Raw genomic sequence first — 57,671 nt, forward strand, 5'->3', positions numbered from 1 at the left:
AGCCTTTGCTCAATCCCCAATCCCCAATCCCCAATCCCCAATCCCTTAGTGGGGGCGAGAAACCGGGTTTCTTAGAAAAATTTGCGTTGATTAGCGAGAAATATTCTAAGAAACCCGGTTTCTGAGGTGGGAGCGCGCAACAACGTACCTAAAAGTCAAAAGTCGGCAGCATAGCACATAATATGGACAGGACTTGTGCAGCAACCTAAATCCGTCGTTACAGCAATTTAACCTCGCTCAAAACCGGGTTTTGGCGTTAGCTGCACGTAAGTCTACTATGGATATCTAGCCCCATCTTTACTCTGGTTGTGCCTCACCCCTCTTCAAAAGCCGTCCACTGCATCAATCCAGATTGCCCAAGGCCTTACCCTCAGACTTGGGGCAACAATTTTTGTCAGAGTTGCGGGACTCCGCTGCGGCTAAAAAATCGCTACATACCTCTAGAAGGTCTCGGTTCCGGGGGTTTTGCAGCCATCTACACAGTTTGGGACACAGAAACTCAAACCGATCGCGTCCTAAAAGTATTGCTCGCAACTGCCCCGAAAGCGCAGAAACTGTTCGAGCAGGAAGCTTGGGTTTTAGCAATTTTGCGACACCCCGGCGTCCCGAGAGTCGAGGCAGACGGTTATTTTCACGTGCAAACTCAAAATTTTGCAGGCGGGGATGGAAATGCCGCAGCGAGGCGCTTGCCTTGTTTGGTAATGGAAAAGATTCACGGCAAAACTTTAGAAGAAATTATCGAAGAGCACGATCAGGGATGTCCGCAGGAATGGGTGTTTAGCTGGCTGAGTCAAGCTGTGGAAATTTTAGAGGAGTTGCATCGGTGTCAGATTATTCACCGCGACATTAAACCGAGCAATTTGATGCTGCGAGATCCAGAATCACCACAAGTATTGCTGACCAAGGGTTTAGGCGGTTTGCAGTTGGTGGCGATCGACTTTGGGGGAGTTAAACAGATGGGCGGCGGCGAACCGGGGGAGAAAGATTCTCCGAGCTCGACGCGGTTGATTTCGCCCGGGTACAGCCCGCCGGAACAAATTGTGGGCGGCGGTGTGGTGGCGGCGACGGATTTTTATGCTTTGGGGCGGACTTGCATTCATTTACTGACGGGGAAGTATCCGGCCGAAATTGAAGATCCGATGACGGGGGAGTTGCGGTGGCGGCATATTGTGTCTGTGACTCCGGCTTTTGCGAATTTGTTGGATGATATGGTGCGATCGAATATACAGCAGCGTCCGGCTTCGGCTGCGGATGTCAGGGCGCGTTTGCGGGATATTTATGCTAAGAGTAATGGCAAAATTGCGTTAGCGAAGCCCGCCCCTACGGGAGGCTCATCAACGAAGACGATCGCGCCTGTGAGTCAAGCTATTGTGGAATTTTGCCGACAAGTGGTGGTGGTGACGGCGCAAAAAACGGCAAGTTTGACGGTTTTGGTTTTCGGGGCGATCGCCCAAATCGTGGTAGCTTCTCTCGATACTGGCTGGGAAATGGTGCTCGGTGGCATTGGTGGATGCGCGGGGGCGATCGGCGGTTTGGTTTTGAGTTATGCTTCGCCTATCGGCCCTGAAGTTGCCAGTTTTCTGAATGAAGGTTTGCACCAATTAATCCATGACATGACTTTTAATGTCGGGCCGGAAGTGCTGCTGTTTGCTTTTGCGGGTTGGGGAACTGCGATCGGTTTGACTGATGCGGGGAGTTTTCGCCAACAAAAACAGTATTGGCTGTCGGGATTGATGGGTGCTCAGGGCTATTTATTGGCGGGTTTGTGTTGGATGGAAGCGACAGCTTCTAGTGGTGTGCAGGGGATTATTTTGGGGGCATTTGCGATCGCCTCTTTGACTGTGGGAATGGGTTTACGCAGCCATCAATTAGTGCACGCTTTGGTAGTGGCTGGTTGTTCTACAGGAATATTTCTGTTTTTGAATGTCTTGAACATTTTTCCGGGGAGTTTTTTGGGAATTTTGTCGCTGTCGTCTGGTGCTAACTTCGGCTGGTTGCAGGTTTGGGGCTCTATTGCATTTTTTGGTTTGTTGGGAAGTGCGATCGGGCTTTGTCTGGGAGTCAGTCATTATTTAGTTGTGCCCGTGTTGCGGTGGTTGGGATGGCGGTAGGAAATTAATCTCAAATTTTAATGTAAAATAGGTTAGGAATAAAGCTAACCGCAGATTTAAGGCAGATTAACACAGATGAACGCAGATAATTTGTTTTAGTTGTCTCAATTTTGAATCACAGTAAATCATAACTTCAGAGTGCCATGTCAAAAGTATTATTAGAATCTTTTCGGACAGCCTACGCAAATATGGAATTGTCGCCACTAATAACTCCGAAAGAAGTGGCAAACTTCCGCGTAGAATACGGTACGGAAGTCATCGAACAATTAGAGCAATTAGTCGAAGACGATCCATCGGGTAGCGGTAAAATTATATTTAGCGGACATCGCGGTTGCGGTAAGTCTACACTGTTGGCTGAGTTTTGTCGGCAGATGGACGATCGCTATTTTACAGTATTTTTCTCGATTTCCGACTTGATTGAAATGTCGGATGTCAATCATATTAACATTTTGTTTGCGATCGCAGTCCAGTTGATGACTGCGGCGGAAAAACAACAAATTCCGATTAAAAAATCAATTCAAGAATCATTTTATAACTGGTTTGCTACGAAAACTAAAACAAAAATTGACGAATTGGGCGCCAGCGGTTCGGTGGGTTTTAACTTGTTTAAGATGATTACAGGTAAGTTAAAAGCTGACGCGACAATTCGTGAAGAAATCAAACAAGAGTTTCTCCGCAAAGTTTCCGATTTGGTGGCGACAATCAACGAGATTGCTGCTGTAGTTGAAGACGGCGCGAAGAAACCGATACTCGTCGTGATTGATGACCTGGATAAATTGGATTTGGGTGTTGTTCGCCAAGTTTACCAGGAACATATTAAAGCGCTGTTTTTGCCGAACTTTAGGATGATTTTAACAACTCCGATTTCGGCACTGCGAGATGTTTCCTTGTCCGCCACTGTGGAAACGGAAACCAACGATCAAGTCGTGTTTATGCCAGTAACGAAGCTGTTTAAACGCGGGGAAAGCCGGAATCCTGATGCTGTACCAATGACGGAACCGGCGGCGAGATTGAAAGAGGTTTTAGCTAAACGGTTGGGTAGCGAATTGATTGAACAGGAAATACTCGATCGCATTGTCGCATACAGTGGTGGAGTTTTGCGAGAGTTGATTAGAATTGCGAATGAATGTTGCCGGATTTGTTTGCGCTTGGTGCGACGGCGGCCGGAAGATGTAATTAAAATTAATGCCGAGGTTGTTGAGGAGGCGGTTAATAAATTGCGTCTGGATTTTGACACTCGTTTAGGAACGACTGATTATGAGATGTTGATGACAACTTACAGAGAGTTTAAACCGGAAAATCCGAAGGCTAAAGAGTTTTTGGATTTGCTACATGGCTTGTATGTTTTGGAATATCGGAATGCTGTTTTGTGGTACGACATTCACCCGATCGTGCTAGAATTGTTGAAGCAGCGTGATGATTTTCCGGGTTAAGGTATTGTGGTATTGGTGTAAATTTAATGTCAAATGTTGTGTGGGTATTCTGTCTAGCGATTAAGGCCAGATCCCCCCTAACCCCCCTTAATAAGGGGGGGACAAGAAAGAATCCGATCAAAGTCCCCCTTCTTAAGGGGGATTTAGGGGGATCTAGCCTCGGATAAAAGCGAGATTTATCAACGGTTCCAGGCTTAAGTTGACACGACTTTAACTGGTTAAATGGTTCCCAGGCTAAGCGCCTGGTAACGAGTAGAAACGAGTTGAAAAATCGCTGGTATCGCAGGTTGAAGACTGGGTTAAAAAAAGGTTATTTTCTTCAGTCTGCGGAGGCAGACATTGTTTGTATAGACGCGGTTTCAACCGCCGTTTCATGTAAAATATTATGTCAAATTTAAACAGTCAAAATCAAGATAATTATGAAGATTTACTCGTATCAATTGAAGCGGGTAAAGATATTCTTAACTTGTTAATTGCTGTGTGCGATGATAGCGATTGTCGGGAACAACTAATCTCGAAGTGTGAAGCAGAACTAGAACCGGATATTCGCCGCTATCGGGTAGAATTGGCGAGGGGTGAACCGAGTTTGCGATCGGCTTTAGCGACTTTAGTAGAACGAGAACCCTATTTGCAGCAGCGGGGAAAAGCCGTAATCACCGTGATGGGTGTGGAAAAACTGCGGTTTTTTAAGGGCTTTGACAATGTGCGATCGGAACAAGAGGTGTTTTTTGGCTATTTGCAATGGACGCGGGAAGCTTTGCGGGAGTTTCCGTTTTCGATTGTGTTGTGGGTGACGCGACAAATTGAAGTGCTCATTAGCAATGACTCTCCTGATTTTTGGGGTTGGCGGAAAGGTGTGTTTCGGTTTGAAACTAAAAAAACGGCGACTGTTTCCAAAACTGAGTTTGAACCGTTTCGACAGCTAACTGAAGGCGATCGAGAACCGCCGAGTTTGATTCCGCTGGCAGATTTGCAGGATCTAATTGCGCGCGTACAACAGACAAAAGGACTCGCAGATCCGAGTTTGGCTAGTCTGTATGCGAGTATGGGGAAGATTTATCACAGAAGGATCGAGTCTGGAGAGTGCGAAAATTTTCAGGATGAGTATGAATTGGCGATCGATTTTTTCCAAAAGGCGATCGGGCTACAACAAGGGTTAGAGATGGAAGCGGAATTATCAAGTAGCTTGAATTACCTCGCCGGACTTTATGAATCCCAAGGAAGGTACTCGGAAGCCGAACCGCTGTATTTGCAAGCTGTCGAAATAGACAAGCGTTCGCTTCCTGAAGACCATCATGATTTAGCTATTGACTTCAACAATTTAGCCGCACTTTATAAATCCCAAGGAAGGTACTCCGAAGCCGAACCGCTGCTTTTGCAAGCTGTGGAAATAGACAAGCGTTCGCTTCCTGAAGACCATCCCAGTTTAGCTATTCACCTCAACAATTTAGCCGGACTTTATAAATCCCAAGGAAGGTACTCGGAAGCGGAACCGCTGTTTTTGCAAGCCTTGGAAATAGACAAGCGTTCGCTTCCTGAAGACCATCCCAGTTTAGCTACTCACCTCAACAATTTAGCCGCACTTTATAAATCCCAAGGAAGGTACTCGGAAGCGGAACCGCTGTATTTACAAGCTGTGGAAATAGACAAGCATTCGCTTCCTGAAGACCATCCCAGTTTAGCTATTCGTCTCAACAATTTAGCCCTACTTTATGAATCCCAAGGAAGGTACTCGGAAGCGGAACCGCTGTATTTGCAAGCTGTGGAAATAGACAAGCGTTCGCTTCCTGAAGACCATCCCAGTTTAGCTATTGACTTCAACAATTTAGCCGGACTTTATGAATCCCAAGGAAGGTACTCGGAAGCCGAACCGCTGTATTTGCAAGCCTTGGAAATTTTTCGCAGCAAGTTACCAGAAAACCACCCGAACATTCAGACTGTGTGGGAAAATTATGTTTTGCTGTGGCGGGAAGGAATTAGTAAAGGAGATTTGACATTTGAGCAATTGTCTGAACATCCTTTCGGGGAAATGTTATTAGCAGAACTTCAGGAATAAAGAAAAATATCGCTTTCAGTTACAAATATTGTTAAAATGTATAATATGCAGCCTAGATTGCATATCGAAACATTCCCTAGTCAAGCAAAAGGGTAAAAATATGGGCAGAGTTACCGCAACAATCGCCGTCACCAACCACATTGATGAAATTCTGGCAGAAAGAGGGTTTATATCAACAGAACAAATACGGTCTGTTACCCTCGATAATGTCTTAGTGGATACAGGTGCAACTCGACTTTGCTTACCAGCAGAGATTATCAGTCAGTTGGGTTTGTCAATGCTAGGCGAAATCGACGGAGAGACAGCCATCGGTACCAGAAAGTTTCGGATTTTCAAAGATGTGAGTCTTGTCATAGCGGGAAGAGAAGGAAGGTATGATTGCGTTGAACTACCCGCAGGACAAGAACCTTTAATCGGCTTAATTCCACTCGAAGATTTAGGCTTGGAACCAGATTTGAAAAATCAACGGTTGATTGTTTTACCAGCAGAGGGGAATCAAAGCTATATTCGGGTTTAGCAACAATATTTGTAGGGTGTGTCGCTATGAACAATCTCTAAATCCAATCGACAATTTCACGGCGACGCACCTGACTACTACTGATAATATCATTTCCGGTCGATCGATCGCAATCAGATTCGTTCGTAGTGCGGACTTAAGTCCGCAAAATTTAAATCTTTGCGGACTTAAGTCCGCACTACTAACCGTTTTTTTATGGTAATTGACCGGAGATGATATAAGAACTCGCTGGTGCGTGAGGCGCTGAATCCAGTTACTCGATTTGTGACAATTGTTAATCGCCGCGCCTCACACACCCTACAAGATTGATTGAGTTTTTTCTGGTGCGTGAGGTGCTGCAATCTTGTTACTCGATTTGTGACAATTGTTAATCGCCGCGCCTCACACACCCTACAATCTGGTAAACAAGTTAATATATATGTTGGCAATAAAATGACAGTAACTACTCATCAACTTATTCAGTGGAAACAGCAAGGGCGGGCGATTGTGGTGCTGACAGGTTATGATTATGCGATCGCCCAACTCATCGACCAAGCCGGCGCAGACATCATCCTCGTCGGCGATTCCCTCGCCATGACAATCTTGGGCTACGAGACAACACTCCCCCTCACCCTCGATGAAATGCTGCACCACGCTAAAGCTGTGCGTCGCGGAGTCAAACAAGCATTAATGGTTGTCGATTTGCCATTTTTAACTTACCAAGAAAGTCCCCAGCAAGCCATGCACTCGGCGGGAAGAGTTTTGAAAGAAACCGGCGCTCAAGCTGTAAAATTGGAGGGCGGATATCCAGCAATGGCCGCGACGGTTTCGCAGCTAACTTCCGCCGGGATTCCGGTGATGGGCCACGTGGGCTTAACTCCGCAGTCGGTACACCAACTCGGTTACAAAAAACAAGGCAAAACATCGGAATCTGCCGATCGCATCTTAGCAGAGTCGATCGCCCTCGAATCAGCCGGTGCCTTTGCGATCGTCCTCGAACACATTCCCGCAGACTTAGCCGCCCAAATTACCCAAAAATTAACTATTCCCACCATTGGTATCGGCGCGGGCCCGCACTGCGACGGACAAGTTTTAGTTACTTCCGATTTGTTGGGACTTTCCGAAAAACAGCCGCCCTTTGCCAAAGCTTACGCCAATTTGCGAGCAACAATTACCCAAGCTGTCAAAGATTATTCCCTAGAAGTTAGAGAACGAAAATTTCCCGAATAGGTTCGTAGTGAGGACTTTAGTCCTTAAAAAGGAGGATTAAAGTCCGAACGATCAAACCTAATTTACACCTTCGGCTGACCCTCTTCCTCATTCTCCTTCTCCTTGAGGGCGGATTCATCATCACCTAGACCGACCCCTTCCTTAAAACTCCGCAAGGTTTTTCCCAAAGCATTACCCAACTCAGGGATTTTCTTGGGGCCGAAAATGAGCATAGCCACTACCGCAATAATGCCCATTTCGGGCAATCCGAGACCAAACATAAACTCATCTCCTGTAAAACTTGCTCGATCGGCAAGTCAATCTGCTGGTATCCTTAAAAGTATCTACCTTTTTTCCTGCATCCTGCAACAGTAGAATCAAGTTTTATTAAGAGATCGCCCGATAAAATAGGAATGTTAGAAAGAGCCCAGCCTTCCCTCCGCGAGCAACAGCACCCTCTGATCCGCCAATTAGCAGACCGGATCGAATCAGTATGGCGTCGGTACCTCGACCTCGAACCCTACAACCTGCCCGCTGAGTTGGGATACGTAGAAGGGCGCTTGGAAGGAGAAAAACTGATCATTGAAAACCGCTGCTATCAAACGCCCCAATTCCGCAAAATACACCTCGAACTAGCTAAAGTCGGGCCGCTGCTGGATATCCTGCACTGCGTGATGTTTCCCAAACCGAATTACGCTTTGCCGATGTTCGGTACCGATATCGTAGCAGGCAAAGGTCAAATTAGCGCCGCGATCGCAGACCTTTCTCCCCTCAATCCCGATCGAACTTTGTCGGAAAAATACCGCACCCAACTGCAAACTCTACCCGTCAACCAGTTTTCTTGTCCCCGCCAAATTCCTGAATGGGGCGATATTTTCTCTGAATTTTGCCTGTTTGTCCGCCCCGATTCCCAAGAAGAAGAAAGCCGATTTCTCGACATAGTTGAATCCTACGTAGAAATTCACTGCAAACTCGCAGTCGCTTGCGAACCAGTTTCAGCATCCGAAGAATCGGAAATTCTGGACGCTCAAATTTACTACTGCACCCAGCAGCAGCAAAATGACAAAACCAGACGCGTACTCGAAAAAGCTTTCGGTCAAGATTGGGCCGAACATTACATGACCGAGGTGCTGTTTGACTTCCCTAAATAGTTGAATTCGGTTTACAATAGTTAATACTTGGTTAGCAATTCCCCGCTCTCTAACAGACGGGGACGATCTAAAATTTCAGAATCTTTCCATTGCTCAGTAATTCATAAATTAACTTTAGCAACACCGAAATTTATTCGGGCAAAATCCTGCTGTTGACTGTGCTTACTGTCTCTGCTCAAACAACATTGTTAACCTTGATTCCAGCTTGGCGATCTATCTAAGAATATAGTCTCTAAGTTCTTAACCAATAATTGTGGGAGGATCATCTCATTGCTAGAAAAAGGTAAGTGTTCAGGGGGGGGTACGAATTTAATAGGGTTTGGGACACTATTAAACCTCTAAGTTTGAAGTTAGGAGGCTAAGTCAAGTGATTTTATCGCCTGAAACCCTTATTGTCTGGTTACTTCCCTGAACAGTCACTACAAAAGTATAATTTATAGCTTAATTGCTCGATAAAAACCGATTGTGATAGTTGAGGATGTAACCTGTGGGATAGAATATAAAAAATCACCAATTTCCAATTTCCAATTCTCATTAGATAATACTGAGGGACAGAATAAATTTTTGGCAGTTATTGCCAAACGAGCTTTATCGGTTTATGATTTACTTTAGTCTAGCTCTCTTTTGCGCCCAAAGTTTCCTTTGGTTGATCTGTAATATGAAAATCCTTACCTCTGTTGTCTCCTTAATATTAGTATAACTAATATTAAGATTTCTTTATAATAAAAAATACTAATAATGTATTGCTAGATTTTTATATTTTATGTGGTTATATGGTTTTAGGAGGTTCCAGTAAATATATTGATGAAGCCTATGACGAATCGATTTTTCATAAAAAAATTGCACTATTCCTAGCTGCTATCTCAATGTTTTTACTTGTTTCTTTAGTTTATATAGACTACATCTCTGGGATAATTTTCATAGCTGTAGCTGTAGGATTATTGGGCTCTGGCAAAATAGACAACTTAATTTTTAGGCTTTTAACAGTATCGATTCTTATTTCTGCTATATTAAGACTATTAATTTCTCCAGTTGTAATCGACTTATCGTCGCTATCTACTGGGTTATTTATCTTTACTGCCATAGCCTTCTCATCTTTTGTAGATGAATGGTTAAATGATTTTAGCGACCGTCATAAAAATTCTTTACATTTTGTATTAAAATTTATTTTTCACAATCGGCTTATTACAAAAATAACTATTTTATTATTTTGTATTTTTGGTTATAAGCCTAAATTATATTTTATGGCTTTTTTGGGATTTGATGCAGCCTATTCACTTATAGATAATTTAGGAGATCGAGTTAAACAGAAAATTCTCAGAGCCAAACAAAACCGATTATATCCTGAATTTAAAATTTAAAACCCTTAAATTTTCCAGGAAATAAGCAAAACACAAAAAATTATTAAGGAACAAAAATGCCGATACCAAAGCCAGATTATTCTGTAAGCTGGATTTATCTAATGCTTGCCATCATTTTAGAAGCAGCAGGTACTATTTATATGAAATTCTCTGAAGGTTTCACAAAAGTAGTCCCCTCGATTTTAATGCTAATTTTTTATGGAATTAGTTTTATATTTTTAAATTTAGCTATTAAAAAGCTAGATGTGAGCGTAGCTTATTCAATTTTCTCCGGGTTGGGAATTGCTCTTGTTGCCATTGGAGGTATTTTATTTTTTAAAGACCCCATCACAATTTTTAGAATTGGTTCCATTTCTCTAATCATCCTCGGTGTGATTATTTTGAATCTTACAGGTTTATCTCATTAAACAATAAAGAATGCTAAGAAAGAAGGTACGAAGCAAAGAAACAAGAAAGCCGAAAGAATTCCCAATCTATAATTCAATACGGTTTACTTAAGACCCTCCTAGGGGTAAAACATGATGAAAAATCAACTCTGCGATTGCTTCGTTCCTCTCTTCGGACAATTTTAAGTAAACCGTATTGATCTATAATTTCCAATTAAGTCGAATACGGTTGACTTAAGAACGATCTGACTTGCACAAAATGCCTGTATTGCCATAAAATCGATCTCTGAAATTCGTCAAAAAGCCTATTTATCAACCGTATTTAAACATAGCCGATCGCATTATTCAGAATATAGCGCCAAAGAGTGTAACTGATGTATTCACAAATTCATTAACAATCCCAAATCTCAAGCGGTACCTCATGTACTTGATAAAAGCTATAAAAGACAGCCACAAAACACTGAAAAACCTACTGATACTAGAGTTATTTCAGGAAAATAATGTCAATTTTCCTCAATCTATTTGCGAGATCCTGGACGTTTTACTCCTACCTTAGCAGGACTTTTTGTTCCACCTTTGCCCGCACTTTTAGAACTACTTTTAGCATTTTTTTGACCCTTAGATCCTGCCAACTGACTCTCATTTTCATTGACAGCTCTGCCGGCCGGCGTTCTCGTCGTCCTAAACGTAACATTTACCCCTTCATTCGACTGTTCTAGCACCAACATCGGTGTCGGCTTTGCTTTTTGATCCCATTCAATATGAACGATGCGACCTTGAATAGTCGGCTGCCAACTGTCGTGATCGTCTGAAGGACTCAGATAAGTTTCCAAACAGTCAATAATTTGATTGATTGTCGCCGATGTTGCCTGAGTCGGCAGTTTCATCAGCTTAATTTGAATCCGAAACAGCACTCGCTTTTCTATTTTTACTGCCGGATCGCCAGTTTCATATTCGATATCAAACATCGAATCCACTTGCCGGCCGCTCCCCGCAGTCCCGTTTTTATCTCCTACTGCACCCTGAGTCGGACGCAGGGCAATACTAATTTTGTCTTTGACTTTTACCTTAATCTGGTTGACAATGGCAAAGTGAAAAACTTCTTCCGCCATCCGCATCCTCAGGTAGTCCAAATTAAAGTCTCGCGAGTGGATGAGGTCGGGGTTTTTTTCCATCTTTGACATGGTTTCCAGAGCCAGTTTGTATTTTTTCTGGAGTTCTCTATTTCTAAACTCCTCAAATTTGAGTTTCTTGCTCAAATCGTCGAGTTTGAGCTTGCTAAACACAGCTAAACCGATCAGCAATAACAACAGTAATCCCGACGCTCCCATGAAGAGTTGCTCTGGGGGCATATCTCCCGGTTTAGCCGATTTAGGTTTGGGAGAGGCTACTGCCAACCTTGCTTCTACAAGGATTATTTTGGTTGACATGGGCTTTTAAAGGGTAAATTTTGACGCTATCTTGATACAGGACTCCAGAGTAGAGCTGGCAGTGCAACTCGATCGACCAACCTTGACATCATTCCACCACCATTTTGGTACAACTGGATTTCTGCAACGCGAACAGGCACCCTCTAATTAATACTTTATCTTTAACTGCAAGCAGCTTCCCACAAGATCGGAAAATCGCCATCGAGCAGGGGCAACAACAAATGGTGAATACTCTGTTACAGATTATACCAATATGGTCAAAAAAAATGTTGCTTCGTGAGGCTTTGTTTGTAGAACAAGAAAAGTTAATACACATAAATTAATAGTAACTTTAGCAGCGAGCAGCCCAAAACAGGAAACAGAACAGTCGATCGCCCTGAGGATGGAGGTGCGGGCTTTCTGAGCGGGTGCTAATGGCTGCGCCACAGATCGCGCAGCACCGTGCGGCCCTGCGGGGGGGCTGGCTTTGAGAGTAGATCGACAGTGCGATCGAACGGTGTGACTTAGCTAAGATTACAGCTAATACCACCAATATTCGATCGTGACCTACGAACCCCTGCACCACAAATATCGCCCCCAGACTTTTGCCGAATTAGTCGGTCAAGAGGCGATCGCCCAAACCCTCACCAGCGCCATCTTGCAACAGCGCATAGCACCAGCATATCTATTCACCGGCCCCAGAGGCACCGGTAAAACCTCTAGTGCCAGAATTTTCGCCAAATCGCTCAACTGTATTTCTACCGGCGCCCCCACCCCAACACCCTGCGGCAAATGCAACGTTTGTCAAGAAATTGCCAGAGGTTCAACACTAGATGTCATCGAAATAGACGCCGCCAGCAACACCGGAGTAGACAACATTCGGGACTTGATCGAGCGATCGCAATTTTCCCCCGTACAGTGCCGCTATAAAGTATATGTAATCGACGAAGTTCATATGCTCAGCAACCAAGCATTTAATGCCTTATTAAAAACATTAGAAGAACCACCCGATCGCGTCGTATTCGTCCTCGCCACAACCGACCCCCAAAGAGTATTACAAACAATCATTTCTCGCTGCCAAAAATTCGACTTCCGCCGGATTCCCCTCGACTCAATGACCGCCCACCTGCACAAAATTGCCCAATTAGAAAACATCAATATTGCGAACGATGCCGTAAAAATGGTGGCTCAAATCGCCCAAGGAGGACTGCGAGATGCCGAAAGCTTGCTCGACCAACTCAGCTTATTTCCCGATCGCATAACAGTCGAAAAAGTTTGGGATTTAGTCGGCGCCGTCCCCGAAAATGACTTGCTAGAACTGCTGCAAGCCATAGAAAACGATAACGCTACAGCATTAATAGACATGACCCGCCACCTGATGGATCGCGGTCGGGAACCGCTAATTGTGCTGCAAAGTCTCGCCAGCTTTTACCGAGATTTGCTTGTAGCTTCATCTGCACCGAAGCGCTCAGATTTAGTAGCTTTAACCGCTGAAACTTGGCAAAAACTATGCGATTTAGCCCGTAACTGGAATGCAGAGTTAATTTTGGCAAGTCAGAAACACTTGCAAACCCACGAAGCGCAAATTAAAAACACCACTCAGCCGCGATTGTGGCTGGAAGTAACGCTGTTGGGATTGTTGCCCTCAGCCATTAGAACCCAGCAGCAACCAACAGCCGCACCAGCCCCAAATATGACTAAATCTTCTCAAAATTTGGGCAGTCAAACATCCCCGGTAGAACAGCCTGCCGCAGCCAAACCTCAAAATCAGCCACCTGGGCCGCCACCTGTGGTCGATCGCCCAGAAAGCACCCCCAGCGCACCGATTTCCGAAGCAATACCAACCCCAGAAACAAATTATTCACCGACTAATTCAGCCGATGAAATCGATTTAAATCGAGTGTGGCAACAGGTACTCGATCGCATCAGGCCGCACGGCACTCAATCGCTGCTCCGCCAACACGGGCAGCTAGTAATTCTCAACCATGATACTGCCCATGTTAAAATTAGTTCGCAGCCGTTACTCAATATGGTCAAAGACAAAGTACCGAATATTGAAGAAGCTTTTTTACAAGTATTTAACCGTCGCATAGCAGTCAAAGTAGCAGTGACAAATCCCGCTGCCAGCAATAGTTCTCGCGCCCAGGATTTGCCAAATTCTGACGCACCTGTAGCCGAAAATCAGAGAAATTTTCCTCCGGCAGGTGAGACTAACCAACAGGTGGAGAACTCGGCGATTTCTGACAGGGTAGACAATTTTTTGGGGGATGAAGAAGAAGAGCAAAAAGACTCCTGGGCCCCCGAAAATACCCCTACCAAGCTGCAAAATACTTCTGAACCCCAGCGCGAGACAAACAGCTCTACAAACTCTCAGAATGACATAAATGCTCTGGCTGTAGCGGTGCGGGCTGATGCTTTATCAGTCGCGAATACGGCTAACCAATGGGCTAATTTATTTGAGGGACAAGCAGTCGATTTGTCCGATGACTTAGAAATGTGGGAGTCGGGGAGTTTTACGTTGGAATCGGAACCGGATTTTCCTGAGTTGTCTGCTGGAGTTGATGGCGATGATTTTATAGATTGGTAATCCATGGATTTTGCCAGTTCAATCAAATTGTTCGATCGCTCCGATGAAGAGTCATCTCGTGCGCGATCGATTAACCCCACGCGCGATCGGGTTCGTAGTGCGGACTTGAGTCCGCTCTCATCCCAAGTACCCAGCGCCCGATCGCACGCTCGAGTTCGTAGTGCGGACTTGAGTCCGCTCTCATCCCGAGTACCCAGCGCCCGATCGCACGCTCGAGTTCGTAGTGCGGACTTGAGTCCGCTCTCATCCCGAGTACCCAGCGCCCGATCGCACGCTCGAGTTCGTAGTGCGGACTTGAGTCCGCTCTCATCCCGAGTACCCAGCGCCCGATCGCACGCTCGAGTTCGTAGTGCGGACTTGAGTCCGCTCTCATCCCGAGTACCCAGCGCCCGATCGCACGCTCGAGTTCGTAGTGCGGACTTGAGTCCGCTCTCATCCCGAGTACCCAGCGCCCGATCGCACGCTCGAGTTCGTAGTGCGGACTTGAGTCCGCTCTCATCCCGAGTACCGATCGCCCGATCGCACGCTCGAGTTCGTAGTGCGGACTTGAGTCCGCTCTCATCCCGAGTACCGATCGCCCGATCGATTTTTATTATAGTAATCGACCGGAGATGATACCATATCATGTCCGATCGATTAACAGCATTGAAATTCGATCGCGCGCGGCGCCGGAAAGTTCGCAGCCGGAGCCAAACAGATCGCTCTTACCAGTCAGAAACCCCGAAAGTTCCTTACCGCCGGCCCAGCAACTCTGAAAGCAGCGTCACCAACCTACTCGGATCGACAGGTTTGGAAATATGCCCCTGGAAACCTGCTAAAACTGCTTGTTGGCGATCTTCAAATCTGGCATAAGCAGTCAAAGCGAGGGCTGGAATTCGTCCTCCCTGTTGAGGCGGTAGAGAGCGCACCCGCCTCAACAGGGCATAACCATCCATCCCTGGCATCCCAATATCGCTAACCAAAATATCCGGTTTAAAGCAGGCCAAGAGTTCCAAAAACTCCTCAGCCGAGGATGCGGCGAGCACGTTGGCGCCATATTCTTCTAGGATGAAGGCGAGCAACTCGCGGGTATCTAGTTCGTCGTCAACCAGTAAAACTCGGATGCCCGCGAGATCGATCTCGGCGCCGCCTGACTCTTGGGCGGGGGCGGTTTGCGGTTCCACACCAACCAGCGGTAGCCTGACAGTAAATGTCGCTCCTTGGCCCTGGCCCGCACTCTGGGCAGAGATTGTGCCGCCGTGCGCTGCCACCAAATTATTGACGATCGCCAGCCCCAGTCCCAATCCGCCATGCTTGCGAGTAATCGAAGCATCCTCTTGACGGAAATGCTCAAAAATGTGCGGCAGGAACTCTGAACTAATACCTTTGCCAGTATCGGTAATTCTAATCTGGGCCTGCTCGTCTTTGCGCTCTAGATAAATTTCTACTTGTCCGCCGTTAGGGGTGAATTTAATCGCATTCGAGAGCAGATTCCAGACTATCTGCTGCAAGCGCACCCCATCACCGGAAACCTCTCCAATATTCTCTAAAACCGGATGAATCACAATTGATTTAGCAACTGTTGCAGTTCTAACTGTTTCCAGAGCTGACTCAATAATGAATACTAAATTAACCGGTTCTACGTTCAAAGCCATTTTACCGCGCAAAATCCGAGCGACATCCAGCAGGTCATCAATCAGTTGGGTTTGTAATAAAACATTGCGTTCGATCGTTGCTAGAGCGCTGGTGGTTGTCGCTGCGTCTAATTTGCGAGTTTGCATCAGTTGCGTCCAGCCCAAGATCGGGTTGAGAGGCGAACGCAGTTCGTGAGAAAGAACCGCCAGAAACTCATCTTTGACGCGGTTGGCTCTTTCCAATTCTGCTCGTGCTGCTTGTTCTTGAACCAGGATGCGATCGCGCTCAGCTTGTATCTCCACCCGATCGTGGATATCGGTAAAAGTGCCAAACCATTTAACCAGGCAACCATAGACATCGCGCACCGGACAGCCGCGCAATAGATGCCAGCGATACGCGCCCTCAGAAGACTTCAGTCGGTATTGAATTTCGTAGATTTCAGTATCGTTGCTTGGGTCTTGAATTTCGGAGATTTCAGCATCGTTGTTGTGGCAATTGGGAGCCGAGTCCCAGAATCCTTCAACTTGTGGCAAATCAGCCGGATGAACCGACTGCATCCAATTTTTTTCCGCCTCTGCCAGCGGCAGTCCGGTATACTCCAACCAGCGTTGATTCAAGTAATTAATGTTGCCTCGGGCGTCACTTGCCCAGACAATATTGGGAACGCTGTTAGCTAACTGACGGTAGCGTGCTTCGCTCTCGCGCAGAGCTTCTTCTGCCTGTTTGCGATCGCTAATATCTCGCGAAACCGCTAAAAATTGCGTTACTTGACCTGTGACATCCCGAATCGGCGTTACCACCACATCCCACCATTTCGGCGTACCTTTGGCGGTTCTGCAATTACCCTGGAATCTACCCAAATTACCTGACTTAGCAGCAGCCAGCGCGGACTCTATTTCCTGCCGATCTTGCTGTTGCCACAGACAGCTCCACTGCGCGTTGATGTAGGGGGTCACATCATCAATCTCCATCAGACACATCCCACCTGCATTCATGTACAACAGCCGTCCCTCTAGAGAAAGTATTTTGATGCAATCACTGCTGCTTTCCAAAAGTCTTTGCTTAAACTCTTCACTTTGTCGCAGTGCTTCCTCAGCTTGTTTGCGAGCGGTGATATCCAGCGACAAACCAGCCAGCAATCGCCGTTCAACAGACAGTTGAATCGGAAATTTATAGGAGATATAACAATGTTCCGCGTCTTGCTGAGCGTAAGTTTCCATGACCTCAATTGCCTGGTTGGCACCAAGGGCACTCAGATCGTTATTCCAATACTCGTTGGCTTTGTGAGGTTCAAATAATTCAAAATCAGTTTTGCCGATCCAATCTGTGCTACCTCGCTGACAAACTCGTTCATTTATGGAATTGACATATACGTAACGCCCGTCTTCATCTTTAATGTAGGCAGTAGCAGGACTGTAACGCATAAACGCTTCAAATAAAGCTTGACTTTCCCGCAGCGCTGCTTCTCCCTGTTTGCGTTCGCTCAATTCAATTTGAACTTGCTGATAAAGTTCGGCCTGGTGAATGGCAACACCAACCTGATTGGTGAGCTCTTTAAGCAAATCAATCTCTACTGCTTGCCACTGGCGGGGCGCAGAACACTGGTTGGCAACTAATAAGCCCCACAATGCTTCTCCGTGCAGAATTGGAACTGCCAGGTTGGCGCGCACTTGAAATCGGGCAAGCAAATCGAGGTGACACTGGCTTAAAGGAGCGGTATCAATATCATCAACTGTCTGGATGCGTCCCAGCAGATAGTCTTCAGCCCCGGTTTCCCTGAAATGCCGATCGTCAACCTCGGCATCTAGGATCGGCAACCAGTTTTCACCGACAGATTCCACAATTACCCTGCCGCTAGAGTCTGGCCCAAAGCGATACACGAAGACTCGATCAGCTTGCAGAAAATGGCGCACTTCCACCACCGTTGTCTCCAGGATTTCGTTCACCTCAAGCGTCTGTCGCACTCGCACCGCGATCTGCGCCACCAGGGACGCTCGAGCAGTTTGCTGTCGCAGAGCATCTTCTACCCGCTGCCGCTCTTGCAATTCGCGCAGAGCCTGCTGATAAAGTTCTGCCTGTTGTAAGGCAATGCCAGCCTGAGTTGCTAATTCTTGGAGCAACTCGATTTCTAACGGTTGCCACTGGCGGGGGGAAGTGCAGTGATGGGCGATCAGCATTCCCCACAATTTGTTATCTTGCAGGATCGGCACCACTAAATTTGCCCGTACCTGCAAACTTGCCAGCAACTCGACGTGGCAAGGTTTGATGCTGCCATCGTGAATATCTGGTTTGACGGTGACTAATCCCTCGTGGAATGATTGCAGGTAGGATTCACCCAGACAAGGGTGATAAAGTGAGGTAGCCAGCAGAGGAGTCCATCGATCGCCGATCGATTCTGTGATTACCTTACCCCAGCCGTCTGACTGCAAGCGGAAAATCAGCACCCGATCGGTATGCAGAAACTGCCGTACCTCTGTCACAGTTGTCTGTAGAATTTGATCCAACTCTAGCGATTGATGAATTTGCCGAGTAATCTGCCCTATCACTCGCTCTCGTTCGAGCCGCTGTTGCAATTGGGCGCGCAACTGCACGGTTTCAATCGCTCCGTTTACCGCCAGATGCAAACTCTCTGGCGTCATCTGCTCTTTGACTAGATAGTCTTGTGCGCCCGCTTTCATCGCTTGTACGGCGATCGCCTCATTTCCCTGGCCTGTCACCACAATTACGGGCAAACACCTTTGCTGGGCCTCGTTTGGCAGTTGAGCCAGCCACTCGAGTCCATCTAAGTCTGGCAATCGGTAATCTAGCAACACGGCATCTGGTTGGTGGTGCTGCCACAGCTCGAAGCCTTTGCGCCCCAAACTTGCTTCGATAAAAATATATTTGTACTCGCGATCGCGCAGCAGGTACCGCCGATACAGCTCCCGGTCTTCGGGACAATCATCAATAATTAATATAGTGCGCTGGCTTTGACTCATAAAAAGAAATACGGTAAGTGGGAAACTCGGCGACTTTAGTCCTTCCTAGGGAAACGACCCGGCGGTTTCAACCGCCTTGAATCTTCAATCTCAAAATGAGTAGCTGTAACCATCTTTATGGTGAACTATTTTGCAGTATTTGTGACTAATCCCTTGCACCAATTCTGATGCTGAGATATTGAACGAACCCGTTGTTCTAACTGCAACCCGACCAACATATTCACCAATTTTCTTGCCACTGGTAACAACTGCTTTTACGATGTCACCTGTTTGAAAACCTTTTACGAATTTACTTCGAGGCACGTAACGAGATGGAAAGCCAACCTTGTCTGTGCGACATATTTGACGAGTCCCATGTCCAGTCGCCTTAATTAGCAGTGGCTTACTTGTTAGCACGGACAAGGATTCAAGTTCACCAACACAAGCAGCATCAAGCCAATGAGATTTGGGTAGTTTTAATCTAGTACGGTTGTATTTTGTCTGCCCACCGGAACCTGTCGTGACAGGTAATCCTGTTAGCTTGAGTCGGTTGAACAACGCCCATCGAGTCGAGTTTACAGCAGCGGCATCTTTGAGCGGACGCTTAACTTGCGCCATGATCTGCTTGAGCAAGTCCGGCTTCTTAGACAGAAAATCTTTGATATCCCGAGTACCTTTCTTGAGATTACATTTCTCGCAAGCTAGGCACAAATTAGAAATCCGATTGCTACCTCCTTTTGCTTTGGGATGAATGTGTTCAACTTGCAACGCTAAATTCTCAGCACCGCAGTAAGCACATTTTCTGTTCCATTTATTGAGCAGATATTCACGAACTTCGTATCCAAGTAATTCGCCCTGCTGATATTCAACACCAGAGATTTCAGGATTCTCTAGTTGCTGGAGGTCAAATCGAACCAGTTCCATCGCGATACTACTTAAGGGTACAAGTCTGCGTAATTTATCGACCCAAGTTAAAGTTGTTTCTACCCGGTGCTGCAAAGATGGCGCTAGCCAACCCTTTCTACGAGTACGATTTAGGAAACGCGCTTGGCGGTAACGAGTGTGACGATTTCGACGAACTCGGCGCAGTAAACGACGGGATTCAAGACTGGCTTTGATAGCTTGACCACGATGAGTTAGCTCAGCGCCAAAGATTACTTTTTCGCCTTGCAGTAAAGCGATGCCAGTGGTTTTTGATCCTGGATCTAATTTGAGTGAGATTGATTCGATGGTTGCTGTTACCGCCTTCTTAAGAATAATGGTATACGGGAATCTTCTGAAAACAGCCGCTTTACCGGCGGCCAATAACTTACGAGCTATTGACGGCTTGCAAGGTGTGAGTGGTTTTCTGTTTGTATCAAGTACGAAAATAAAGTTGGACATTGTTGTGTCCCTCCACTTGCGTGTAATGTTAGCTTGTCGGTCAATGTTATAGGAGCTTTTTAAACCTGCAACACTGTCGAGAGTGACTTTAAGACTGTTTAATTGCAGATGACAGAGCAGGAAACTAGCTTCGCATTCACCTGGTGTCGTGACTCAAATAACGTAGACCTCTAAGGTCTTAGGCTGGTCAGCACAGCTTGCTCGATTTCTCTTACAAGCTCAGTCCCTTTAGGGCTGAGTTACTGACAACTACCTATTTGAAGAAATGGAAAGGTTAGTGACTTCGCACCAACAATCCAAGATTCTCTGGACATCTTGTTTGAGTTGGCTAAAATCAATCGGTTTGATAATGTAGCTGTAAATTCCCTGTTGATAACAAGTTTCAATATCTTTTGGGTTGTTTGATGTCGTAAACACCACCACAGGAATTGTTTTTAAGTTAACGTCTTTTTTGAGCCGGCGCAGCACTTCCCGCCCGTCAATACCAGGCAAGTTCAAATCGAGGACAATCATCGCGGGACGGGGGGCGCGATCGGCATTAGCGTACTTGCCGGTGTGGCTCAGAAACGCTAGCGCCTCCTCGCCTTTGACGCAGCGTTCGATCGGGATCGGCAGGCCTGAGCGTTGCAGAAATCGCATAAACACTGCAAAATCCTCATCACTGTCTTCCACAATTAGTAGAGATGGATTTGCCTTGCTGGCAGTCAGCGTTGTGGTGTTAGTCAAGGATTTACCTCCTGTGGCAGCGTGAAGTAAAATGTACTGCCTCGATCGATTGTAGATTCAACCCAGATTTGACCGCCATGTCGTTGCACAATTTTTCGGGCAATGGTTAACCCTGCCCCAGTGCCGCCACCGTACTCGTCCCGTCCGTGCAGCCGCCGGAAAATCTGAAAAATCTTGTCTAGGTGCTCTGTGGAAATCCCGATACCGTTGTCGCGCACGTAGAAGATCGGGGATTGGCGATCGGGCATTTGGGATTCTGGTGCTGGCTCGGGTTCAATAAAACCGATTTCCACCCATTTTTCGGTGCTGTCGTTGTATTTGCTGGCGTTGCTGAGCAGATTGATCAACAGTTCGTTGACTTGAGTGCGATCGCAGGCGATCGCGGGCAACGGGCGCAGCAGGCGAAACTCCACAGGATTCTGCGGTTGGCTCATCTTCAACGTGGCGGTAGCCTGTTGCACGAGATCGTTTAAATTCACCACTTCGCGGCAGAGTTGGGCCCGTCCCAGACGGGAGAAGTGCAACAGCGAGTTAATCAAATCTTCCATGCGCTGGGTAAGCCGCACCAAGGTTTCCAGCTTCCCAATCCCGTCCTGATTCAACACCTCGGCGTGATCTTCCATCAGGAAATTAGCATAATTGTGAATTCCTCGCAGTGGTTCTTTGAGATCGTGGGAAGCAATATAGGCAAAAGAATCCAATTCGTCGTTGCTGCGTTTGAGTTCAATGTTAATGGCTGCCAGTTCGTCGGCTTGTTTGAGAATCACGCCGACAATCAGACTCCGCATTTCGGCAACAGATTCGATTTCACAAGCTTTCCAGGGTAGCGAACAGCCATTGACATTTTCCTGCCACAATGCAAAGGATTTGCGAGGAGACAATCGCGCACTACCATCATCGTTAAAAGCTGCTATTGGTTTGTGGGGATTGCCGCCCCAGCTCACAGTTTGAATCACTTCCCCACGGAACCAGAGAATGTAATTGCTGTGAACTTTAGAAATTTCCAGGGCTAACAACCCACTAGCAGTTGCCTGAAATTGCTTTGCTGCTGGATAAACCTCAGACAGCGATCGGGTGTAAAACAGATTATTTTGGTCAATTTGATGTTTTAGCCAGTTTAACAGGGCAGGCACAGCCTCTTCTGGAGGCGTCTGGCCCACGTGAATGCAGCCCTCGCCCGAGCAAACCACGGCTCCCGACGCACCGACGAGTTCTAGCAAATTTGATTGCAGTTTTACTATCCCATCCAGAAAGTATTCGGATTGGGATACTGATTCTATAAACTTGGTTTGCAGCGACTTCAAACGCATTTTGTAGTCCCAATCTTCGTTCGCTTCCTTGGTGGCTAGTTCTAGCGACATCACCTGTCCTAGAAACTCACAAGCCGTTCGCACATGGTAGGAAATATACTTCGGCGAGGAGTGATGGCACGCTATCAGTCCCCACAATTGGCCGTCTTGTATCAGCGAGATCGACATAGAAGCAGTGACGCCCATGTTTTGAAGATACTCGATGTGAACGGGCGATACGCTCCGCAGCACTGAATGGCTAAGATCCAGGGGTCGATCGGTTGTGGGGTTATTGACAGGAGTTAACCCTGTGGGTTGGTAATTCACATCTGGAATCAGGCGCAGCCAGTTGAGAGTGTAGAGGTTTCTCGCTTGCTGGGGAATGTCTGTACTCGGGTAACGCAGGTTGAGATAGGTAGGCCCCCAATCCGATTTATCTTCAGCAATGATGGTACCAGCTCCTTCGCTATCAAATTTATAGATCATGACGCGATCGAAGCCAGTAATTTTCCGGACTTCTTTAACCACAATTCGGCACATTTCTAGTAATGACGCTGCCTTTTGAATTTTGGTAATTGTCCCTCTCACTCCCCGATAAAAACTTAAATAATCTGTTTTATATGACTTTTTTTTTGGTTCTAATTCTAAAATAATCGTATTGTCATAGCGATGCACAATTCCCTCAAAACGGCTCATTTTTTGTTGCAAATTGATGCAAATGTTTAACGAATTTACACTTTCAAAACCTTCTGACAGGCATTGCCAAATCGCTTCTATTTGCTTGGGAGCGAGGAACTCTGACAATAATTTGCCCAGCAATTCTTGAGGCTGCTGACCGAGCCACTCAGAAGTGTTATTGCTAACTTGGATAATTTCGAGTGTGGGTTCTTTGAGAACCAGCATCACACCGTGGGGCTGAATTAGCCCCGGAATCTGAATCGGCTCGCGATCGCAGTTAGTTAAGTCAATTGTTGGCTCTGACATTTCTTCCTCATCTCTCTCGCTCAAATCGTTCTTACTGCTTTCTTGGAAAGTTGCCCCAGTGTGTTACTACGCCGATATTAAAATATACCGAAAAATTTACACGCGAGATAGAGCTAATGAGACAGCCGATAATTTCGGAACCGACCATGAACTTCATCGCATAATATTGTAGCAGTTATGAGAAAAAAAACTCTAATTTCTCAGCCAATACGCTTGCGTTAAGAATTTCCGAAGAGAGGAGTGCCATACATGAACGCGATGTTTGATGAAAGCAAACGAGCGTGTCTATTTTGCATAGGGTTTTAGTCCCAGGACTGTTTTAACCCAAGCGTACTGAGTTATAAGCCCATAGGCTTGGGTTAAGATTGTTGTCTAGGAAAAACGATTTGAAACATATATACTGCGATCGCTTAGTTCGTCGCTGCGGACAACTTATAAGAAAAGCGTACTCAGTCATAAGCCCTAACTCGACACCAGCAAATCAGCAAAGTCATCTGGTCGATCCGAACTTAAGATTTAGGGAACTCAACATCAAAATGGAGAACCAGAGCGAGCCAATAAATTAATCTTCAACAAAGCATTTCCAGGCTGACAAACAAGATTGTTTGACATTCCGAGGGAAAGTTCGCAATAGGCAATCAAAATTGCGAAAGTGCCAGGTAAAATAATATGTAGTGGGTGCGACGAGTGCCATTATTTGTATTAAAATTAGTTGCATTTCGGATGATTTGCGATCGCCCGCTATGACTTGGTAACTGGAATACTGTCGAGCGATCGGGTTAATTGCTGTGCGAATACGTTCACTCGGACTAGAGTAACCGCAATTTACCGCAGATTGCAGGTTTATGGGGTACATTCCAGAGTCCCTACCTGTTCTGTGTACCTCACATATTTTACGAGTTAAAAATTGGTATTAGTTGGGCGTCCGGGAAATGTGCAAGATTTCGCCTCGCGCCCGAAATCCCGCTCTACTGTAAACTCGAAATTCCTGCTCGTGTAGCGTCATCAAAAAAGCCACCTCAACACCCGCATCGAAAGCCTCTCGCAGCAACCGCGCTGTCAAAGCCCCTGCGATACCGCGCCGCCGAAAATCAGCGCGCACGCCAATCCCGGCGATTTCTGTCGTCTGATTTTGGGGTGGAGTGCAGACTCCAGCGCCTGCTGGTTCGCCCGTTGCTGCGACGCGGGCGAGTACCGCGAGCCCGCCTGCTGCGAGACTTTCGCGAAGACTGTTAACATCTTCAGGGCTGGGTGCAGCTTCTCCATAAGCCTCATTTTGTGCAGCCACAGTACCGAAAAGTTCCTCGTCGGAAACTGGCAAAATTAGTTCAATTTCCGGGGGGATAGGAAGCAATTGTTCCGAGCCCGGAGTACAAATCATCAGCGGTAAGCGTCCCTCAACGGTGAAACCGGCAGATATCAGGGCTTCTGCGACAGCGGGCGCTAGTTTTGCGACATATTCCAAACGCGGCTTTCGCCCGCGCCCAGAGTACGCAGCGATTAGCGCGTTGACATCGGCGAGGGAGGGTGTGGCGCCGTCGTCGGGAATCGCATAGTTGAGATAAGGGTTGGCGCTGTGGCGGCTGAAGGTAGCGAGGAAGGGGCCGATGCGTTCGGTGTCGCGCTGCTGGCTGGCGGCAAAACGCAGGTATGTTTGAATGCGAGATTCCATAGCTGGTGAAACTTAGGTAAAATCATATCCACTGAAATTCAAAGCATCAAACAGGTTAGTAGTGAGGACTTCAGTCCTTCTAAGGTTAGTAGTGAGGACTTCAGTCCTTCTAAGGTTAGTAGTGAGGACTTCAGTCCTTCTAAGGTTAGTAGTGAGGACTTCAGTCCGCACTACTAACCAGAGGACTGAAGTCCTCACTACGAAACTAAGTGAGGACTTAAGTCATGAGAAAGAAGGACTGAAGTCCTCACTACGAACCTATTGAGTGAAAACTCGTGCTTTTAAGCTGACTCTGGTTTTGGTAGCGAAGATGGAAGCACCAACAATTCGGCAGTCGATCGCTTCTCAACCATTTCTTTAGTAATCGTACAGCGCGTCACATCCTTCCGCGACGGCAACTCGTACATCACATCTAACATTAATTCTTCGACAATTCCCCGCAACGCCCGCGCTCCAGTTTTGCGGCGGTATGCCTCTTGGGCGATCGCCCGAATCGCATCCGACTCAAAATCTAACTGTACATTATCCATTTTTAGCAGCTTTTGATACTGCTTCACCAAAGCATTGCGTGGCTCAGTCAAAATCGCCATCAGCGTCGCCTCATCCAACGGATCTAACACAGCGGCCACCGGCACCCGCCCGATAAACTCTGGAATCATCCCATATTTTACCAAATCGTCTGGTTCCAGTTGCCTGAGCACATCGGCGGCCCGCTTTTCCTTCGGCACAGCTTCTCCCGGCTGAATAAAACCCATTGACTTTTTACCCGTTCTCTGCTCGATCACTTTGTCCAGGCCGACAAAAGCGCCGCCGCAAATAAACATAATATTGCTGGTATCAATTTGGATGCAATCTTGATACGGGTGCTTGCGGCCGCCTTGGGGTGGTACATTGGCGATCGTCCCCTCCAGCATTTTCAGCAAAGCCTGCTGCACTCCTTCCCCAGAAACATCCCGCGTAATCGAAGGGTTTTCGCTCTTGCGGGCAATTTTGTCAATTTCATCAATATAAATAATTCCGCGCTGCGCCTCTTCCACGTCCATATCTGCCACTTGCAACAGGCGCAGCAAAATATTTTCCACATCTTCCCCGACATAGCCCGCTTCCGTCAGCGTCGTCGCGTCAGCCACCGCAAACGGCACGTCCAGCATATCCGCCAAAGTCTGAGCCAAGAGAGTTTTGCCGCAGCCTGTGGGCCCGATTAACAAAATATTTGATTTTTGCAGTTCTACTTCTTCTGGCGGGTGCTTGCCGCTATTTTTGGCATGGATAAAGCTGAGGCGCTTGTAGTGGTTGTAAACTGCTACCGAGAGGACTTTTTTCGCTTCCTCTTGACCGATCGCATTTTCGTCGAGATAATTTTTAATTTCCCTCGGTTTGGGAATTTGGCTCATCGACATACTTTTGCCCGAGGTAGCGCGGCGCTTCTGGGTAGTTTCCTGCTTGGGAACCGCCGCCGCTGCGGGCACTGTACTCGAATCGAACAACTCCTCATCTAAAATTTCATTGCACAAATCAACGCATTCGTCGCAGATGTAGACCCCTGGGCCTGCGATTAACTTGCGTACTTGCTCTTGAGACTTGCCGCAAAACGAACATTTTAGATGGGAGTCGTACTTAGACATAACAGCCTCTTATTTCAGTGCAGTGACGTTTTCTCCCGCAGCCGGAAGGTTTTCTTTTTCGATAACTCGATCGACCAATCCGTAATCTTTGGCTTCATCGGCTGACATAAAAAAGTCGCGCTCAGTATCAGCCTCTAACTTGTCGATCTGTTGACCCGTGTGGTGCGCTAACAATTGATTCAGCTTACGCTTATGATAGAGGATTTCTTTGGCTTGAATCTCAATATCTACTGCTTGACCTTGAGCGCCTCCAAGCGGCTGATGGATCATAATCCGGGAACTAGGAAGAGACATCCGTTTACCGTGAGCTCCTGCTGTCAGCAGAAATGCGCCCATACTCGCAGCCAAACCGTAACAAATAGTCACCACATCCGGGCGGATTTGCTGCATTGTGTCATAAATTGCCATACCCGCCGTCACCGAGCCGCCGGGGGAATTGATGTACATTTGAACATCTTTTTCTGGATCTTCGGCATCTAGATACAGTAGCTGAGCTACGATCGAATCAGCCACTTCGTCAGTTACCGGAGTTCCTAAAAACACAATGCGCTCCCGCAGCAAGCGCGAGTAAATGTCAAAGGCCCGCTCACCCATCCCCGACTGTTCTAGTACCATCGGTACTACATTGCTGGGGCTAGAGCTGACATCAAAATCGTTATAGCTTGTAATTAGGTAATTGGAAGATTGAGATACCACCATAAGACACCAGTCAAGGATTCTAGACAATTTACTGCTGATGAAAGCTTGAAATTAAGCCGCCAGCTTTTAACTATTATGCCTCTTCTGAACCCAGATGTGGGGAATGGGAGTTTTGAGTGAGTGAGATTGCTTTGTACTTAGCGCCACGGTGGCGGAGTGAATGAGTCAAAAGACTTATAGCCTTTCTCCGATAAATGAGGTATGAGTTTAGATTTTAGATTTTAGATTGGGGGATTGTTAATTAATTGGTGAATGGCTCCTGTCTTGGACGCACTCCGACAAAGAAACCGGGTTTTTCCCCAAATCTGTGAATCACAACCAACTATTCTCGAAAAAACCCGGTTTCTGGCCCCCAAGCAGGATTTACCGACTGCGATAAAGAAACCGGGTTTTTCCCCTAATCTGTGAATCACAACCAACTATTCTCGAAAAAACCCGGTTTCTGGCCCCCAAGCAGGATTTACCGACTGCGATAAAGAAACCGGGTTTTTCCCTAAATCTGCGAAGCACAACGAAAAATTCTCGAAAAAACCCGGTTTCTGGCCCCCAAGCAGGATTTACCGACTGCGATAAAGAAACCGGGTTTTTCCCTAAATCTGCGAAGCACAACGAAAAATTCTCGAAAAAACCCGGTTTCTGGCCCCCACGCAGGATTTACCGACTCCGACAAAGAAACCGGGTTTTTCCCTAAATCTGCGAATCACAACCAACTATTCTCGAAAAAACCCGGTTTCTGTCCCCGCGCGCAGGATTTACCGACTGCGATAAAGAAACCGGGTTTTTCCCTAAATCTGTGAATCACAACCAACTATTCTCGAAAAAACCCGGTTTCTGGCCCCAAGCAGGATTTACCGACTCCGATAAAGAAACCGGGTTTTTCTCTAATCTGTGAATCACAACCAAGTAGGGAGACGACAGTGCCGTCTCCCTAAGATGTGCTTTAATGTACCCGATCGACCTTAGTTTTAGGGATAAGGTGCGCGCGTCGCGCACCCTAAACTGGTAGTTTCTCGAAGCAGAGCAAAACTAGAAAGTTTTACTCTTCGCCTACGACTTCCACTTCAACGGTGGTTGCTTCTGGAGCATTTTCGGGCTCTGATTCCTCTGCTGCGGGAGTCAGAGAACCTTCCGGTACGAGTTCGATTGTTCCTTTTTCTTCCAACCATTTCAGGGTTTTTTGTTTCAGCAAGTCTTCTGCTACAAATTCCCGCAATCTTTGAGGGTCAAAATCTCCTTTCGGAAACTGCTTTCTGACTTTTGCTACTTCGGCGACTAATTCTGCGTCATCCACAGACAAAGATTCCAGCTTCGCTACTTCTGCTAGGGCTAGAGACTGCTTGAGTCTCTCTACTGCTTCCGGGCGCGAGCGTTCTCGCATGGGCCCGATATTTTCTTCGGTAAACAGTTGGTTGATATCTATGCCATAATTTTTTAACTGCATGGCTTGTTGGTTGAGCAAGTAATCGATTTCGCGATCGAGCATTGTTTCGGGAATTTCTACATCAATTAGATCCACTAGCGCGGCTGATATAGCTTTTTCCTTGTTAGCCGATATCTTGTTTTCTTGCTCTGCTTTAAACCGAGTTTCTAGGGATTGGCGCAGTTCTGCTAAAGTTTCAAACTCGCTAACTTCTTGGGCGAAGTCGTCGTCTAACTCTGGCAATTCTTTTTCCTTAAGTTCTTTCAGAGTAATCGTAAATACTGCTGGTTTTCCCGCCAGTTCTTCACTGCTGTACTCCGGAGGGAACTGGACAGAAACTTCTCTGGTTTCTCCCGAATTCATTCCCATCATGCCTTGGATAAAGCCTGGTACAAACTGATTTTCTGACAGTTCTACTTGAAAGTCTTCTGCGTCGCCGCCGGGAATTTCTGCGGGAGTTTCGCCTTCTGCTGCTTCGGCAAATCTACCGGCAAAATCAACTAAAGCCACGTCTCCCAACTGAGCCGGCCGCCCTTCTACGGGGATTAAAGTAGCTTTGTCCGATCGATATTTTGCCAGTACCTCATCCACCTGAGCCTCATCATACTTAACTTCTTCTGCTTGAAGCTGCAAGCCTGTGTACTGACCCATTTTTACTTCGGGTTGTACGTCTACCTTAGCCGAAAAAGTCAGAGGCTGTTCTGGATCGAACTTCTCTAGCAATTCCTCAAACTCGCTGCGGAGTTCAAAACTGCCAATTGCTTGAATTTTTTCTTGTTCGAGAGCTTTTTGCAGCGAGTCGTTGATCAAATTTTCTAAAGCCGTCGCCTTCAAGCGAGTCTGACCTAGGCGTTGCAGCAAAACTTGGCGGGGAACTTTGCCTTTGCGGAACCCAGGAATATTGACCTCGCGAGCGAATTGTTTGATTACCTGCTCGTAAGCTTGTTTTGATTTTTCTGATGGCACTTCGATTTCCAAACCAATTTGGCTGGCTGGAAGTTTTTCCTGGGTTACTTTCATAAAAACTCTCGGCAAGTGTGAAACTCAGTCCCTTTAGGGCTGAGAGGAAAACGACGCGAGCGACTTTTTCAGTCGCGTTGAATGTTTTCATTACCGCGCAAGGGAATTGCTTGGCGAGAGTGTACTTTTGTAATGTACTTTCAATGGGACAATTACCATCTCAAACCTTACAATCCTGTACGCATAATGTTTGCTCTTTTGGAGCCTCCCTTACGGGGTAATGTTAGCTTGTCGGTCAATGTTATAAGGGCTTTTTCCGGCTAGCAGCACTGTAAAGAGTGACTTTAGAACTGTTTAACCACTAGCGACAGAGCAGGGGACTAGCTTCGCATCCACAGGGTGTCGTGACCCAAATAACGTAGACCTCGAAAGTCTTAGGCTGGTCAGTACAGCTTGTTTGATTACTCTTACAAGCTCAGTGGCACTTAGCCATGAGTTACTGACCGGCTTTTGTGATATTTAACAATTTTGATAAAATACATACAAATCTGACTTTGCTTGCATTTTAAGTTTGTACGCTTTGACTTGTAACGGCACAACTACCAACACCTCTACCGGATTAGACTGTAAGTCGTTTCCGGCTACTTTTTTCGCTCTTGCCAAATAGTTTTGGTTTGAGGATACTAGGTTTGGCTGCTAGGAATGTGGATGTTAAGTCCATTAATCGCCGATGCACCATAGCATATATCGCCCTCTGATGTCAATGTTTCTAAGATCAGGGGCGCTCATAAAATCTATGGACGCGCCTGCTAAAAGGCAGGTAGTTCCGAAAAATTCACCCCAGTACGATCGGCTCGCGGGGCGATCGGCGAAAGATGCTAAACTAAAATTGAGTACGATCGACCGCTGTGGTTAACTGCACCCTTGCCATAGGCTCGCGCCCTAATGTCGCATAAGATTAATTCAGTTAGATATTGATGAGTATTGCGGTTATTTAAATTTTTGATTTCGATCGTTAAGAATTTATTTTTTGGAGGAAACTAATTTGTCTCAATCCTATCGAGTTGCCATTTTAGGAGCTACCGGCGCAGTCGGTGCCGAGTTGAGGGAGCTGTTGCACGACCGGAATTTTCCGATATCCGACTTGAAGCTGCTGGCTTCGGAACGTTCAGCAGGCACAACTTTGCCCTTTGGCGGCGAGATGTTGCCGGTCGAAGCAGTGTCGGAGCGATCGTTCGATCATGTAGATTTAGTGCTCGCCTCCGCGGGTGGCTCTACTTCTAAACTCTGGGCTCCCAAAGCAGTTGCAGCCGGAGCCGTGGTAATCGACAATTCCAGCGCTTTCCGCATGGATGCGACGGTACCTCTAGTTGTTCCTGAAGTCAATCCCCAAGCGGCGGCAGCTCACCGAGGTATCATAGCTAATCCCAACTGCACGACAATTTTGATGGCAGTTGCGGTGTGGCCGCTGCACAAAGTTAAGCCGGTCAAGCGCATAGTGGTAGCAACTTACCAGTCTGCAAGCGGCGCGGGCGCCAAGGCAATGGAGGAAATGAAAGATCAAGCCAGAGCTATTTTGGCAGGGGAAACTCCCAAAACCGAGATATTTCCCTACCCGTTGGCTTTTAACTTGTTTCCGCACAATACGCCGATTAACGATTTGGGGTATTGTGAGGAAGAGATGAAAATGGTAAACGAAACTCGGAAGATTTTTGGTAGTGACGAGATGAGAATTTCTGCAACTTGCGTCAGGGTTCCGGTACTGCGCGCTCATTCGGAGGCGATTAATCTAGAGTTTGCAGAGCCTTTTAGCCCGATCGAGGCTAGGGAAATCTTAAAAGAGGCGATCGGCGTTAAGCTAGTAGAAGACTGGCAAGCTAATTATTTCCCGATGCCCGTCGAGGCCAGCGGAAAGGATGAAGTGCTAGTCGGCAGAATTCGCCAAGATATTTCTCACCCCTGTGGGTTGGAGATGTGGCTGTGCGGCGACCAAATTCGCAAAGGGGCTGCTTTAAATGCGGTGCAGATAGCTGAGTTGCTGGCAGATAAAGACTTACTGCGAATCCCTCTGGCGGCTGCTTTAAAATAAGAAGCCTCTGCCTAAAAAAAACAGATACCAGCCCCCTAATAAAGTCGCAAAGCTCCCAAAATTTTAAATCCGAGTTCATGCTCCCAGATAAATATGTGGAGTAAATCAAAGATTTAAAATTTATCATCAAAAATCGACTGAAGCGGGCAATGAAGTCAATTGAAAGGACGATTGTAGATAAACCTTTCACCTGACATCAAAAAAATTCTCATCAAAAATCAACAGTCTAAAATCGGAGAAAGTGTGGTAAAGTTTGGACGGGTTCTGACTGCAATGATTACGCCGTTTAAGGAAGACGGCAGCGTTAACTATGTGGTAGCAGAACAATTGGCAGTGCATTTAGCCGATCGCGGTACGGATGCCTTGGTAGTGTGCGGAACTACGGGCGAATCTCCCACTATGACTTGGGATGAAGAATACCAATTATTTCAGGTGGTGCAAAAGGCAGTAGCAGGTAAGGCTTTGGTCATAGCAGGAGCCGGGTCGAATTCTACCTCAGAAGCGATCGCAGCAACGAAAAAAGCAGCTAAACTAGGGTTAGATGGTTGCTTGCAGGTGGTTCCTTATTACAACAAGCCGCCGCAAGAAGGTTTGTACAATCATTTTCGGGCGATCGCGCAATCTGCTCCAGAATTGCCTATAATGTTATATAACATCCCCGGTCGTACAGGCCAAAATATGTTGCCGGAAACAGTAGCTCGACTGGCAGAAATCCCCAACATTGCAGCCGTAAAAGAAGCAAGTGGCAACTTGGATCAAGCCAGCCAAATTCGACGCTTGACACCCCCTGAATTTGCCATATATGCTGGAGATGATTCCCTAACTTTGCCGATGTTGGCGGTAGGAGGATCTGGTGTAGTTAGCGTAGCCAGCCATCTGGTAGGAGAGCAACTACAACAGATGATCGAAGCTTTCGAGACTGGTCAAGTTCAAGTCGCTACCCAGATTCACTTGCAACTTTTTGACCTGTTTAAAGCTCTTTTTCTCACCACAAATCCCATTCCCGTCAAGGCAGCTCTTAAACTTCAAGGCTGGGATGTAGGTTCCACCCGTCCGCCCCTGTGCGATGCGCCCGTTGAGGTAACTCAAAAATTAAAGGACGTACTCAGTCAGCTAGCCGCAGTATCAGCTATCTAGAGGGGCGAGAACGAGTTTTCAGACAACTGAATATTAGTTGTGATCAGTCATCAGTCATTAGTCATCAGTCATCAGTCATTAACTGTTAGTAATTAGCTAATGGTGGTAGACCAAAGACAGAGGAAGAAAGACTGAAGGCAAAAGACAACTGACTGTACGGGTTCGTCAAACCCGCAGGGAGTTTTTCACTATCTAATATGTGGAAAAAAATCACCCTACTAACGAAAATCAGACAAAAGACGAAAGACAACAGACTAATAACAAAATAACTAACAAAGGATACGCATGATCAAAAATACAACTGCATCAGCTCTAAAAGTTATTCCCCTCGGCGGGCTGCACGAAATCGGTAAAAACACTTGTGTGTTCGAGTACGGCGATGAAATTATTCTTTTAGATGCAGGTTTAGCTTTCCCCACAGATGGAATGCACGGTGTAAATATTGTCCTCCCAGACATGACTTACCTGCGGGAAAACAGCCACAAAATTAAAGGTATGATCGTGACTCACGGTCACGAAGATCATATCGGTGGCATCCCTTACCACCTCAAACAATTTGAAATCCCAGTAATCTACGGCCCGCGCTTGGCGATGGCTTTGCTAGCCGGAAAATTGGAAGAAGCCGGAGTATCTCACCGCACAGAATTGAGGACAGTTCGACCGCGGGATACGGTCAGGATTGGCAAGAATTTCTTAGTAGAATACATCCGTAATACTCACTCGATGGCCGACAGCTTCACTGTGGCTATTCACACTCCCGTCGGAATTATTATTCACACCGGAGACTTTAAAATAGACCACACTCCTGTAGACGGCGAGCATTTTGATTTGCAAAAGCTGGCGGAGTACGGCGAAAGAGGCGTGCTGTGCTTGATCAGCGATTCTACTAACTCAGAAGTTCCTGGTTTTACTGCTTCAGAACGTTCAGTCGCTCCGAATTTAGACAGAATTATCGCTCAAGCAACAGGAAGAGTGATGCTGACGACTTTTGCTTCGTCGGTACACCGATTACAAATTGTGTTGGAGTTGGCTAAGAAAAACAATCGGTATGTCGGAGTGGTTGGCCGCTCGATGCTGAACGTCATCGCTCACTGCCGCAATCTCGGCTACATCAAATGCGAAGATAGTCTTTTCAAACCGCTCAAAGAAATCCGTAATTTGCCAGATGATAAAGTTTTGATTTTAACTACAGGTTCCCAAGGCGAACCGATGGCCGCGATGACTCGTATTGCTAACGGCGAACATCACGAAGTGAAAATCAAAAAAGGCGATACAGTCATTTTCTCGGCTAATCCGATTCCTGGAAATACGATCGCAGTGGTAAATACGATCGATAAACTAATGATGATGGGAGCAAACGTGGTTTACGGCCGGGACAAAGGCATTCACGTTTCCGGGCACGGCTGTCAGGAAGACCAAAAGTTAATGATTAACATGACTCGTCCCAAGTTCTTCTTGCCGGTACACGGAGAACACCGGATGCTGGTTCAGCACTCCAAGACGGCTCAAAGCATGGGCATTCCCGCGAGCAATATGGTGATTATTGACAACGGTGATGTCGTAGAATTAACTGAAAATTCGATGCGACTTGGTACTAAAGTACCTTCAGGAATTGAATTAGTAGACTCTTCTCGATCGGGCGTAGTCAAAGCGAACGTCCTCAAGGAACGTCAGCAATTGGCTGGAGATGGTGCAGTGACAGTAGCTGCGGCGTTGAACGCAGAAGGCAAATTGGTTGCTACACCGCAAATACACTTAAAAGGTGTAGTCACATCAGCCGATCGCGAACTGTTACAACAATCGATAACTCAAACCATTGATACTATTTTAAGCGATCGTTGGTCAGAGTTTGTCAGACCTTCTACAACTGCCGAATCAGGAGTTGACGTAGACTGGGTAGGAGTACAAACCCAAATAGAACGAGCAATTAGCCGCGTACTGCGCCGGGAACTGCAAAGCAATCCTATGTTAGTATTCCTGATGCAAATTCCCGAAGGAGCAGCTTTTGTGAAATGGGAAACACCCGCAGTGGCTCCTGGTTCCCTGGAAGCACCTAAGTTATTAGGTGGCCCATCATCCACATCGGCGCCAACACCAGCACCAGCACCGGTTCCGGCTAATGCAGTAACAGGTCGTCGTCGCCCCCGGACAGCAGCAAAAGTTGCTTCCGTCGTTTCCTAGAATTAACAATCCCTGGCGCAAAGCCAGGGATTTGTGTTTGATCTGATGTCGGGATTACCCGTAGGTTTGTAGTGAGGACTTTAGTCCTTCTTAATAGCGGACTGAAGTCCTCATTACAAACTGTTTGTAGTGAGGACTTTAGTCCTTCTTAAAAGCGGACTGAAGTCCTCATTAAAACTGTTTGTAGTGAGGACTTTAGTCCTTCTTAAAAGCGGACTGAAGTCCTCATTAAAACTGTTTGTAGTGAGGACTTTAGTCCTTCTTAAAAGCGGACTGAAGTCCTCATTAAAACTGTTTGTAGTGAGGACTTTAGTCCTTCTTAAAAGCGGACTGAAGTCCTCATTAAAACTGTTTGTAGTGAGGACTTTAGTCCTTCTTAAAAGCGGACTGAAGTCCTCATTAAAACTGTTTGTAGTGAGGACTTTAGTCCTTCTTAAAAGCGGACTGAAGTCCTCACTACAAACTAATCTTATTGCGATCGTTCTGTTTGGACAGGATCTAAACAGCACATTCCGTCCTAGGGTTTTTTGCAATAAATATAATACAAACGAACGCAGATAGTAATTAATTCTATCTGCGTTCATCTGCGTTTATCTGCCCCCATCTGCGGTTGCTTTCATCAGCCGCCAGCAACTGCTGGAACAATGCTAACTTCATCACCATCCTTGAGGACTGTTCCTGTACCATCCAAAAAGCGGATGTCTTCGCTGTTGACGTAGAAGTTGAGAAACCTGCGGGGTTCTCCCTTTTCGTCGCACAGGCTTTTTTTGATTCCGGGACAATTTGTTTCCAGGGATTCAATGAGTTCGGAAATATTAGCACCACCGCATTCGATGGTGGCTTGATTGCTGGTAAATTTTTGCAGCGGAGTCGGAATTAAAACTTTGACGGTCATTTTTTTAGTCCTTAGTCCTTAGTCAGTAGTCCTTAGTCAGTAGTCCTTAGTCAGTAGTCCTTAGTTCTTAGTCATTAGTGATTAGTCAATAGCTTAACAACTAATTACCAATAACTAATGACTAATCACTAATGACCAATGACTATTAAACAGAAGCTTGTTGCCATTCTAAGCGTTCGAGGGTGCGGGCGCGTTCGAGGGCGCGCTCGAAGGCTTCGAGTTTTGGTTCGAGGGTGATGGGTTCGCCGATGTAGCCTTGAACTGCTTCTTGGGTTTTTAAGCCGTTACCAGTGATGTAGGCGACGGTGGTTTCGTCGGGATTGATTTTACCTGCTTCTACGAGTTTCTTCAAGACTGCGATCGTCGTGCCGCCTGCGGTTTCGGTGAAGATACCTTCAGTTTCTGCCAGCAGTTTCATGCCTTCGATGATTTCGGTGTCGCTGACGGATTCGATGTTTCCGTTGGTTTTGCGGGCGATTTCAAGTGCGTACATCCCGTCTGCTGGATTGCCGATCGCGATCGATTTAGCAATTGTATTCGGTTTGACCGGTGTTACAAAATCGCGACCTTCGCGGTATGCTTGGGCGATCGGCGAACAACCGTCGGCTTGAGCGCCACTGAATCGAACTTTCTTCTCATCAACTAAACCGACTTCGATGAATTCGTTAAAGCCTTTGTAAATCTTGGTGAACAAAGAGCCTGAAGCCAGCGGGGCAACGATATGATCTGGCAATTGCCAGCCTAACTGTTCGGCAACCTCGTAGCCAAGGGTTTTCGATCCTTCGGAGTAGTAGGGACGCAAATTGATATTGACAAATCCCCAACCGTGTGTATTGGCGACTTCGCAGCAGAGACGGTTAACTTGGTCGTAGTTGCCGTGAACTGACATGACAGTTGGGTTGTAAATCAGAGTGCCGAGGACTTTGCCAGCTTCTAAGTCTGAAGGGATGAAGACTACGCAGTCGAGACCGGCGTGGGCTGCGATCGCAGCGGTGGAGTTAGCTAAGTTGCCAGTGCTGGCGCAGGATACTGTGGTAAAACCCAATTCTCTCGCTCTGCTGAGGGCGACTGACACCACTCTGTCCTTAAAGCTGAGAGTGGGCATATTGACGGCATCGTTTTTGATGTAAAGATTTTTGAGGCCGAGGCGGCGTGCTAATCGGTGGGATTTTACCAGAGGAGTCATCCCCGTGCCGACATCAATGACGTTATCTGTAGCGACTGGTAAAAATTCGCGGTAGCGCCAGATTGAGTTGGGGCCTGCTTGGATGGTTTGGCGAGTGACACGGCGGCGGATCGCCTCGTAGTCGTACTTGACTTCTAGCGGGCCAAAACAGCAATCGCAGACGTGCTTGGCTTGGAGTTCGTACTCTTCGCCGCATTCTTTACACTTGAGGGCTGTGAAGGTTGCTGCTGTGGATTGGGTTCTGGTCGCCTGGGTCATAGCTCAACTCTCTAGTTTTGCGATGTTTTCTAATTCTTAGCCAAGATTAGCACGGTCGATCTACCCCGTCAACCATACCCGATTTTTTTAGTCGGGATTGATTTTGTAGCAAGATTTGGCGCTAGACGGGAGGTAGATCGATCGTCTTCAATTTCTTTCTCAGACAGGTTTTCAACCTCTGTGAAAGCAGCCAGATCCTGAGGGAAATTGTCTCAATTAAACGAACTCAAGAATGAAGTGGCTGCAAAACTAATTTCAAAACTTTATAAAGTTTTTTTTGCTTGGTAACTCAAAACTCAAAACGCTGACGCATGGGAGGCGAGAAACCCGGTTTCTGAATCTGGGCGCGGGGGCGAGAAACCGGGTTTCTACGAGATTTTGGGTTGGGAAACCAGAAATCTAGGAAGAAACCCGGTTTCTTAATCTCTGGGCGCGGGGGCGAGAAACCGGGTTTCTACGAGATTTTGTGTCTGGGAAGCAGAAATATAGGAAGAAACCCGGTTTCTTAATCTCTGGGCGCGGGGGCGAGAAACCGGGTTTCTACGAGATTTTGTGTCTGGGAAGCAGAAATATAGGAAGAAACCCGGTTTCTTAATCTCTGGGCGCGGGGGCGAGAAACCGGGTTTCTATGAGATTTTGTGTCTGGGAAGCAGAAATCTAGGAAGAAACCCGGTTTCTTAATCTCTGGGCGCGGGGGCGAGAAACCGGGTTTCTACGAGATTTTGGGTTGGGAAACCAGAAATCTAGGAAGAAACCCGGTTTCTTAACGTCTGGGCGCGGGGGCGAGAAACCGGGTTTCTACGAGATTTTGTGTTGGGAAGCAGAAATATAGGAAGAAACCCGGTTTCTGAATCTGGGCGCGGGGGCGAGAAACCGGGTTTCTACGAGATTTTGGGTTGGGAAACCAGAAATCTAGGAAGAAACCCGGTTTCTTAATCTCTGGGCGCGGGGGCGAGAAACCGGGTTTCTACGAGATTTTGTGTCTGGGAAGCAGAAATATAGGAAGAAACCCGGTTTCTTAATCTCTGGGCGCGGGGGCGAGAAACCGGGTTTCTATGAGATTTTGTGTCTGGGAAGCAGAAATATAGGAAGAAACCCGGTTTCTTAATCTCTGGGCGCACGATCGCTCTTAATTCTCCAATCCAAAATCTAAAATCCAAAATCAGATTATCCACCGCTGACGGGGGGGATGAGTACAACTTCGTCGCCGTCTTGGAGGATGGTGTCGGGGGAGACGAATTCTAGGTTGACGCCGAAGCGGGTACGATCGCGCCACTTTTCTAATTGAGGGTATTGGGCGATCGAGCTTTCGAGCACTCGCTTCGCTGGGGTTTCGGGAGGAAGTTCTAATGTAAGTTCCGAAACGCCGTAGGCTTCACTGAAGGCGGCGAATAGTTTAACGGTGATGGTAATTGAAGAGTTAGACACGGCTGTTTAGTGCGATCGACAGTTTGGCAATGATCAACTACACCATACAATTAATTGAGAATTACGCGCACCTAGGCTTAGAATTGAAAGCGGCAATCTTTAGTTAAGTTTTACCCGAGCTGGTAAAAATGACAGTTGATTGCGGCATAAAATCCGAACAGCCTTGTATGCCGATCGCTCTTACCAACTAGGCGTTGGAAGCAGTTGGCATTCACTAAAATGCAGCTAGCTAAGAGCGAGTTAGCTGGTGTTGAGCTGACGGCAAGACTAATTTTTGAGGATGCGGTATCGATACTTCCCCGTAATTGTGGGAGAGTAGCAAAATATCGAACTAACTTTAGCGAGTAACCAGGCACAGTATGCTCTGCTAATTCGCTGATTCCCGACGAAAAATCTGGTTGTCCAGTCTAGCTTATAAGTTCCAAAGCTTTGCTCCGCTTGGGAACCGTGCCGTTCGACCTCATAATAATAGTCAAGTTAACGCGATCGAGATATATATGGCAAATAACGATTTCAAAGTGCTTCAAATTATTGAAGCTAAAGGCTGGTATGCCTTTGGGAGTACGAAGCAAAGCCAGCACGTTGAAAGGTGGGTCAGACCTGTAGTGTGTTGGGTTTTAATAGAAGACAAAAAAAAGCGGCGGATTGTGACTGCTACCGCTAGCTATCAGATCCAGATTGATGACAAAGAAGTTGAGTTTTTTGCCCACGAAAGCGAAATTCAAGATATCGAGAGCCTCCCCAAGTCTGTCTCGGTATCAGAATTTCTGAAAACAGAAGATTGAGATCAGGGCAGAATGAAATCTTTTAATCTGTTATTAATTATTTCTTAACTTGCTGTTAAATTCTATTTCAATTGGAGGCTAAACCTCTCTAATTGTGAAAAGGGGCAGATGGCGACAGGGGGAGAAATTATACTTTTGCCTTGCTTTGTGGATCGGAAAGTCCCATGCCTGAAGCATCCACAAAAAATAAAGAGGCCGGAAGATTGCTGGCAATGCCAACACGCTTCCGACCTTGCTGAATAACAGGGTATGCATATGTTTTTAAAGTATGGCAGGCAGGCTTTCTAGAGATCAAGAGGACTATTGCAATCACCCACTTTTGCTTTATGGGTGTGTTCGCAAGTTTCATACTATTTTAGACGGAAATTTTGAAATTTGAGGGCGGGTGATGGTTACAGGTAAAGGATTAGAGCTAGTTTTATGTAGCGGCTGCTACCAAACATCAGGTGGGGCGATCCTCTACGGGGGCTGCGCCAACGAAGAGGATCGACCGCCCCTGCGTGCTGCGACTTCAAACCCCACTAGCAACTGGTTCAGGCTTTGAGCGCCGCATCCGCCGCCCCAGCAGAGCCATCCGCACGCCGCCGGCTGGCCCTAAAGTTACCCCTCGGCGTTTGGCTTGTACGGGCTTTTTCTCGGCCAAGGTTAAGTCTAAATCGCGCAAAACAGTTGCGAGTACCAGCTTCATCTCCAACTGTGCCAGCGCCAAGCCGATACAGCGGCGGCTGCCGCCTCCAAAGGGCAAATACTCGTAAGGCGAGAATTGCCTCTCCAAAAACCTTTCCGGCTTAAATTGCAGCGGTTCTGGATACAAATCCCGACGGTGGTGGGTTAAATAAATCGAACCGAAAACCACCGTACCCGGTTCGAGTTGATGCCCCAGCAATTCCACCGGCTCCCGCACCACTCGCGGAAACGTCAGCATTCCCACTGGGTAAATTCGCAGCGTCTCTTGACAAACTGCACTCAGGTAAGGCAAGCGAGAAATATCCATCGGATCGGGATTTTCGCCCAAAGTGTCCAATTCTTGCAGCAGTTTTTGGCGCACTGACGGCAAACTGTGAATCCAGTAAAATGCCCAAGCTAGGGCTGTTGCTGTGGTTTCGTGACCGGCAAACAGCAGCGTCATCAACTCGTCGCGCAGTTCTTCATTGGTCATTGGTTCGCCGTTTTCGTCGCGGGCTGCCATCATTAAGCTGAGAATGTCGTTGCGGTTAACGTCTGGTTGCAGTCTGCGTTCTGCTATTTCCGCGTCCATCAGTTCCTGAATTTTCTGGCGGCGCTGTTTCATGCGTCCCCAAGGACTCCAAGAGCCCCAATCTTGCTGCAACCAGGGCAGAAATAGGATACTCGATCGCAGCGGAGAGCCTGTCGTGTCGATAATTGCAGCCAGCAGCGGGGACAGTTGCTGCAAGCGCGGCCCTTCATCGAGTCCGAAGACAACTTGCAAAATTACCCGCATGGTGATTTCTTGCATGGCTGTACGGGCGACAAAAGGTCGATCGACATTCCACTTGCTAGCAACATCTTGGGTAATATCGCAAATTTGTTGAGCCCAGTTACGCATCCGTTCCCCGTGAAAGGGCGGCATTAATAGTTGACGCTGCCGTTTATGCTTTTCTCCTGAGATGACAATCATCGATTGTTCGCCCAGCAAGGGTTTGAGAATACCGTTCATATCGCCGGGAGCATCAAACGCTTTGCTGTTGAGCATTTCCTGGATCGCTTGCGGGTTGTGGAGCATCACGAAGGGTTCGAGGTTGCCCCATCGAGTCGTGAAAATCTCCCCGTACTTTTTGGCGTTGGCGTCCATGTATGTCAGCGGATCGCCGATCCATTGAACTAGCTGCACGAAGCGGGGGGTTTTGGGGCCGTCAGGTAGGGTCATAGAAATTGCGGTGTGTTTTATCGTCGGACTTGGCGGAGATCAATAGGACTGCAACAGAAAGCTGGTTATACCATCTGCAATAATTTTAAGAGATTATTCTCGAACGGTACTCACAATGTCCTCTCCAAGCTCTGTAAAACGTACTGTTTTGATTTGCCAAGGAGTATAAGCGGTTAAAGTTTGGCGCACGCCTCCGAACAAACCTAGCATTTGACAACTCGACAGATTTTGCAATTTCTGCCGCGAAGTCCCCAAGGCCCGTAAATCTACGGTAGCTATTCCCTGCTCGCGATCGATCTTAACCCGATAACCCACTAAACCCAGACTCGCGAAAATCTCCTGCTTTAATACTTCATTAACAGCCGATGACATTAACTGGTTCTCTGGGCCTGTAACTGTTGTCGGCTTCAGACTTTGACAAAGATTGTCGGCCTCATAAACCATAACTGTCGCGGTATTCTCTGTTACTTTTGTATTCGCTAAAACTGAGTTCACAGAGTTAGAGGTCTGCGGTGGAGTCGATCGACCATCAACTTGATTGGCGGTTAGCTGTAGGTGTCGGAACTGATGAGTGCTTGCGGAGGGTTGGCTCTGGTTTTCGGCTGATTTAGCTGCTGCATCGTAGCTAGAACAACTGCTACCGCCGATCAAAACTAATCCAGTTGCTAAATAGCCGAAATGTTTGCAGATAAGGTTCATAAGTTTTTAATAGTCAACTCAACGTTAGTGTAGGTCGGGCCAAATTTTGGTGGTAGCAAGCACTTAATCCCTGATTACACTCACTTAGAAGTATTTCCGCACTAAGAAGGCGAAAATAAGTTCAGGGTTCTTGTTTAATAGTTCGGAGATTTTTGAGATCGCAGCCTGAAACCCTTGATTTATGGGAAAGCATATCGTGTGCATCGTTAGTGTAGCCTCCTAGAGTGGTGTCATGAAACCGTGATTCTACGATCGGCAATCAAGAATGTCCGAAAAGTTACTTGCTAATACCTTTGTTTTAGTGTTTAATAAAAAATGAGGGGTATCTCCCCTTATTGGTGCAACCCTGCCTTCTCCGTATCTCCACAGATAAAGCTCGCGATTTAAATCGCAAGTTAGATCAAATACCTTGTCAGTGGTGTGATGTACCCCATGCAAAATTAGCTATCCCAAGGTTTGAGGTAAACAGCTTCTTTCCGGTTGGCGAAAGCTTGAGCTTGATAGTAGTAATGACGACCAAATTGAGACTTGAACACGCATTTCGGTATGGTTCACAAACCGCACCGAAACCGCTGTTATAGGGAATGTGCAAGTAGCGAACAACATACAGAAGATTTTAGCTAACTGATGTACAAAAAACTGGTTGTCGTAAGGCTGCACGTGTGAGTGTCGGTCATGATTCCGAGTTTCTGATGTGCAGTCGATCGAGCTGAAATTTGCTGTGATTTCGATCTTTAATTCACTTGCGTATCAAGAGTATTATCGCAGAATCAGGTGCTTTTTATCACAAATCTACTGAAAATCGAGCGAAAACATGATCCAACAGCAATTAACGAAGGTTTTGGCGACAACAGCGATCGCCGCGATCGCTCTGACAGTGGCTTCTGAACGCAGTTATGCCCGGCCGACAGTCGGGGAAAGCGGATTTTGGTGCAGCACCTCGACAGGTGCGCCGGTGACGATGTATCAAAATCCTCAAGGTGCTGTAGAGCCTTGGATTGAGTGGACTTCTGATTATTTTTCTGGTTCTGGTTACGATCCGGCAACTCGGTGTCAATTAGTCAGCCAACGCCTGGAAACCTATCGCCGGAACCGATCGCTAAAGTACATTACTGCCGGCCAGATGAACGGCCAAAAGGTCATCTGCACGGCGAATCAGGTCAATGGCATCTGTCAAAATTTGATTTATACCCTCCGTCCCGGCCAAGACCCGATCGGCTCTTTGTATAATTTGTTAGCTTGGCGCCAAGGTCAGGTGGGGATGCCTTCTACGGAAGAAAGCGGTAATATTCCTTACATTGATGTCAGAGCAAAGCTCGGGGAAAATATTAACGATGAGGCGCAATTGCCCCCTTTTTCTGGGCCCTCGGAACTGCCGTAACGACAAGACAATTTCCAATCTCAGGGTCAATTCCGGGGGGTGACGTGGAAAACTTGGCGCGTCAAACCGCAGTACGCATCCAGACGGCCAAATCTTCGGGTTCTGGGGCGATCGTCCAGCGCCAAGGCCAAACCTATACTGTGCTGACTAGCTGGCACGTTGTGGCTTTCCACAGGATCGATCGCACAATCGTTACGAGTGACGGCCTGATCCACCAACCGCTGGAAGTTCCGAGGCGCTTGGGCGATACTGATCTAGCGATTGTTGAGTTTCGTACCGCGATCGAATACCAAGTAGCACCCATTGGTGCGCAGGGAGCAGCCCCGGGAGAGCCATTGCTGGCGGCCGGGTTCCCGGCGGAGACTGGGGCGTTGACCGTAGCACAGGGGTTCGTAGAACTGCTGCTGCCAAAATCTTTACCTCAAGGCTATAGCTTGGGCTATACAAATGAGGTTAAGATTGGTATGAGCGGTGGCCCGATTTTTAATGCTCAAGGTTTGTTGGTTGGGATTAACGGTCGAGGTAAGCATCGAGATCCCGGTTTTGGCGTGTATGCTTTTGAAGATGGAAGTGAACCGACGCCGGAATTATTGGAAAAGATGGTTAAATCTAGTTGGGGAATTCCGATCAGTACATATTTGCAGTTCGTCTCGTCTCAGCCAGGGAGTTAGCGATGAATTCGTGGGGTTTGCGGTTTAACGCGCTGACCGTCATCTTGACCGGTGCAGTAACAGTGGCAGCAATTATCGGCCACCAATATGCTGCTTGTGCAAAAACGGCCCAAGAAATTGCCGAGCTAGCGATGTTCACAACTGTGGAAGTGAACAACACGCTGGGTTTTGCAGCTAGTGGCTCAGGAGTAATTATTGCTAAACAGGGGAATGTTTACACTGTTCTGACGGCGAATCATGTAGTGGCAAGTCTCGCCCAAGAATACAGCATTCGCACTCATTTGGAAAAAAGCTATACAGCAATCAGAGTACAGCGGCTCCCGAAAAACGATCGCGATATAGACTTAGCTTTGATCCAGTTTCAGAGCCGAGATCAGTATTCAGTAGCGCCCATTGGGGAATCGGAACGTGCTGTGGTCGGTTCTACTATTTATGTGGCTGGCTATCCGCTACCCGTCGCCTCTGGATCAGAAAGAAAACTAGAATTTACGGCTGGTATTATTTCTTCTCGTCTGAGCCGCGCATCCTCGGGCTACGGACTGCGCTATCAAGCTGTCACAAGACGTGGGATGAGTGGCGGGCCTGTATTTGATGCTGATGGCAGAGTTGTGGGAATTCACGGTCAGGGAGATACTGTTGGTACGGTGCAGAGCCAGTGGAACGGTCAGGTTGAGGAGATTAAAACCGGGTTGAATGCAGCAATCCCGATCGATGCTTTTACGACATTGCGATCGCAAACCTTACCTAATGGGTTTGATATTCTCAGCAATATTGCCATCAACCGCACTTCTCGCCAAAGCCAACCGAATCTCCAGCGGGGGGGATTTGTGTGCGACACCTCAACCGGGGAACCGGTGACTGTCTATCAAAATCCCCAAGGGTTTAGGGAACCTTGGATTCGCTGGAATTCTAATTTCTTTTCTAGTGCTGGCTACGATCCTTTGACTCGCTGTCAACAAGTGACTCAGCGCCTGGATAATTATAACCGAAATAAACAGCTTAATTATGTTACTGTCGGTCTGATAAATAATCAAAAAGCAATTTGTACGAGCAGCCGGATTAACGGGCCATGCGAAGGTTTGATCTACACGTTACGCCGCGATCAAGATCCGGCTCCTGCACTTAGCACTTTCTTTGTTTGGCTGGCGAATCAAAAGGCTAGACCTTCTATTTTTGAAAGTGGCGCTCCGATTTATATTAATGTTGGAGAACGAGTAGATGTAGATGTTGCAGAATGACAGCTAACAGTTAACAGTTAACAGTTAACTGTTGACAGAAGCAAAAAGTGAGAAGTAAGAACGCGCAGGGTTTTAGCAATTAAAAACGAGTGCATCTCACTTTGGCAAATATGTTTGTAGGGGCGAAGCATGACCGCAGTCAATATGGGATTATAACTAATAACTTATATGCGGTCATGCTTCGCCCTCTTCAAAAGTGAGATGCACCCTTAAAAACCTTCTCACAGTCTTGGCGGTTGCTATGAAAATTTGGGATATTTGACCGATTTATGATTCGACTTAGCAGAAGTAACGATTTTTTGCAACAACAAGGCTATAAAATTACTGTTACATTAATCCAAGTCAAAATTTTCAGGTATAAAAAGCATGACTGCAACTACGCCGAAGGCAACGTCAACAATTCCCAGTTTTTGCGAAGGAATCCAGTATTTCTCGGAGAATCTGCCGGGTTTTGAGACTTACGGGAAAACACCTGCGATCGCCCAAGGAAGCAATTCGATCGCCGATCCAGCAGATCCCGCCGCCGTCTTTCAAACGATCCTAGGAGCAGACGCCCTACGCTACCTGACGCTGCAAATCACAGCCAGTAAGGCATCGGGACATCCGGGGGGTTTTGCCAGCCAAGCCGAGGCTTATGCTGCGCTGGTGATGCTCGGACACAAGAACATTGTCACGGAAGTTGGGCACCACGCGCCAGGATTTTACAGTGCCATGTTTCTCGATCGATCTTTAGAAGACATGGGAATTGTCAAAGTGCAGCAAGCACGCGATAAATTCCGAGAAAAAGACGGTTTATTAGGACATCTTTCCGGCTTCATTCCCGGACTTTTAGCACCTGCTGGCCCCCTCGGACAAGGGCAGCATTTCGCAATGGCGGGCGCGCTTTTGCATCCCGAAAAACTCTTTCCTTTCACGATGGGCGACGGTGGGATGGGCGAACCCTATCCGATGAGCAGTATGGGGCATTTCCACACTGCTTATCCCAAAGCTACTAACTTTTTACCCGTGTTAGTTTGGAATGGATATTCGCAAGAACATCACAGCATGGTTTCAACTAAAACCAATGCTGAAATGATTGCTTATTGGCAAGGTAATGGTTTTGAAGAAGTCATCTTAGTTGATGCTAAGGAATTTGACGACAAAAATCAACCGGAAGCTTATGTTGATAGCACGGCTTTTTCCCTCGAACAGCGCATGGCATTTACCAAAGCTGTTTTACAAGGAGTTGACAAAGCAGCAAAATCTGCTCTCGGCGGCAAATTAACTGTGTTTATTATCAAACAGTTGAAAGGTGCTGGCGTGCACGCGCGCGGCGCAAAATCTCACAACCTTTATCCGAAAGATACCCTCGATGCTCCCCACATTATCAGCGCCTTAAAAGAGCGGGCTTTGACTGCTGAGGCGTGGCAGTTGGTGCGGACAAATTGCGAGCGTGCGGGCGGCGGGCCTGCTGCGAAAACCGTTGTTACTGAGTTTACATTGCCGCTGGCAGATTTGGGCGAATTGCCTTTAGAAGAATTTGCAGTCGGTGGAGAAGCGAAGATTTCGACAACTGCAATGGGACGTTTGGTGGGAACAGTCGGCCAGCGCGATCGGACTTTTCTCGTTACTAATGCTGACGGAAACGAAGCATCAGCAATTGCCAACATCAACCAAGCTCTCAAAATCATTCACCCGACGACAGATGACTTGTACAATCAATCGCCCAACGGTCAAGTTTACGAACCTTTGAGCGAAGATGCTTGTGCGGGTTTAGCTGTAGGTTTGTCACTATTTGGCGCGCGCAGTTTGTGGTGTTCCTATGAATCTTTTGCTATCAACGGTTTACCAATTTGGCAAACAGTTACCCAAGCAATGGCAGAATTGCGCCGTCTAACTCCCGCAACTGTCACCTTATTTACCGCAGGTGCTTTAGAACAAGGCCGCAATGGTTGGACGCACCAACGCCCGGAAATTGAAGCTTATTTTGCGGCGATGATGCGGAACGGAAATGTGTTTCCTTTGTTCCCACCGGATGCTAATAGCATTCAAGCTTGTTACGATTGGGCTTTGACTGCCAGAAATAAGGGAGTTGTGATTACTGCGAGCAAGTCGCCGCTGCCAATTCGCACTACTTTTGCACAGACTCGTCAAGGTTTGGAAGATGGCGCAATTGTCTTGCATGAAACAGCAGGAAATAAGAAAGTTGTGTTTGCTGTTGTGGGCGATATGACTTTAATTCCTGTGTTTGAAGCGGCGGCATCTTTGGAAAAAGTAGGTATTGGAGTGCGGATTGTTTCTGTGGTGAATCCCCGACGTTTGTACCGCCCAACAGATGTGGCTTGGGATACTTGTTCCGAAGCTGACGGCGGCTTTTTGAGCGATGAGAAATTTGCCGAAATGTTTGGTGGAGATGGCTTGATTGGCGTGACAGGCGGTGCTTCTGGGATGTTGGAGCCGGTGATGCTCCGTAGCAATTGCCCGCGCGATACTTTCGCTTGGAAGCGGGGCGAAACGACTGCTAGCGCTGGTGAGTTGATGGCGTTTAATGGGCTGACGGCTGATGCTTTGACTAAAAGGGCGATCGTTTTCTAGGGCTTCGCTAACGGGCTAGTTCATTAAGTTAGAATGTGAGAGAATGCCCCTGCCTGGTTTTAGCTAGGTAGGGGCTAGCAATATTTAAAATAGGATGGCGATAACTGTGACAGCAAAACTTTTAGAAGAAATCGGTACGCTGCCAGAACAGCGATTGATTCTCCCCGGTTATTATAGTTGGGAGCAATTTCAGGCGATCGAATCTTTGATGGCAGACTCTTCAGCTTTGCGGATAACTTATCTTGATGGGTGGATCGAGTTTATGACACTAGGCGAAGCACATGAGAGCATCAGTTGTATTCTTAATTTTTTGCTACAACTCTATTTTTGTGAAACGGGAATTGAATATATTCCTGTAGGTAGTGCTACTCGCAGGGATAAAACAAAAGATGTATCCTTTGAGCCTGATGAGTCTTATTATATCGGTGAAAAGAAAGAGCATCCCGATTTAGCCGTGGAGGTGACGATTACTAGCGGTAGCACAAATAAACTAGCTAAATATCTACGACTTCGCATCCCGGAAGTCTGGTTTTGGGAAAATAATTTGTTGGCTGTGTATCGTCTGCGCGACGATGATTACGAGCAAGTTTTAAGAAGTGAGTTATTGCCCGAGTTGGATTTAGAATTGTTGGTGCATTGTGTCTTAATGCCTTCAAGGATTGAGGCAAGACAGGATTTTCTGAACGGGATTCGGCCACAGTAATTAAACAGAAACGAATTTAGTATCAATCGCTTCTTTCGCTTTACTACCTAGATTGGGATTGCCAAGTAAATATCAAAGAAAGGCATGAGTATCTAAAAGAGATTTCATGTTACATATATTCTTTTAAATCTTCGAGTGGTTGGTCGAAATCATCTGACATAACGATCTGATCGGCCCAACTACCATAACCATGAAGTTCTTCAAGCTTTTCTTGAGATGATTCACTTGTTCCGTGTTTTTCAAGTCCAAGCGAACAGAATAGAATAAATTAGATAGAATAATCAGTAGTCGCAATTCCATTGTTTGCCATGACGCTGAAAGAATTAGAGCCTCAACTGCTGGCACTCTCAGACGACGAAAAAGCTCAAGTTGTTCAACTCCTATCTCAGGGGAAAATCACCCTGGGGCGCGGTATTGAAAAAACGCCTGATGTTTGTGGTGGAAGTGCCTGCATTGCGGGAACTCGCATCACCGTTTGGGGACTTGTAGAAGCTCGTCGCATTGGGTATAGCGAAGCCGATTTACTCACAAGCTATCAAGCCCTCTCTGCTACTGATATTGCCAACGCTTGGACTTATGCCGAAGCCTTTCCCGACGAAATTGAAACAGAAATCCGGGAAAACGACGAAGTAATGGACGAGGAATTGTAACGTATGGCACGCCTCTATGCCGATGAGCAATACCCCTATCCGGTTGTAGAATTGCTGCGGGTTTTGGGACACGATGTTTTGACTGTCCAAGAAGCAGGCAGAGCGAATCAGAAAATTCCTGACTCAGATGTGTTAGCTTTCGCAACTAGCGAGGAACGTGCTGTCATTACCGAGAACCGAAAAGATTTCTTTCGACTGCACCGCATACAGCCCGATCATGCTGGCATTATCGCCTGTACGAACGATCGCGATTGGGAAGCGCTGGCTAACCGAATCCACATTGCGATTATAGCAGCAGAATCTTTGCAAGGCAAACTGATTCGCGTTGTGCGTCCTTCAAAGTAACTTATACGCCCATGATCTTACAAATTTTAGAACCAATAACAACTCTTAAAGAACAACGCTTTTCTTTACCTGGTTATTATACTTGGGAGCAATTTCAGGCGATCGAATCTTTGGTAGCAGATGCCCCAGGCTTGCGAATAACTTATTTAGATGGGTGTGTGGAGTTTATGACACTAGGTGAAAATCACGAACAGATAAAAAGTATTTTGGCTCTATTTATAGGACTTTACTTTTTTGAGAAAGGGATTAATTTCATTCCGGTAGGAAGTGCAACTCGCAGAAATCAGGCAAAAGATGTATCCTTTGAACCAGACGAGTCTTATTATATAGGTGAAAAGAAAGAGCATCCTGATTTAGCAATAGAAGTGACGATGACTAGCGGTAGTACAAATAAACTCGCTAAGTATCTGCGACTTCGCATCCCTGAAGTTTGGTTCTGGGAAAATAATCGGCTTGCTGTCTATCGTCTGCGCGACGATGATGATTATGAGCAAGTTTTAAGAAGTGAGTTTCTGCCGGAGTTGGATTTAGAATTGTTGGTGCGTTGCGTTTTAATGCATTCAATACTTGATGCAAGGGCGGAGTTTCTGAGGGGGATTCGGCCGCAGTAATGGAGGCAGAATAAAAGGAAAATTATTAATTATTATATGTTGCACTCGCTCTTTCACTGCTAATATAAAGGTATTTTTTATACAACTATTTTTTTAATTAATATTTGATTGAGATGTGCATAAGCTACTTTCTTTGACGCAATGCTTTTTCAAATTTCTGTTCTAGAATAATCGCCATAAACGGCGCTACGAATCCCCCAAACGGAAGTGAGCTGATCATTGCTAACGATACAATTGTTGGATCTATCTGTTTATTAAGAACTCCTAAAATTGCACTTTCTGCGGCTTCACGAGTATAAAATCGAGTAATAACGTTTGCATTTTTCATATACACGTCAATCAGATCGGATGCGTTATTTACAGAAATTAACTCAATGTAGACACGATCTCCTGGATTCAATAGCTCAATAGTCAGATCGAGTTCACTATTTTGATGTTGCAATTCGTGAATTTTTCCAAAACCAACTTCAGGTTCTGTCTTGAGGCTGTAACCAACAATCTTTGCTGTGTTATCCAGCCGGATCAAAATTGGTTGATTCCCAACAGCTTGATTCCCAGGATTGAAAACCTCAAGATTGAACAAAATTACAGATGTTGCCTGTTCTCCTGAATATTTAACTTCTAATTTACTACGAATTGCATCTGAAACTGTCAATAATGAAGAAGCATTGTCGATAACACAATCGACCCGTCTAATTATGCTTGTTTTTTTTGAGATGAATATGGATGCTAGTGCTGTTATAACTGCTCCAACAACTGCACCAATAATTGCTGCAATTGTTGGGTTTTCATACCAATTCATTTGTTGCATGAATTCTTAACTGAACGTTTTAATATTCTCATAGTAGACTTTTAAGGTGAAAACTTAAAGGCAGAAAAAGTAGGAAAAAGTTGGATATTTCTCGAATTGGCACAAACAATTCGGAGGTGAGGCGAAAAAAGTTGGATAAGGTTGGAAAAAGTAGGATATAGTAATGACATCGATATCATCTGCATACCTATGAACATTCCTCAGATTTTGCAATCCGTCGATGAAACTGTTTCCGCTAAGACAGGTAAACATCTCAACGACTTGCAGCGGAGAATTATCGCGGGAATACTGAATCGTCAAAAGTATGCTGGGATTGCAGAAACATACGGTTACAGCGACAAACACGTTAAAAAAGTCGGTCATGAACTTTTGCAAATGTTATCTGATATCTTTGGCGAACAAGTAAAAAAAAGTAATCTTGAATCTGTCCTAGAACGGCATATAAATGTCAATATAAGTTTTGCTACTAAAAATACAGGTCATAAAAATATCGTTGGTATTGGTTACATCAACAATTGCCCCGATGCTTCAGCTTCAACCCCAGATGAAAGTCAGCCTGCAACTCCTGACTTACAGCCACAAAGCAATAATTACAGTGCGATCGCAATAATTGAACTAATTGATAAGTTGCGTCAGTTTGGTTTGACGGATGAGCAGATTGCCGAAGCGCTAAATCTACCCTTGAATGAGGTCGATCGGGTGGAGTTAGAAGAGTGAATTTAAAGGTTTATCTAGTTTGCTTTTGTCTCGCAATCAAGTTGAACTTTATTGAATACTTCGGAATTTACCTTAGGTAGGTTGATCGTAAACTCCCGCAAACAAAAAACCGGGCAACTTCACAGCTACCCGGCAATCCAAACTTGAGATTTCAGACTAATCTAAAATCTCAAACCTAAAATTATTAAACAGCGACAGTCTTCTTAGTAGTAGAGCTCAATTCGCCCTTAGCATACTTAGCTGCAAAATCGTCCAAAGACATTTGCTTAATCTTTGTACCGTTACCAGCGCAACCAAAAGAGTTGTAGCGATCGCTACAAACCTTCTGCATATACTTGATCGACGGCTTCAAGAAGTGGCGCGGATCGAATTCATCGGGCTTAGCAAACAAAGCTTCGCGTACCGCAGCGGTAATCGCCAAACGGTTGTCTGTGTCGATGTTGATCTTGCGAACACCGCACTTGATACCTTTTTGGATTTCTTCCACAGGTACACCGTAGGTTTCGCGGATTTTGCCGCCGTTGCTGTTGATGATTTCCAGCAATTCTTGGGGCACAGAAGATGAACCGTGCATTACCAAGTGGGTATTCGGCAAGCGGCGGTGAATTTCTTCAATGCGGCTGATTGCCAAAATTTCGCCAGTCGGCTTGCGGGTGAATTTGTAAGCGCCGTGGGAAGTGCCGATCGCCACTGCGAGAGCATCAACGCCGGTTTGCTCAACGAAATTAACAGCTTCTTCAGGATCTGTCAGCAATTGATCGTGAGAAAGCGCACCTTCAAAGCCGTGCCCGTCTTCTGCTTCGCCCATTCCTGTTTCCAGAGAACCCAAGCAACCCAGTTCGCCTTCAACGCTAACGCCGATCGAATGAGCAACCTTCACAACTTCGCGAGTAACTTCAACGTTGTACTCGTAGCTGGCGGGAGTCTTAGCATCGCCTTCCAAAGAACCGTCCATCATCACGCTAGTGAAGCCTTGGCGCATGGCAGAATAGCAAGTGCCGGGGGCATTGCCGTGGTCTTGGTGCATACAAATGGGAATGTGAGGATAGGTTTCAACTGCGGCCAAAATCAAGTGGCGCAGGAAATTTTCTCCAGCGTAGGAGCGAGCGCCGCGAGAAGCTTGCAGGATCACGGGGCTGTTGGTTTCGTCAGCAGCGCGCATGATCGCTTGGATTTGCTCCATGTTGTTGACGTTGTAAGCCGGTAGGCCGTAACCATTTTCAGCCGCGTGGTCGAGCAGCAGTCGCATAGGTACAAGCGCCATAGATATTCCTCCTAATTATTTGTGATTTCTGGGCAGTGAATTTTGGACAAGTTCAATTCTTAGGATAATCTTAAGACAATTTGTAGCCGATCGCGCATTATGTTTTCAGATTTACTGAAAAGTTCAAAAAACAAAATTTTGAGTTTCGAGCATTTTACTCAAAACTCAAAATTTTTAACTTTCTACTTTTTTATGGGTCGCCCGGGATTTGAACCCGAGACCAATCGGTTAAAAGCCGAATGCTCTACCGCTGAGCTAGCGACCCGGTTAAACATTGTTACCGCACACAATTTCTAATAGTAGCACCCATTATTTTAAATAGCAAGTCTTTTTCAAAAAAAAGTTGCAGTCATGCGAACCAGCATCTCGCAAGTGGCTCCCGGCTGCAAATAAATCAAGTGTTCGCCTGTGTTGAGGGCATTGCGAGGAGCAGTCCAAGGTTCCAAACAGTAAAAATCCTTGCCCTTGACCATCCAGAAAACCAACTTCCCATAGCTGGAGTTGTAACTGAGGGTCAGCCGCAAGCCGCGGGCGGCGTCGGTGACAGTAGCAGCCAGACCGGTCAGCTCGTCAAATGAAACATCAATTTCATCCAGCGTCGGGTCAAACACCCCAGTGAAATAGCCTTTTTCGTGAGTATTCTGATCTCTGTACTGCATCCCGGGAATCTCAAAGCGGAGATTTGTCTTGTCAGGAGCTAAAAAATAAGGGTGCAAGCCGCTAGAAAAAGGCATCGGTTCGGCACCCTTATTAGTGTATTGCTGCACAATTTCCAAAGAATTGCCTTTAATTTGATAAGTAAAAGCTAATTGAAAATCAAACGGATAAACAGCTAGGGTCTTCTCGCTGCTGTCGAGTACCAGGGTAAGAGCCGCGCAACCCTCAGTAACTTGTTGGGTCGCCTTCCAAGGCAAATCGCGAGCAAAGCCGTGCTGTTTGAGCTGGCGCTCTACTCCTTTGTGGGTGTAGGTATTGTCGGGGAGATTGCCGCAGATGGGAAACAAGATGGGAATCCCGCCGCGTACAGTCAGATCGGCATTGGCGAACCGTTCTGCGTCCAAGTAGAACATTTCTTTGCCTTCAACCAGCCAGCTAGTGGCAATACCGCCCCGTTCCGGCACAACTTCTAGAGTAGAGTTAGCGGTTTCGTCGGAGAGGATATAGGTTTTGTACTGCTTTTGCTTGAGCGCGATCGCAAACACATTTGTCATTGGTAGTAGGTCGTCGATCATTGGTTGTTAGTAAATCTGTCGTTAATAATTGGTAGCTGGTAGGTTGCTGTTCGCGCCTTACCGCCCCTCTCCTCCCCTGTATCCTGGCTCTGTGAGACTCCCACTAGCTAACCGACGACAACGATCGCAGCTAATTGAGGCAAAGCGAGCCGCGATTGGGAGGCGTCGCAGCTCGTACCTGGAGCGATCGTGTTTGTTGGCTGCTGCTTGAGCGCGACTTTGAAAGATACGCCCCCTGTCGGGGGAAGATAGCTTTGGGGACTGAGTACGGCTCCTGGGATGGGAGATGGAGGCGAAATAAACGGTTCTTTGATAAATGGCTCTTTGGTAAATGGATCTACTTCGCGGCTGGGATTTTGAGGTTGACTGCGGTAGATGCGCGGTGGCAAATCTTTATTCTGAGGCGGGTTCGACTCAGTTGCAGACCCTGACCCATTTTGGAAAAATGAGGAGTTTTCCTGCCCTTTGGGCGCAGCCGGCAAAGGTGGCAAAATTGGAGTTGGCTTGAGTTGTCCGGGGGCTGGCGGATTGGTTTGACCCGAGCTTCCGGGGGAATTGGGTGCGGGAAAGGCCGTGCCGTTCTTTGCTGGTGTGGGTAAGGGCGAATTTGAAGTCTTTGGTGCCATTGCTGGGTTAATTGGGGCATCGAGAACGATCGAAGATCCCATCGGTCGATCGAAAATACTGGAAATTTGCTCCACGCGTTTGAGAATCCTCTCCCCCGTGGCTCCCTTCACCACCTTCGGCTGAAACTTTTTCACCTCCACAGGCAAAAATTCTACCTTCATATTCCTGTCTTTGAGCGATACTTTCAGGACTGCGGTATCGTAATCGCTGCGAGCATTCCCGCCGAAGATAAAATTACCCAGCGAGTAAACAATCGGGCGCCCCTTGTAAACTTCTGCACCTTGCAAAACGTGGGGGTGGTGTCCCACTACCAAATCTGCTCCTTGGTCGATCGTGAACCGAGCCAAATCAATCTGCCAATCTCCCGGATAATCTGCCAATTCGACTCCCCAGTGGTAATTAACAATAATCCAGTCTACCTGACCTCTGAGAGCTCGAATATCCTCGGCCACGCGATTGTTGCGGCGGGGGTTAGTGCCGGCTTTCCCTTGGTCGGCGGCGTGAAGGTCGGCATCGTAATAACCGAGGTAGGCGATCCGCTGACCCTTAACCTCAATAATATCTGGACGCCTCGCTTCTTTAATATCTCTGCCTGCTCCCAGATGCCCAATTCCTGCATTATTGAGAGTATTTATAGTTTCCACCAGCCCCGGTTCCTCGTAATCCATAGCGTGGCTGTTTGCCAGATTGACAATATCCACTCCTCCTGCTGTTAATACTTTCACCGATTCGGGATCGGCTTTAAAATTTAATTGTTTTTTACCAGAGTTCAACGTAGAGGTAGTCAGGGGGTTTTCTAGGTTAACCATCGACACATCTGCTTGCCGATACTCGTCCATATTGGCGAAAGCCCAATGATAATCGTTGCCATTCGCGGCGATCGCATCAGATAGATTCACATTTCCTCCGAACATCAGGGTTACGGTTGGGTCGTAGGGATTGGCAACCTGTTTTTGTTGCCATACTGGTACTACTTCTAAGGCCGCTTGTACCGCATCCGGACGTTTGGGAGGCGGGCCCGACATGACCGCAGCTTGCTGGTACGGGGAGACTGGGGATACTAACCGCAGGGCTATAGCCTCGTGGTAGCTCACCCAACACCCTAAAACAAATGAGGCAAGTGCCGATCCCACTAGCAGCAGAGAACGATACGTTTTAAATTTAACCCAATCGACGACCATTCGGGAACGATCGCGCCGCCGCTGGCGGTTTGCCGGTGTGACAATTCGGACTGACTGTTGCCAGAGAATATCTGGTTCTCCAGCCAAGCGCGCATGAATTCGCACTCCTTCTACTGCTGGCGAGTTAAGTCTCCAAAGTTGGTGGCAAATAAATTTAACTAAGCCTTCCCGGAGAGTGCTCCCGACTAAAGTAGTATCTGCCGCAAATTCGCGTTGGAACTCTACCAAAATTTGCACGCATCCGGCCTGAGCCTGTTCGACGCGAGCATAAATTCCTTCGGGTCTCAGCAAGCTGTCAATCCAGTAATTCAGGGCTTGAAAGTTTCCCGATCGCGCTAACTCCAAGATAGAAGGCTGCGACCAATTTTCTGTATATACCATTAATTTGCCTCCTTAACACGCTCAGCGAAGCTGACTTAATTTTTTTGTGAACGGAACTGTAATTCTTTTAGCTTAACTGCCACTTCGCTACTCGCTGTCAAATATCTGCCACGTTGCGGGGTACTCCTGACGTGGTGGCGAATATTTGACATCTGAACTCGACCGCTACTGGGAAACCTCGAAACGATCGTTTCGATGCAAGCTTCACTGTTCCATACATTAGGCTCTACTGACAATACCCAGCACTCGTCAAGGCTGGACAAACAGCGTTGTTCGTGGAATATTTCTGCTGGTGGCGATCTCGACATCAACTTCCCAGCCTCCGCATCCGAGCCGCGAAAATCAGCTTTTTCTTCGATACTTGGGGCAACAAAACCGATGTGTAATCTGCCGGGAATTTAGTAGCTAGCGAACCAAAAACCTCAGCTTTAAACTCAATATCACCAAATACCCTGAGGTTAGCATTAGTGCGATCGGATAAAAACGAAGAAATCGTTTAGACTTTTTGGGACTCTGAATTTTAGGCTGGTGGGGGCAAGCAATTACCTTTTTCAACCAACCGTATTGGGAAAGCGCCCTGAAATTCTGCCCAGACCCATTCCGGCTGATTTCGATTAGCTTTGCGCTGTTTTTTGCTGGTCGGTTTGCCCGAACAAAACTTATTTGTGTTCCGAATTACCATAAAATTTTCTAATCCAATTAGGCTGTTAAACTTGGCAATTGTACTCGCAATCTCATGGTTTGGCCCGGCGATCCCGACAAAGCGATGATTTTTGGCTTAGCAGTCCGCGAGGCGTACTTTGGAGTTGTGTCTGGCCCCTGGTATCGCCCTTTGGTATGTTTGTTCTCGATCGCTTCGCTTTAGCCTACAGGGTATTAAATTTCGCGGCAACTTGCCCGGGACACGACACGCCATTGCGAAATTAATCCCAAATCAGCCGCTACCGTTGAGGTCGGGCTAGCTTTGGCTGGCGGCATCGCGGCTAGCTGATGTATGGCGGCCTCAGGCAGCTTAGGATGTGTAACCGTGCATTCCCGTTGGCTCCTGAGGGCCGAGCTACCGAGACTTGTTGCTGGGCCCTGAGGTTGAGGTTTAATTGGGCGCTAGCTGCTGGGAGCGCAATTTCTTCGACAGATAATTGAGCTAGTTATACTATGTGAAGATGTTTTGTGCGATCGCACAGCGGTTTGGCGCTGCCTCAATCACCGCA

45 protein-coding genes and 1 tRNA gene (1 of these 46 running past the window's edge) are annotated in these 57,671 nt (G+C 46.8%); 22 read left to right on the forward strand and 24 right to left on the reverse strand.

Features of this window, described 5'->3' with window-relative positions:
- The first annotated feature begins 308 nt into the window (after nt 1-308).
- From QZW47_RS17575 to panB, 5 genes are all read left to right on the forward strand, one after another.
- A complete protein-coding gene (locus QZW47_RS17575) occupies nt 309-2,111 on the forward strand; it encodes a serine/threonine-protein kinase (RefSeq protein WP_293129115.1) in 1,803 nt (600 codons plus the stop codon).
- A 143-nt stretch (nt 2,112-2,254) separates the two neighbouring features.
- A complete protein-coding gene (locus QZW47_RS17580; RefSeq protein WP_293129116.1) occupies nt 2,255-3,544 on the forward strand; it encodes an ATP-binding protein in 1,290 nt (429 codons plus the stop codon).
- 385 nt (nt 3,545-3,929) lie between these two features.
- A complete protein-coding gene (locus tag QZW47_RS17585; protein ID WP_293129117.1) occupies nt 3,930-5,600 on the forward strand; it encodes a tetratricopeptide repeat protein in 1,671 nt (556 codons plus the stop codon).
- A 100-nt stretch (nt 5,601-5,700) separates the two neighbouring features.
- Entirely contained in the window at nt 5,701-6,117 is a 417-nt protein-coding gene (locus tag QZW47_RS17590; protein WP_293129118.1) for an aspartyl protease, read from the forward strand.
- Between the two features lie 432 nt (nt 6,118-6,549).
- Nucleotides 6,550-7,326, forward strand: a complete 777-nt coding sequence (panB, locus tag QZW47_RS17595; RefSeq protein WP_293129119.1) for a 3-methyl-2-oxobutanoate hydroxymethyltransferase — start codon at nt 6,550-6,552, stop codon at nt 7,324-7,326.
- Nucleotides 7,327-7,388: 62 nt separating this feature from the next.
- On the opposite strand, the gene tatA is transcribed toward panB, so the two are convergent.
- Nucleotides 7,389-7,586: a twin-arginine translocase TatA/TatE family subunit gene (gene tatA, locus QZW47_RS17600; protein WP_293129120.1), complete on the reverse strand. Its 198-nt coding sequence runs from the start codon at nt 7,584-7,586 to the stop codon at nt 7,389-7,391.
- A 132-nt stretch (nt 7,587-7,718) separates the two neighbouring features.
- On the opposite strand from tatA, the gene QZW47_RS17605 reads away from it, so the two are divergent.
- From QZW47_RS17605 to QZW47_RS17615, 3 genes are all read left to right on the forward strand, one after another.
- Nucleotides 7,719-8,456, forward strand: coding sequence for a phycocyanobilin:ferredoxin oxidoreductase (locus QZW47_RS17605; RefSeq protein WP_293129122.1), 738 nt, complete (start codon nt 7,719-7,721; stop codon nt 8,454-8,456).
- A 773-nt stretch (nt 8,457-9,229) separates the two neighbouring features.
- Complete coding sequence (locus tag QZW47_RS17610; RefSeq protein WP_293129124.1) at nt 9,230-9,817, forward strand: hypothetical protein; 588 nt, start codon at nt 9,230-9,232, stop codon at nt 9,815-9,817.
- A gap of 56 nt (nt 9,818-9,873) precedes the next feature.
- Complete coding sequence (locus QZW47_RS17615; protein ID WP_293129126.1) at nt 9,874-10,224, forward strand: multidrug efflux SMR transporter; 351 nt, start codon at nt 9,874-9,876, stop codon at nt 10,222-10,224.
- 497 nt (nt 10,225-10,721) lie between these two features.
- Here the strand turns inward: QZW47_RS17615 and QZW47_RS17620 are convergent, their stop codons facing one another.
- Nucleotides 10,722-11,633, reverse strand: coding sequence for a hypothetical protein (locus tag QZW47_RS17620; protein ID WP_293129128.1), 912 nt, complete (start codon nt 11,631-11,633; stop codon nt 10,722-10,724).
- A gap of 541 nt (nt 11,634-12,174) precedes the next feature.
- Between QZW47_RS17620 and QZW47_RS17625 the strand changes: the two genes are divergently transcribed.
- Nucleotides 12,175-14,199 carry a DNA polymerase III subunit gamma/tau gene (locus QZW47_RS17625; protein ID WP_293129130.1) on the forward strand — a complete coding sequence of 675 codons (2,025 nt, stop codon included), beginning with the start codon at nt 12,175-12,177 and terminating at the stop codon, nt 14,197-14,199.
- Nucleotides 14,200-14,930: 731 nt separating this feature from the next.
- On the opposite strand, the gene QZW47_RS17630 is transcribed toward QZW47_RS17625, so the two are convergent.
- From QZW47_RS17630 to tig, 8 genes are all read right to left on the reverse strand, one after another.
- On the reverse strand, nt 14,931-18,791 hold the full coding sequence (locus QZW47_RS17630) for a GAF domain-containing protein (RefSeq protein WP_293129132.1): 3,861 nt from the start codon (nt 18,789-18,791) through the stop codon (nt 14,931-14,933).
- Between the two features lie 90 nt (nt 18,792-18,881).
- Nucleotides 18,882-20,153 (reverse strand): RNA-guided endonuclease IscB, encoded by a 1,272-nt coding sequence (gene iscB, locus QZW47_RS17635; RefSeq protein WP_293129134.1) that lies wholly within the window; start codon nt 20,151-20,153, stop codon nt 18,882-18,884.
- Nucleotides 20,154-20,402: 249 nt separating this feature from the next.
- A complete protein-coding gene (locus QZW47_RS17640) occupies nt 20,403-20,879 on the reverse strand; it encodes a response regulator (RefSeq protein WP_293129136.1) in 477 nt (158 codons plus the stop codon).
- Nucleotides 20,876-23,152, reverse strand: coding sequence for an ATP-binding protein (locus QZW47_RS17645; protein WP_293129138.1), 2,277 nt, complete (start codon nt 23,150-23,152; stop codon nt 20,876-20,878). The genes QZW47_RS17640 and QZW47_RS17645 overlap by 4 nt, the downstream gene beginning before the upstream one ends.
- A gap of 913 nt (nt 23,153-24,065) precedes the next feature.
- Nucleotides 24,066-24,824, reverse strand: a complete 759-nt coding sequence (locus QZW47_RS17650) for a GNAT family N-acetyltransferase (RefSeq protein ID WP_293129140.1) — start codon at nt 24,822-24,824, stop codon at nt 24,066-24,068.
- Between the two features lie 281 nt (nt 24,825-25,105).
- Nucleotides 25,106-26,449 (reverse strand): ATP-dependent protease ATP-binding subunit ClpX, encoded by a 1,344-nt coding sequence (clpX, locus tag QZW47_RS17655; RefSeq protein WP_293129142.1) that lies wholly within the window; start codon nt 26,447-26,449, stop codon nt 25,106-25,108.
- Between the two features lie 9 nt (nt 26,450-26,458).
- Nucleotides 26,459-27,148: an ATP-dependent Clp endopeptidase proteolytic subunit ClpP gene (gene clpP, locus QZW47_RS17660; RefSeq protein WP_293129144.1), complete on the reverse strand. Its 690-nt coding sequence runs from the start codon at nt 27,146-27,148 to the stop codon at nt 26,459-26,461.
- A gap of 1,036 nt (nt 27,149-28,184) precedes the next feature.
- Nucleotides 28,185-29,588: a trigger factor gene (tig, locus tag QZW47_RS17665; RefSeq protein ID WP_293129146.1), complete on the reverse strand. Its 1,404-nt coding sequence runs from the start codon at nt 29,586-29,588 to the stop codon at nt 28,185-28,187.
- A 985-nt stretch (nt 29,589-30,573) separates the two neighbouring features.
- Between tig and QZW47_RS17670 the strand changes: the two genes are divergently transcribed.
- From QZW47_RS17670 to QZW47_RS17680, 3 genes are all read left to right on the forward strand, one after another.
- Nucleotides 30,574-31,617 carry an aspartate-semialdehyde dehydrogenase gene (locus tag QZW47_RS17670; RefSeq protein WP_293129148.1) on the forward strand — a complete coding sequence of 348 codons (1,044 nt, stop codon included), beginning with the start codon at nt 30,574-30,576 and terminating at the stop codon, nt 31,615-31,617.
- Between the two features lie 243 nt (nt 31,618-31,860).
- Nucleotides 31,861-32,754 carry a 4-hydroxy-tetrahydrodipicolinate synthase gene (dapA, locus tag QZW47_RS17675; protein ID WP_293129150.1) on the forward strand — a complete coding sequence of 298 codons (894 nt, stop codon included), beginning with the start codon at nt 31,861-31,863 and terminating at the stop codon, nt 32,752-32,754.
- 285 nt (nt 32,755-33,039) lie between these two features.
- Entirely contained in the window at nt 33,040-34,935 is a 1,896-nt protein-coding gene (locus QZW47_RS17680) for a ribonuclease J (protein ID WP_293129152.1), read from the forward strand.
- Nucleotides 34,936-35,554: 619 nt separating this feature from the next.
- Here QZW47_RS17680 and QZW47_RS17685 read toward each other — a convergent pair.
- The 3 genes from QZW47_RS17685 to QZW47_RS17695 all read right to left on the reverse strand — a co-directional run bounded on the left by QZW47_RS17685 (nt 35,555) and on the right by QZW47_RS17695 (nt 38,702).
- On the reverse strand, nt 35,555-35,830 hold the full coding sequence (locus tag QZW47_RS17685) for a MoaD/ThiS family protein (RefSeq protein ID WP_293129154.1): 276 nt from the start codon (nt 35,828-35,830) through the stop codon (nt 35,555-35,557).
- Nucleotides 35,831-35,975: 145 nt separating this feature from the next.
- Nucleotides 35,976-37,274, reverse strand: a complete 1,299-nt coding sequence (gene thrC / locus QZW47_RS17690) for a threonine synthase (RefSeq protein ID WP_293129156.1) — start codon at nt 37,272-37,274, stop codon at nt 35,976-35,978.
- Nucleotides 37,275-38,441: 1,167 nt separating this feature from the next.
- A complete protein-coding gene (locus QZW47_RS17695) occupies nt 38,442-38,702 on the reverse strand; it encodes a MoaD/ThiS family protein (RefSeq protein ID WP_293129158.1) in 261 nt (86 codons plus the stop codon).
- 497 nt (nt 38,703-39,199) lie between these two features.
- Between QZW47_RS17695 and QZW47_RS17700 the strand changes: the two genes are divergently transcribed.
- On the forward strand, nt 39,200-39,487 hold the full coding sequence (locus tag QZW47_RS17700) for a hypothetical protein (RefSeq protein ID WP_293129162.1): 288 nt from the start codon (nt 39,200-39,202) through the stop codon (nt 39,485-39,487).
- A 127-nt stretch (nt 39,488-39,614) separates the two neighbouring features.
- Here the strand turns inward: QZW47_RS17700 and QZW47_RS17705 are convergent, their stop codons facing one another.
- From QZW47_RS17705 to QZW47_RS17715, 3 genes are all read right to left on the reverse strand, one after another.
- On the reverse strand, nt 39,615-39,836 hold the full coding sequence (locus tag QZW47_RS17705; RefSeq protein WP_293129164.1) for a hypothetical protein: 222 nt from the start codon (nt 39,834-39,836) through the stop codon (nt 39,615-39,617).
- Nucleotides 39,837-39,998: 162 nt separating this feature from the next.
- Nucleotides 39,999-41,375, reverse strand: a complete 1,377-nt coding sequence (locus tag QZW47_RS17710) for a cytochrome P450 (protein ID WP_293129166.1) — start codon at nt 41,373-41,375, stop codon at nt 39,999-40,001.
- A 93-nt stretch (nt 41,376-41,468) separates the two neighbouring features.
- Nucleotides 41,469-42,074, reverse strand: a complete 606-nt coding sequence (locus tag QZW47_RS17715) for a hypothetical protein (protein WP_293129168.1) — start codon at nt 42,072-42,074, stop codon at nt 41,469-41,471.
- 814 nt (nt 42,075-42,888) lie between these two features.
- On the opposite strand from QZW47_RS17715, the gene QZW47_RS17720 reads away from it, so the two are divergent.
- From QZW47_RS17720 to QZW47_RS17740, 5 genes are all read left to right on the forward strand, one after another.
- Complete coding sequence (locus QZW47_RS17720) at nt 42,889-43,455, forward strand: COP23 domain-containing protein (protein WP_293129170.1); 567 nt, start codon at nt 42,889-42,891, stop codon at nt 43,453-43,455.
- Between the two features lie 44 nt (nt 43,456-43,499).
- A complete protein-coding gene (locus QZW47_RS17725; RefSeq protein ID WP_293129172.1) occupies nt 43,500-44,126 on the forward strand; it encodes a serine protease in 627 nt (208 codons plus the stop codon).
- A gap of 2 nt (nt 44,127-44,128) precedes the next feature.
- Nucleotides 44,129-45,364, forward strand: coding sequence for a COP23 domain-containing protein (locus QZW47_RS17730; protein ID WP_293129174.1), 1,236 nt, complete (start codon nt 44,129-44,131; stop codon nt 45,362-45,364).
- Between the two features lie 366 nt (nt 45,365-45,730).
- A complete protein-coding gene (locus QZW47_RS17735) occupies nt 45,731-47,938 on the forward strand; it encodes a phosphoketolase (RefSeq protein WP_293129176.1) in 2,208 nt (735 codons plus the stop codon).
- Between the two features lie 106 nt (nt 47,939-48,044).
- Nucleotides 48,045-48,641, forward strand: a complete 597-nt coding sequence (locus QZW47_RS17740) for a Uma2 family endonuclease (RefSeq protein ID WP_293129178.1) — start codon at nt 48,045-48,047, stop codon at nt 48,639-48,641.
- Nucleotides 48,642-48,750: 109 nt separating this feature from the next.
- On the opposite strand, the gene QZW47_RS17745 is transcribed toward QZW47_RS17740, so the two are convergent.
- Nucleotides 48,751-48,906 carry a DUF2281 domain-containing protein gene (locus tag QZW47_RS17745; protein WP_293129366.1) on the reverse strand — a complete coding sequence of 52 codons (156 nt, stop codon included), beginning with the start codon at nt 48,904-48,906 and terminating at the stop codon, nt 48,751-48,753.
- Nucleotides 48,907-48,949: 43 nt separating this feature from the next.
- On the opposite strand from QZW47_RS17745, the gene QZW47_RS17750 reads away from it, so the two are divergent.
- Genes QZW47_RS17750 through QZW47_RS17760 form a run of 3 tightly spaced genes read left to right on the forward strand, consistent with a single transcriptional unit; the run spans nt 48,950 to nt 50,247 of the window.
- Entirely contained in the window at nt 48,950-49,291 is a 342-nt protein-coding gene (locus tag QZW47_RS17750) for a DUF433 domain-containing protein (RefSeq protein WP_293129180.1), read from the forward strand.
- Nucleotides 49,292-49,294: 3 nt separating this feature from the next.
- Complete coding sequence (locus tag QZW47_RS17755) at nt 49,295-49,636, forward strand: DUF5615 family PIN-like protein (protein WP_293129182.1); 342 nt, start codon at nt 49,295-49,297, stop codon at nt 49,634-49,636.
- Between the two features lie 11 nt (nt 49,637-49,647).
- Entirely contained in the window at nt 49,648-50,247 is a 600-nt protein-coding gene (locus tag QZW47_RS17760) for a Uma2 family endonuclease (protein WP_293129184.1), read from the forward strand.
- A gap of 124 nt (nt 50,248-50,371) precedes the next feature.
- Here QZW47_RS17760 and QZW47_RS17765 read toward each other — a convergent pair whose 3' ends face one another.
- Complete coding sequence (locus QZW47_RS17765; protein ID WP_293129186.1) at nt 50,372-51,058, reverse strand: hypothetical protein; 687 nt, start codon at nt 51,056-51,058, stop codon at nt 50,372-50,374.
- Between the two features lie 189 nt (nt 51,059-51,247).
- On the opposite strand from QZW47_RS17765, the gene QZW47_RS17770 reads away from it, so the two are divergent.
- Entirely contained in the window at nt 51,248-51,775 is a 528-nt protein-coding gene (locus tag QZW47_RS17770; RefSeq protein ID WP_293129188.1) for a hypothetical protein, read from the forward strand.
- 184 nt (nt 51,776-51,959) lie between these two features.
- On the opposite strand, the gene fba is transcribed toward QZW47_RS17770, so the two are convergent.
- From fba to QZW47_RS17800, 6 genes are all read right to left on the reverse strand, one after another.
- Nucleotides 51,960-53,039, reverse strand: coding sequence for a class II fructose-bisphosphate aldolase (gene fba / locus QZW47_RS17775; RefSeq protein WP_293129190.1), 1,080 nt, complete (start codon nt 53,037-53,039; stop codon nt 51,960-51,962).
- Nucleotides 53,040-53,232: 193 nt separating this feature from the next.
- Nucleotides 53,233-53,304: transfer RNA gene (locus QZW47_RS17780), tRNA-Lys, on the reverse strand.
- A gap of 67 nt (nt 53,305-53,371) precedes the next feature.
- On the reverse strand, nt 53,372-54,271 hold the full coding sequence (locus tag QZW47_RS17785) for an aldose epimerase (protein WP_293129192.1): 900 nt from the start codon (nt 54,269-54,271) through the stop codon (nt 53,372-53,374).
- A gap of 107 nt (nt 54,272-54,378) precedes the next feature.
- Nucleotides 54,379-56,460 (reverse strand): CapA family protein, encoded by a 2,082-nt coding sequence (locus QZW47_RS17790; RefSeq protein ID WP_293129193.1) that lies wholly within the window; start codon nt 56,458-56,460, stop codon nt 54,379-54,381.
- Between the two features lie 35 nt (nt 56,461-56,495).
- Nucleotides 56,496-56,768, reverse strand: a complete 273-nt coding sequence (locus tag QZW47_RS17795) for a hypothetical protein (RefSeq protein ID WP_293129194.1) — start codon at nt 56,766-56,768, stop codon at nt 56,496-56,498.
- 845 nt (nt 56,769-57,613) lie between these two features.
- A protein-coding gene (locus QZW47_RS17800) for a hypothetical protein (RefSeq protein WP_293129195.1) crosses the window boundary here: on the reverse strand, nt 57,614-57,671 show its end. Its footprint extends 122 nt past the window's final position; only the last 58 of its 180 coding nucleotides appear in the window; its start codon lies beyond the right edge, outside the window — the gene reads right to left on this strand; it ends in the stop codon at nt 57,614-57,616.

Source organism: Microcoleus sp. bin38.metabat.b11b12b14.051, from assembly GCF_013299165.1.
Lineage (GTDB): Bacteria > Cyanobacteriota > Cyanobacteriia > Cyanobacteriales > Microcoleaceae > Microcoleus.

Excerpts from the sequence above, each read along its gene's own strand:
- QZW47_RS17580 (WP_293129116.1), top strand. The coding sequence starts at position 2,255 with ATGTCAAAAGTATTATTAGAATCTTTTCGGACAGCCTACGCAAATATG.
- QZW47_RS17585 (WP_293129117.1), top strand. The coding sequence starts at position 3,930 with ATGTCAAATTTAAACAGTCAAAATCAAGATAATTATGAAGATTTACTC.
- QZW47_RS17590 (WP_293129118.1), top strand. The coding sequence starts at position 5,701 with ATGGGCAGAGTTACCGCAACAATCGCCGTCACCAACCACATTGATGAA.
- panB (WP_293129119.1), top strand. The coding sequence starts at position 6,550 with ATGACAGTAACTACTCATCAACTTATTCAGTGGAAACAGCAAGGGCGG.
- tatA (WP_293129120.1), bottom strand. The coding sequence starts at position 7,586 with ATGTTTGGTCTCGGATTGCCCGAAATGGGCATTATTGCGGTAGTGGCT.
- QZW47_RS17605 (WP_293129122.1), top strand. The coding sequence starts at position 7,719 with ATGTTAGAAAGAGCCCAGCCTTCCCTCCGCGAGCAACAGCACCCTCTG.
- QZW47_RS17610 (WP_293129124.1), top strand. The coding sequence starts at position 9,230 with ATGGTTTTAGGAGGTTCCAGTAAATATATTGATGAAGCCTATGACGAA.
- QZW47_RS17615 (WP_293129126.1), top strand. The coding sequence starts at position 9,874 with ATGCCGATACCAAAGCCAGATTATTCTGTAAGCTGGATTTATCTAATG.
- QZW47_RS17620 (WP_293129128.1), bottom strand. The coding sequence starts at position 11,633 with ATGTCAACCAAAATAATCCTTGTAGAAGCAAGGTTGGCAGTAGCCTCT.
- QZW47_RS17630 (WP_293129132.1), bottom strand. The coding sequence starts at position 18,791 with ATGAGTCAAAGCCAGCGCACTATATTAATTATTGATGATTGTCCCGAA.
- iscB (WP_293129134.1), bottom strand. The coding sequence starts at position 20,153 with ATGTCCAACTTTATTTTCGTACTTGATACAAACAGAAAACCACTCACA.
- QZW47_RS17645 (WP_293129138.1), bottom strand. The coding sequence starts at position 23,152 with ATGTCAGAGCCAACAATTGACTTAACTAACTGCGATCGCGAGCCGATT.
- QZW47_RS17650 (WP_293129140.1), bottom strand. The coding sequence starts at position 24,824 with ATGGAATCTCGCATTCAAACATACCTGCGTTTTGCCGCCAGCCAGCAG.
- clpX (WP_293129142.1), bottom strand. The coding sequence starts at position 26,449 with ATGTCTAAGTACGACTCCCATCTAAAATGTTCGTTTTGCGGCAAGTCT.
- clpP (WP_293129144.1), bottom strand. The coding sequence starts at position 27,148 with ATGGTGGTATCTCAATCTTCCAATTACCTAATTACAAGCTATAACGAT.
- tig (WP_293129146.1), bottom strand. The coding sequence starts at position 29,588 with ATGAAAGTAACCCAGGAAAAACTTCCAGCCAGCCAAATTGGTTTGGAA.
- QZW47_RS17680 (WP_293129152.1), top strand. The coding sequence starts at position 33,040 with ATGATCAAAAATACAACTGCATCAGCTCTAAAAGTTATTCCCCTCGGC.
- QZW47_RS17685 (WP_293129154.1), bottom strand. The coding sequence starts at position 35,830 with ATGACCGTCAAAGTTTTAATTCCGACTCCGCTGCAAAAATTTACCAGC.
- thrC (WP_293129156.1), bottom strand. The coding sequence starts at position 37,274 with ATGACCCAGGCGACCAGAACCCAATCCACAGCAGCAACCTTCACAGCC.
- QZW47_RS17700 (WP_293129162.1), top strand. The coding sequence starts at position 39,200 with ATGGCAAATAACGATTTCAAAGTGCTTCAAATTATTGAAGCTAAAGGC.
- QZW47_RS17705 (WP_293129164.1), bottom strand. The coding sequence starts at position 39,836 with ATGAAACTTGCGAACACACCCATAAAGCAAAAGTGGGTGATTGCAATA.
- QZW47_RS17710 (WP_293129166.1), bottom strand. The coding sequence starts at position 41,375 with ATGACCCTACCTGACGGCCCCAAAACCCCCCGCTTCGTGCAGCTAGTT.
- QZW47_RS17715 (WP_293129168.1), bottom strand. The coding sequence starts at position 42,074 with ATGAACCTTATCTGCAAACATTTCGGCTATTTAGCAACTGGATTAGTT.
- QZW47_RS17720 (WP_293129170.1), top strand. The coding sequence starts at position 42,889 with ATGATCCAACAGCAATTAACGAAGGTTTTGGCGACAACAGCGATCGCC.
- QZW47_RS17730 (WP_293129174.1), top strand. The coding sequence starts at position 44,129 with ATGAATTCGTGGGGTTTGCGGTTTAACGCGCTGACCGTCATCTTGACC.
- QZW47_RS17735 (WP_293129176.1), top strand. The coding sequence starts at position 45,731 with ATGACTGCAACTACGCCGAAGGCAACGTCAACAATTCCCAGTTTTTGC.
- QZW47_RS17750 (WP_293129180.1), top strand. The coding sequence starts at position 48,950 with ATGACGCTGAAAGAATTAGAGCCTCAACTGCTGGCACTCTCAGACGAC.
- QZW47_RS17755 (WP_293129182.1), top strand. The coding sequence starts at position 49,295 with ATGGCACGCCTCTATGCCGATGAGCAATACCCCTATCCGGTTGTAGAA.
- QZW47_RS17760 (WP_293129184.1), top strand. The coding sequence starts at position 49,648 with ATGATCTTACAAATTTTAGAACCAATAACAACTCTTAAAGAACAACGC.
- QZW47_RS17765 (WP_293129186.1), bottom strand. The coding sequence starts at position 51,058 with ATGCAACAAATGAATTGGTATGAAAACCCAACAATTGCAGCAATTATT.
- QZW47_RS17770 (WP_293129188.1), top strand. The coding sequence starts at position 51,248 with ATGAACATTCCTCAGATTTTGCAATCCGTCGATGAAACTGTTTCCGCT.
- fba (WP_293129190.1), bottom strand. The coding sequence starts at position 53,039 with ATGGCGCTTGTACCTATGCGACTGCTGCTCGACCACGCGGCTGAAAAT.
- QZW47_RS17785 (WP_293129192.1), bottom strand. The coding sequence starts at position 54,271 with ATGATCGACGACCTACTACCAATGACAAATGTGTTTGCGATCGCGCTC.
- QZW47_RS17790 (WP_293129193.1), bottom strand. The coding sequence starts at position 56,460 with ATGGTATATACAGAAAATTGGTCGCAGCCTTCTATCTTGGAGTTAGCG.
- QZW47_RS17795 (WP_293129194.1), bottom strand. The coding sequence starts at position 56,768 with ATGTCGAGATCGCCACCAGCAGAAATATTCCACGAACAACGCTGTTTG.